The sequence below is a fragment of the Arthrobacter sp. SLBN-112 genome (genome assembly GCF_006715225.1).
Lineage (GTDB): Bacteria > Actinomycetota > Actinomycetes > Actinomycetales > Micrococcaceae > Arthrobacter.
On sequence record NZ_VFMU01000001.1, the window covers coordinates 284,277 to 341,947 of the forward strand.

Consider the following 57,671-nt stretch of genomic DNA (forward strand, 5'->3'; position numbering starts at 1 on the left):
CAGCGCCAAAATGATGGTCAGTGGAAAAGCGACGCCCAGGTTAAGGAAGGCCAGGATCAGGGTGTTGCCAAGCAGCCTCGGAAAGTCGGGGTTGGCGAAGAAATCCTCGAAGTTGCGGAACCCAACCCAGGGGCTGCCGTTCACGCCAAGGAACGGGACGTAATCCTTGAACGCGATGGACACCCCGTACATGGGTGCATAGCGGAACACCGCGAAGTACACCACACCGGGCAGGAGCAGCAGGTACAGCCACTTGTAGTGGGCGAAATGGACGGAGAACCTGCCCCCGGTGCGGGGAGCGGGCGATTTTTTGCCCACCCGCTCCCCGGCGAGGGTGTCAATGACAGGGGCTGCCATTTACTTGTTGTCCTGCCAGAGCTTGTTGATCTCTTCCTTGACCTTGTTGCCGCCGCTGGTGTCCCAGAGCTTGATGGCGTCCTTGAGGCCCTGCTCGTCGATCTGGCCGGCCAGGTACTTGATGCGGGCGTCGGCCACGATGTTGTCCAGCTGGGCACCCTTGGCCACGTAGGTCTGGGAAACGTAGGGCGCAGCCGGGTTGTAGACGGCGCTCTTGAGGTCCGCGGCCATCACTTCGGTGCGCTTGTCGAAGACCTGCTGCTCGTAGTCGGAGGGCTGCTTCACCGGGTAGAACTCGTTGCCCGCAACATTCATGCCCAGCTGCGCGTAGCTCTTGATATCGGTGGTGACGGCCTTGCCCTCGGGGGTCTCCGGCTTGATGGTGGCCGCTTTGCCGTCCTCCACCTTGAAGTTCACGCCCTCGATGCCGTTGTTCAGCAGGATGGCCACGTCCTTGCCGTTCATGGTGTTCAGGAATTCCAAAACCTTGTCCAGCTCTGCCTCACTCTTGACGCTGGCCTTGGGAATGGCAAGGAATCCGGAGTAGCCGTCGGAGGGGTGGGCGTGCAGTTCGCCATCGGGTCCTTCGAGGTTGCCCACGAAGCCCACCTTGTTCTGGAAGTTGTTGGGGTCGGCCTGCTTGAACAGGTTGATGAGGACGCTCACACGGGAATCGACGTCGATAATAATGCCGCCCTTGCCGTTGAAGAACGGCTCATTCCACTTGGTGCTGTCAAAGGTGGCAAAGTCCGGGTTGATGAGTTTTTCATCCACCATCTTCTTGATGAACCGGTCCGCTTCGAGGAATTCGTCGGTTTCGAAGCTGGGGATCAGCTTCCCGTCCCGCTCCGTCCAGCGGTTTCCGGCCCCGTACCACTCCTCGATGAGGTCGAAGGGGCTGTTGGTGCCCAGCGCACCCCATTTAGGGACGGTGATGCCGTAGGTGTCATTCTGCCCGTTGCCGTCCGGGTCCTGTTCGGTGAAGGCTTTGGCCACCTTGTACAGGTCTTCGGTGGTCTTGGGCGGCTGCAGCCCCAGCTTGTCCAGCCAGTCCTGACGGAACATCACGGCCGCACGCATGGGGGCGCGGCCGCGGAACACACCGTAGACCTTGCCATTGATGCTGGCGTTCCTTTGGATGTCCGGGAAGGTTGTCTTGAGGTTGGGGTACTTGTCCAGCTTGTCGGTCAGGTCCCAGAAGGCGCCGGCCTGGGCGTTTTTCACGAATCCGGGTGTCTTCCCCTGGATCACCATGATCTGCGGAATGTCCGAGGACGCCAGCGTGATGTTGGTCTTGTCCTCGTAGGACGCGTTGGGGGTCCAGTTGATCTTGACCTGCTTGCCGGTAAGCTCTTCCAGCTTCTTCTGGACGGCACCGTCCGCTGCGGGCGGCTGCGCCTCGAGGAACGGGGCCATGATGGACACAGAGGTGAGGTCCGCGGCCGGGGTGTCACCCCCGCTGCAGGCGGTGAGGGTCAGGGCCGTGGCGGTGACGACGGCGGCGGCCAGGGATAGTTTTCTGCGGATCATATTTTCCACTCCACTTCGTTGGGGTACTTGGGGCACGTCGCCCCTTGGATTGATACGTTTCATTTATTGCTCGGTCATTCAAGTGGTCCACCCTTCGGCCCCCGCAGGGCCATGCAGCAGGGGCAGGCGCGGGGTGCTCAGTGGGAGCAGTCAGGCGGCGGAAGCTCGATGAAGAGCTGGGTGGGCGGCAGGTTCCGCCGCCGCCACCGACTCGTCATTGGCTGCGAAGAAGCGGTCACACAACCAGCCCGTGAGGTAGAGCCAGGCTCCAATACTGAAGAACGGGATCAGGCCCGGAACGCAGCTGCTGGCATACACCACCGCAGCGGTGACGAAGAGCAGGATGACCGTTCCTGCCAGGTGCCGCACCGCAAAACGGGAGGACATCAGCAGGTATTGCGGCACAGGCAACTCGTACCGCGCGTACATGGGGAACACATAGCAGGCGGCGCCGGCCAGGAAGATCGCCGCAACGAAGATGCCGGCCGCCATGAGCTGCGGAAAGAGCCCCGGGCCCCGGGAGAAGTAGTTCCAGTTCAGGACAAGGGCCGCCGCGACGCCCATCAGCGGCAGGGAAAGCATGTTCGTCCTGAAGAAGTTGCGGAAGTACGCGGCGGCGAAGCTTTGCAGCAGCGGAGCACCGTCGCCCGCCGCCCGTTTGCGCACCGCGATGTGGGCGGCAGCGGTGGCCGGTCCCGCACCGAAGACCCCAAGACCCAAGAGGGTAAAGGCGATCCACAGCAGGTTCAGTCCCGCTATCCAGACGAGTGTGTCAAAAAATGAGTAGGCACGCGCACTGAAGGTCCCGGACAGCATGGCGGGGCTCCCTTCTGTTCTCCATCGTTGCAGAGGCGAAGCGGAAAGTGTCCCGCATCACGCTGGTAATCGGTTTCTCGAAAATCTAGACCTCCTGCCACACGATGGTCAAGCGAAATTTTGAATCGTTACATAGCTGGACTCGGCAGGGTGGCATACCGCACACTTGTTGGTGGAAAGCGCTTGCTGGGATGTGCGGGCGAGAAGATTCGGTGCCCGCGAAGCTGGTGCCAGGGCGGAATGGAGAACCATTGGGAACGGCAACGGAAGCGCCCGGCAGCGACGCCGGAACAGCGGCCATCCCGCAACCTGCGGCCCGGGTTGCACTGGTGGGAGTGCACGGCTTTGGCACCCACCACCTCCGGAACCTGGAGCGACTCCAGGCCGCGGGCAGCGTTGAACTCGTTGCCGTCGCGGACCCGCAGCCGACGGCACCCGGGACCGTCCCGCCGTCGGCCGCTGTCCACCCGGGACTGGACCACCTCCTGAAGGACACCCCGGACCTGGACCTGATCATCGTGGCCACGCCCATCCAGACCCATGCCCCGCTGGCCCTGGCCGCCTTGGCCACGGACGCGGAACTGTACCTGGAGAAGCCTCCGGTCGCTTCCCTGGCCGACTTCAACCGCCTCTGTGCGGCGGCATCGGCATCCGGCCGCGGGGTACAAATCGGATTCCAGAGCCTCGGCTCGCACGCCCTGAAGGCCATCGAAGAACTGCTTGCCGCCGGCACCATCGGAACCCTGGAAGGCATCTCCGCCACCGGGCGCTGGGTCCGCGACAGGGCCTACTACAAACGCTCCCGCTGGGCCGGAAAACGGAGCATCAACGGCGTGGACGTGGTGGACGGTGTGGCCACCAACCCGCTGGCGCACGCCGTGGCAACTGCCTTGCGCATTGCCGGGGCGCGCACCACCGCGGACGTTGCGTCCGTGGAGACCGAACTGTACCGCGCCAATGACATCGAATCCGATGACACCTCCGTCATCCGGATCCGCACCGCGGCCGGGCTGCCCATTACGTGCGCCCTGACCATCTGCGCGTCGGAATCCGTGGAGCCCTACCTGACCCTGCAGGGCTCGGCCGGCACGGCGGTGTTCCACTACACCGAGGACCGGCTCACCATCGAGACTGGGTCCGGGCACACGGAGGAAACCTATGGCCGCGACGACCTGACGGAAAACCTGCTGGCCCACCGGGCGCATGGAGTTCCGCTCACCAGCAGCCTGGTGGACAGTGGAGCCTTCATGCTGGTTCTGGAGGCCGTCAGGACTGCACCGCTTCCTGCTCCCATCGATCCCGCACATGTCCGCTGGGAAGGCGAAGGCGATGCAGCGCACGCCGTGGTGGTGGGCATTGAGGACGCCCTGGAGCGCGCGGGCCGGCAGCATGCCACTTTCAGCGAACTGGGCCTCCCCTGGGCCGCCGCGGCCCCGGTTGCCTTCGAGCTGCCTGCTTCCTGATGGCAGCGCAGGAGCCGGAAGCCGGGCAACTCCACGCTGCCAACCTCCTGACGGACGGGCTTGAGTCCTGCCTGACCGCCGTCCCCTCCCCTCTGTTCAGCTGGCAGCTGCACTTGGACGACGGCGGCGATCCCGCCCTTGCGCGGCAAACCGGCTATGAACTTGAGGTCCAGGACGGGCGGGGGACGGTTCTGTGGACGTCGGGGCCGGTGGCGTCATCCTGCCAATGCGGCATTCCGTATGGCGGTTCCCGGCTGGACGACGACGCTGACTACGCCTGGCGCGTGCGCATCCGGGACGGAGCCGGAGTCCCCGGTTCCTGGTCCGCCCTGCAGCCCTTCAGCACCGGCCTTACTGACAGTTCCTGGCAGGCCGGCTGGATGGGCCGGGTGCCGGGTGGGCGTGCTCCGCTGGAGATCCTCAACGACGCGCTCCGGGTGGCCGGGTCCCCCTTCCTGCCTGTCCCCTGCCCCGGGCTCCGCAGCTTCCGGCTGGAGGCCCGGCTCCGCCCCGTGATGGGCCGCGCTGGCCTGCTCCTGCGCAGCAGCGGCCCCGGAACCGGCCTGTTGCTTGAGCTGGGCGCCGACGGACAGGTATCGCTCCGCCCCGCTCCGGCCTGGGAGATCCCGGCCCCCGCCGCCCCGGAAACCCCGGTACTGGCTAGCGCCCACGCCATGGGCGCTGCATCCGGTGCCTGGCGGGACCTTGCCGTAAGCGACGACGGCAGGACCATCCGGGTGGCAGTGGACGGCATGGAACTGCTGGCGGTTGAACAGTCCGTTGACCAAGTCGCCGCGGGCAGGCTTGCCCTGCACCAGGGCCCGCGGAGCCAGGCCGAGTACGCCTCGCTGCGCATCGCGGGCACCACAGAAGGGAAACCCGGCGAACGGGAAGAACTCCTGCTGGACCACCGCTTCGATGCCGGCAGTGAGCTGGCCCTGGCCTGCCTGGCGCGCTGGTCCCGGACCACGGCACACCGCCAGCCCGATGAGTGGACCCTGTTCCGGGGCACCCTGAAAATCACTGGGACGGTGCGGCGGGCCCGGTTTTACGCCGCAGCCCACCACCACGCCCAGCTCTCCGTCGCCGGAACACCCTGCCTCAGCACCACCTCGTTCGGCTACCCCGGCGAAGGCTATTACGACGCCGTCGACCTCACGGACGTCCTCGCCGGACACCCCGTGGACACGCCCGTGCCGGTAACAGCCCTGCTCCACTGGTACGGCCCGGGCCAGGGCCGTGCCGCCGGCATTCCGGGCCTCCTGGTCCGGCTCACCGTGGACTACGACGACGGGCGCCGCGAAGTCCTCACGTCCGGCCCGGACTGGACCGCGGGCGAAGCCCCGTACCGCCAGTCGGGCTACCGCAACGATGAGGGCGATCCGGTGGAGCACCTGGACGGGGAGGCTGCCGCGTCCCTTAACGCCGCAATTGACCTGCCGGCGGCCATCACCTCAGGCCGCCACCCGTCGTCGGACTTTCCCCGGCTGCACCCCCGCAGGACCTTCCTTGCCGGCCGGTTCGTGGCGCCGCAGCAGTTCCTGACCGCCGTCGATGGCACCATGGTGGCGGACTTCGGCCAGGTGGTCCCCGCGAAGCCCGAAATTGATTTTCTAGCCGGCGCGCCAGGGCGCACCGTCATGCTCCGTGCCGGCTACGCGCTGGGTCCCGACGGCAGGGTGGACGCCGGGAAGACCGCCAGCCAGAACACCGACATGTCCTTTCCCTACACCCAAACCTCAGGGCCGCAGCAGTACCGGGCGTCGGTGCACCTGGGCTTCCGCTACCTGGAGCTCCCCGGCGTGGATGCCGCGGAGGTCTCACGCGTCGGCGCCGCCACTGTCCACGCCAGCCATCCCGGCGAGGGCAGCTTCAGCAGCTCGGACCCGGTGTTGGACTCCGTGTTCGGGCTGCTCCGCGATTCTGCGCTGTATGGCGTGCAGGAGCAGTTCGTGGATACCCCCACCCGCGAAAAGGGCCAGTTCCTGGCCGACGCCGCCAACATCTCCTATGCCACCATGGCGCTGTTCGGCGAACACGCCTTCACGGCGCAGGCGATGCGGGAGTTCGCATGGTCCGCCCGCCGTTACTGGAATGCCGGGGAGGAGAAGGGGCGCTATAACGCCGTCTATCCCAACGGCGACGGCAAGCGCGATATCCCCGATTTTTCCCTGATGCTGCCGGAGTGGGCCGAGGAGTACCACCTCCGCACGGGTGATCTTGCCCTGGTCCGGGAGCTGCTGCCGCACCTGTGCAACACAGCTGACTACGCCCTGCGCTATATTCCAGCAGAAGGCCCGACGGCGGGACTGGTCACCAGCCTGGGCGGCGGCTCCGGCCCCTACCTGCACGGCATCGTGGACTGGCCGGCACCCGGCCGGTTCGGCTACGACATGGAATGCGCGGCCAAAACCACTGTCAATGTCCAGGCGTACTCGGCACTGGTATCCACCGCCCGGCTCTGCGGTGCGGCAGGCGATGAGGGCGCGGCAGCCCGCTACGCCGCTGCTGCCCGTGCCCTGGCAACTGCCGTCCGCACGCGTTTGCGGGTGGAAGGGGTCATGGTGGACGGGCTGTACGCGGATGGGACGCCCAGCTCCCATGCCTCCCAGCACGCCACGTCCTTCCCGCTGTCGCTGGGCATCACTGAGCCAACGTACGCCGCAGCGGACGCCGCCCGGATCGCCGGGATGGGCATGCGGCAGGGCCCCATGACCGTGCACCGTCTGGTCCGGGCGCTGGTGGGCCAAGGGATGACGGATGCGGTGCTGGATCTGCTCACCAACAAGGATCAACCCGGCTGGGCGCGGCTCCTGGACCGCGGCGCCACTTTCACCTGGGAGGCGTGGGACCTGGCGGACGGCAGCGACTACAGCCAGTCGCACGCCTGGTCCGCAGCGGTGCTCAAGGAGATCCTGGAGCACCTGCTCGGAGTCCGGTTCAGCGTGCCCGGCGGGAATGGCGTGTTGATCGCTCCGCCGTTGTGCCGGTTGGAGCACGCCCGCGGCAGCGTCCCGGTGGGCAACGGGTATGTGCACGCAGATTGGCAGCGCCGCGGCGGACAGGTGGAGCTGGAGTGCACCATTCCGCCTGGCGTTACAGCCACCGTCCGGCTGCCCGCCGGCACTTACGGCGTCAAGGGGCCCGGTGCGGATGCCGCCGTCGTGCGTTCCGCTCCAGGTGACAACGAGGCGCCCCAAGCCACGCGCGACTTCCGGGTCCATACCGGGACCTGGACCTTCACGCCCGCCTAATCCTCCCTAAGACCCCGCTGGCGCAGAATCCCTCTGCCGCCGCCCGTGCCACCACAGCAGCAGGCCCACCACGGCCGCGGAGAGCATACCCAGGCCGCCGGTAACCACCAGGCCGGTGCGGACGCCGAACTGTTCGGTCAGCCAGCCCGCCAGGAGTCCACCGCAGGCATGCCCGCCCAGCAGGAGCGGAAGGTACAGCGCCATGACGCGGCCGCGGATGGCTGGCCCCGCCTCCAGCTGGACCGCTGTGGCGGCGCTGGTCAGGAACAAGAGCGTCATGATGCCCACCACCACCAGCATGCCCACGAACAGCACCAGGTTGGGCATGAGGGCGGCCACCAGCTGCGACAGCCCGAAGAGACCCGCCGCAGCCACGATGCCGCGGCGGCCCATGTTCCCCAGCCGGGCCGCAAGGAGCGCGCCTGCCAGCGCCCCGAGGGCACTGACGGTGTTAAACAGCCCGAAGCCTTCCACGCCGTTGTGCCACACCCGTTCGGCGAAGGCGGCGAGGACCACGGGCCCGTTCATGCCGAAGGCGCCCAGCAGCCCCGCCAGCAGGATGAGGAGAAGCAGCCGCGGCCGTTCCCGGACGTACCGGAAAGCGGCCAGCACCTGCCCGCGCCCCCGCTCCGCCGGTACACCCGGATGCAGCTCCCGGCCACGGATGGCGGCGATCATGCCCAGCACCAGCACGCCGATCAGCGCGTTTGAAGCGAAGGCGGCCGCCGGGCCCGCCTGTGCGATCAGGATGCCGCCCAGTGCCGGGCCGGCCATGGCGCCCAGCTGGGACAGCGCGTTGTTGAGTCCGATGGCGGGCCGCAGGCCGGCGTCGCCCACCACTTCATTGACGAAGACCTGCCGGGTGGGCTGGTCCACCGCTGCCGTAATGCCCAGCGCAATGCAGCTGGCGTAGACCACCCATACGGTGATGGTGCCGCTCGCGGCCCACGCGGCCAGCCCCACACCGAGGAGCACAATGATTGACTGGCACACCATCATGATGCGGCGCTTGGGGAAGATGTCCACCACCAGTCCCGCGAGCGGCCCCACCACCAGCATGGGCAGGAATTGGAGGGCGACGGCGGCACCCACCGCGGCGGGGCTTCCGGTCAGCTGCAGCACCAGCCAGTCCTGGGCCAGGCGCTGCATCCAGACACCAAGGCTGCCGGCCAGCTGCATGGCCAGGAACAGGCGGTAGTTGTGCTGCTTTAAGGGGTGGTACCAGCGGGGCTGGCTGATCCCGGGACGGGCGGCCGGAGCCGAACGGGTGCGGCGGGAAGGCACAGTCAGTTGCGGTGGCGGTGGGAGCGCAGCTTCACTGCGGCTGCGGCCAGGATCAGGGTGCCGGGAACCACCACGAAAAGTGCGGCGAGCATCCAGACAAACACCACGGCACCGAACAGCGCGGCGGCGATCAGCAGGGAGCCGGTCCAGTCGCGCAGCGAGATTGCCTGGCCGGCCTGGAGGGCCCGGCGCCACGTGTCCTTGCCGGTGCTTCCGGTGCCGGTGGCTGAGAAATCGGACCATGCGGATGCCGTGCGGAGCAGCAGGATGGCTGCGCCGGCGGCAAGCAGCAGCGTGGCGGGAAGGACCACGCCACGGCCAGGCAACTGGCCCACCCACGCGAGCAGCAGGTTGAGGACAATCACGACGGCGGCTGCCGCCGTCATGAGCCCCAGTTTCCAGCTGCCGGGCAGGGCAGCCTTGAACAGGCCCCAGAGGCCGCGGACCGAATCGTCCCGGCCGTTCAGGTGCCGCTCAAGGTGGGCGGTACCGGCGGCGTAGGCGGCGGGAATGGTGACCAGCGGGATGGACAGCACCAGCACCAGCACCCCCGCCAGGAGGGTTTCGGAGAACAGGGCGAACCGGTTCACCGGGATGGGCTCGTGGCTGGATGCGGGTGTGGTGCTGTCCATGGTGCTCATTTTCTGCCTTGCTGTCCGTTAGCCCTTGAGGCCCTGGGTGGAGACGCCTTCGACGATGTACCGCTGGAAGATCAGGAAGAAGATCAGCACCGGCAGCAGGGCCAGTACGGACATGGCAATCATGGCGCCGTAGTCCGAGGACTGGGTCTGGTCCACGAAGAGCCGCAGGGCCAGCGGCAGCGGGTATTTGTCCGGGGTGTTCAGGTACAGCAGCGGGCCCAGGAAGTCGTTCCAGCTCCAAATGAAGGAGAAGATCGAGGTGGAGATCAGGGCCGGCTTCATCAGCGGCAGCATGATGGAGCCGAAGATCCGTGCGTGTCCTGCGCCGTCGATCCTTGCCGCCTCATCCAGTTCAGCGGGCAGGCCGCGCATGAACTGGACCATGAGGAAGACGAAGAACGCGTCCGCGGCCAGGAACTTGCCGATCAGCAGCGGCACATAGGTGTCCACCAGGCCCAACTGCTGGAACACGATGTACTGCGGGATGATCACCACGTGGAAGGGCAGCAGCAGGGTGGCGATCATCATGCCGAACAAGACGCTGCGGCCGGGGAAGTTGATCCGGGCGAATGCGTACGCCGACACACTTGCCGAGAGGACGGTCCCCAGCACGGCGCCGAGGGCGAGGATCAGCGAGTTGGTGAAGAACTGCAGTGTGGATACCCCGCCGATCCCGTCCATCGCCGTGACGAAGTTGTCGAAGCTGAAGTTGTTGGACCACAGCGACGTGTTCTGGCCGCCGATTTCCGCGTTGGGCTTGAAGGACGAGGCAATCATCCACAGACCGGGGTAGAGCACGATGCCGGTCAGGATCAGGGCCACGAGGTGGAAGATCGCGCTCTTGGCCCGCTTGGCCCCGGCGGACTCGGATTTCGGGTTGTAGGCCTGGGCCGCCGTGTCCGGGGCGGACTGGGTTGGCGTTGCCATGGTTGTCATTTTGCATCACCGCTGTAGTGGACCCAGGACTTGGACGTGCGGAAGAAGATCAGCGTGATGATGCCGACCACGATCACCAGCAGCCAGGCCATGGCCGAGGCGTAGCCCATCCGGAAATCGCTGAAGCCCCGCAGGTACAGGTAGAGGGTGTAGAAGAGGGTGGAGCCGGCGGGGCCGCCTTCACCGTTGGAAATAATGTAGGCCGACGCGAAGATCTGGAATGCGTGGATGGTCTCCATCAGCAGGTTGAAGAAGATCACCGGGGAGAGCATGGGCCAGGTGATGTTGAAGAACTTCCGCACCGGGCCGGCGCCGTCCATCGAGGCTGCCTCATAGAGATCAACGGGGATCTGCTTGAGGCCGGCCAGGAAGATCACCATCGGGGCACCGAACTGCCACACCGTCAGCAGGATGAACATCGGCATGGTCATTGCGGGGTTGCCCACCCAGCCGCCCAGGTTGATCCCGAAGAAGGACAGGCCCTGGTCCACCGGGCCGCTGTCGCCGAACATCGCTTTCCAGACGATGGCGATGGAGACGGATGCACCGATCAGCGACGGGGCGTAGAAGGCGGAGCGGTAGAAGCCCTGGCCACGGCGCTTGCTGTTCAGCAGCATGGCCACCGCCAGCGCCGCCGCGAGTTTCAGCGGCGTACCGAACACCACGTAGCCCACGGTCACGCCAACGGACTGCAGGAAGCGCTCGTCCTGGAACAGGGTGGTGTAGTTGTCCAGGCCGATCCACTTTGGCGGCTCGAACAGGTTGTAGTTGGTGAAGGACAGGTAGAGCGAGGAGATCATTGGCCCAACCGTGAGGGCAATGAATCCCAGCAGCCAGGGCAGCAGGAAGGTGTAGCCGGCACGGGCATCCGCGCCCCGCCGCCGCGACTTGCGCGGCAGCGGGGATCCGGACGACGCCGAACGCCTGCTCAGGGTTGGGCTTTGAGTCACGAGGTCATTCCGTCAGTCGTGAACGCTTGATGAGGCAATGTGCCTGATCAGCCGTTCTGCTTGATGAGGTCTTCGGCTTCCTTGAACCAGGCATCGGTGGCACCGTCGATGGTGAGCTTGCCGTAGTTCAGGTCCGAGGCGATGCGCTTGAAGGAGGCTTCGAGCGTGCCGAAACCGACGATGGGCGGCTCTGGGGCGTCCTTGAGGTACTTTTCAATGGACTTTTCGTAATCCACCACCAGCTTGTCCGTGCCTTCGAACGTGGTGCCGTCACGCTGGGTTTTGGAGGCGGGGACGCCGCGGGAGGTCTTGAAGATCTGGCCCACCTCCGGGTCGTTGACCATAAAGTCAATGAACCGGGCAGCAGCGTCCTTGTACTTGGTCTTCGCACTGGCCACCATCAGCATGGAGGGCTTGAGGAACAGGCCAAGATTGTTCGGATCGTCGGACGGAACCGGCACCAGCTTGAGTTCCTTGGCGCCGCTGTCGCCCAGGTAGCCGGCCATGAAGTTGTCCCAGGTGACTTCGGTGGCAGTGGCGTTGGAGCCGAACGGCGACTTCGGAGCCAGCTGCGTCACGCGGTCCTCGGGAATGATGGCACCTGTACCCCGCAGGTTCGCGGGAAGGTTCCACCACTTCTTCAGGTCGTCCTTGCTGAAGCCCAGCTTGCCGTCAGAGGTGAAGGCCTCGATCTTGTTCTGGCGCAGCCAGATGTTGAACATCCACCAGACGCCGGTGTAGTCGGTGCCGCCGTAGAGGGCGCCGTTGCTCTTGGTTCCCACCTGGGTAAGGAAGTCGTTGAATTCCTTGTAGGTCCATTTGCCGGTCGGCTCCGCGATGCCCAACGGGGCCAGCTTTGCGGGGTCATAGTAGACGGCGAAGGCGTTGGTGCTGGTGGGGATGCCATAGGTCTTGCCCTTGATCTGGCCCGACGGCAGGAGGGACTTGTCAAAGGCGGATGTATCGATCTTGACGGTGCTGAGGTCCAGGAGCTGGTTGCGCTGGCCGTAGTCGCGCAGGTAGGACAGGTCCCACTGCATGACGTCCGGCAGGCCACCGCCGGCAGCCTCGGTGGCACGCTTCTGCCAGTAGCCGGCGAAGTCGGTGAAGTTGCCGTTGACCTTGATGTCCGGGTTCTTGGATTCGAACAGCTCGATGGCCTTGCGGGTGCGCGTCGCGCGGTCGTCGTTGCCCCACCAGGTGTAGTTGATGGTGACGGGTTTCTCAGCGGATCCGGTCTGGCCGGAAGAGCTGGATCCGTTGCCGCACGCCGACAGCGCTGCGGCGGATGCGGTGCCGATGGCCACGGTAGTGAGGAAATGCCTTCTGTTGATCACGGGAGCCTCCTTGCTCGATGAGTGCTTTGCCATTTCTCCGCCTACAACGTGAGTAGTGAGCTGGCTTACACGGCTACTGAAACGATACAATATCTGCATTCCCGAAATTGGGCAAGCGTTTTCCAAAGGTCTGATGTCAGACTGAGTTTTCGCCCCAAACAGACAAAGGAGTCCCATGACAGAGCAGGAAACCCACGGGCCGTCGAGCATCTGGACTAAGGTCCAGGGCATCGGTTTCGGTGGTGACTACAACCCTGAACAGTGGCCCGCCAGCGTGCGGTTGGAGGACCTGGAACTCATGCAGGAGGCGGGGGTGAACTTCCTCAGCGTCGGGATCTTCTCCTGGGCACTGCTGGAACCCTCCGAAGGGCACTACGACTTCGGGTGGCTGGACGAGGTGATGGACAACCTCGCGGGCATCGGCGTCAAAGTGGCCCTCGCCACCGCCACCGCCGCTCCCCCCGCCTGGCTGGTCCGCAGGCATCCGGAAATCCTGCCCGTCACGGCTGACGGAACCGTGCTGGGGCCGGGCTCGCGGCGGCACTACACGCCGTCGTCGGCCGTTTACCGCCGCTACGCCACCGGGATAACGCGCGCCCTCGCGGAACGGTACAAGGACCATCCGGCCCTGGCACTGTGGCATGTGGACAACGAACTGGGTTGCCACGTCTCCGAGTTCTACGGGGACGAGGACGCCGCTGCCTTCCGCGCCTGGCTGGAGCGCCGGTACGGGAGCATCGATGCGCTCAACGCTTCCTGGGGGACGGCATTCTGGTCCCAGAACTACGGCTCCTTTGAGGAGATCCTGCCGCCTTCCGTTGCGCCGTCCACCCTGAACCCGGGCCAGCAGCTGGATTTCCAGCGGTTCAACTCCTGGGCGCTGATGGACTACTACCGGGAGCTCGTGGCCGTCCTGCGCGAAGTCACCCCGGACATCCCCTGTACCACCAACCTGATGGCATCCAGCGCCACCAAGTCCATGGACTACTTCGACTGGGCCAAGGACCTGGACGTCATCGCCAATGACCACTACCTGGTGGCCGCCGACCCCGAACGGCAGATCGAACTCGCGTTCAGCGCGGACCTCACACGGGGCATTGCCGGCGGCGACCCGTGGATCCTGATGGAACATTCGACGTCGGCCGTTAACTGGCAGCCGCGCAACCAGCCCAAGATGCCCGGCGAGATGCTGCGCAATTCACTGGCCCACGTGGCCCGCGGTGCGGACGCCGTGATGTTCTTCCAGTGGCGGCAGAGCTTTGCCGGGTCCGAGAAGTTCCATTCGGCCATGGTGCCGCACGGCGGACGCGACACCCGCGTGTGGCGTGAGGTGGTGGAGCTTGGGGCTGCGCTGAAACGGCTTGAACCCGTGCGCGGTTCGCGGGTCCAGTCCCGCGCCGCGATTGTCTTTGACTACGAGGCGTGGTGGGCCAGCGAGATCGACTCCAAGCCCAGCATCGACGTGAAGTACCTGGACCTGCTGCGGGCCTTCCACCGCGCACTCTTCCTCCGCGGGATTTCCGTGGACCTGGTTCATCCCTCTGCCTCCCTGGAAGGATACGACCTGGTCCTGGTGTGCACCCTGTACTCCATCACTGATGAGGCGGCCGCCAATATTGCCGCTGCTGCCACCGCCGGTGCCACGGTGCTGGTGAGCTACTTCAGCGGCATCGTGGACGAGAAGGACCATGTGCGGCTGGGCGGCTATCCCGGCGCCTTCCGCGAGCTTTTGGGGGTGCGGGTTGAGGAGTTCCATCCCCTCCTTGCCGGTTCGCAGCTGAAGCTGAGCGACGGCACGGTGTCTTCGATCTGGAGCGAACACGTCCACCTGGCCGGTGCGGAGGCAGTTCAGTTTTTTACCGAGTACCCGCTGGAGGGCATCCCCTCCCTCACCCGGCACGCCGTGGGCAACGGGGCCGCCTGGTACCTGGCCACCTTCCCCGACCGGGACGGGATTGATGCTGTCCTGGACAAACTGCTGGCCGAGTCCGGCGTCTCCCCCGTTGCCGCCGCTGATCCCGGCGTGGAACTGGTTCGACGGTTTTCCTCCGACGGGCAGAGCTACCTGTTCGCGATCAACCACACCCGTTCGGACGCTTCGGTGTCTGCCGCAGGCACCGACCTGCTGACCGGCGAGCCGTTTGCCGGCGTGATTCCGGCCGGCGGTGTTGCGGTGGTCTCCGAAGACTGAGCGGACGCTCTAAGTACGACGGCGGCGCCTCCTTTGGCGCCGCCGTTTCACTACGGACGGGGGGCAGCTGGCGGGCGCCTTTCCGGTTTTCCACATAGGGCTTTTGGGTGCGGGTAATTGTCGGACCCGGCTGCCACACTTTGGTTATGGAAGCAGTTGTGGGCACGGTTGCAGCAGGGTTGGGGGCAGTGCCATATACCGGGCCCGCTGCTGTCGATGCGCCTCCGTTTGCGGGCCCGTTTTCGTTTCTGTCCTCGCCTGCTGCCCCTTCCATTGCTGATGTCGTGAAGCTGTTGGCGTCTGTTCCCATGGCCAGCGATGATGCGGGGAAGATTGACCAGTTGCGGGAGCTGGAGGACCTGAAGTGCCTGGCCGGTGCCCGGCAGGCCGATACCACCGTTGCTTTTGATTTGTCGCAGCGGCGGGAGCAGGCCGTTGCCGGGGTCCCGGCCGCTGAGCAGGGTGCCGGGGTCGCGGCGCAGATCGCGCTGGCCCGGGGTGAATCCCCGGCCCGGGGGTCCCGGCTGCTGGGCCTGGCCAAAACCCTGACCGGGATGCCGCACACCTTCGCCGCGTTCCGGAGTGGGTTGTTGAATGAGTGGCGGGTGACGCTGGTTGTGAGGGAAACCATCTGCCTCAGCCCCGGGGACCGGGCGGGGGTGGATGAGGAACTCGGAGCCGACACCGGTGCCCTGGACGGCAGGGGAGATAAGGCCATTGTGGCCGCGGTCCGGGCCGCGGCGTACCGGCGGGACCCTGCCTCGGTTGCCAAGCGGGCCGCACGCGCGGCCACCGAACGGAGCGTGAGCCTGCGCCCGGCCCCGGACACCATGACGTACCTGACCGCGCTGCTGCCGGTCGCCCAAGGAGTCGCCGCGTACACCGCCCTCACCAAGGATGCCGACACGGCACGCGCGGCTGGGGATGAGAGGTCGCGGGGGCAGGTCATGGCCGACACCCTCGTCGAACGCGTCACCGGTACCCCGGGCGGGATCAGCGGGGTTCAGATCCAGCTCGTCATGACCGACCGCACCCTCCTCCAGGCCGATTCCGAACCCGCCCGGCTCCCCGGCTACGGCACCATCCCCGCAGCAGCCGCCCGGGACATCGCCCTCACCGGCATTGTTGGGAACGACCTTAGCCTCTGGGTCCGGCGGCTCTACACAGCTCCGGTTACCGGTGAGTTGGTGGCGATGGACTCCAAGGCCCGGTTCTTCCCGGCGGGGTTGAAACGCTTCCTCCAGGTCCGGGATGACACCTGCCGCACGCCGTACTGCGACGCCCCGATCCGCCACCACGACCACATCACCGCCTGGCACGATGGCGGCCCCACCAGCGCCGATAACGGCCAGGGCCTCTGCGAAGCCTGCAACCACACCAAAGAAACACCCGGCTGGACCACAAAACCCATCCCCGGACGTAGGCACACCGTCGCCACCACCACGCCAACCGGCCACACCTACCACTCCACCGCACCACCACTGCCCGGAACCGGCCTGGGTAGGCGGCTCAAGGAACAGCTTCTGCACGGGGAGTCCTCCCCACCCTGCCCTCCGGCACGAACCCTTTCCGTCCAGGTCCTGGGGCGGGTCCTGCCCTCCGAGCCGGTCCGGCGGCCGGCTGAACCGGAACGACGACATAACGAGCTTCGGACCAGGCGAAGGGAACGCGGCTGCTCAATTCCACCACCCCGCCCGGGCAGCCTGACAACTGCGCTTTAAACAGCTCTGCCCCGGAAGGAACCATGGGTTCCTTCCGGGGCAGAGCTGCCACCCGCCGTCGGACGTCTGTGATGAGGAGGCACCATACAGACGGTCCGGAGCCGTGTCGGCGGGGTGAGGACTAGCTGCTGATGGCGGACTTCATCTCGTCGGTCGCTTTCTTGCCTGCATCCTCTGGAGAGAGCCGTTCGAACAGGACTTCCGAGGTGTACCGCTTGATGATTTCCTGGATGGCTCCTGCACCCTTCGGGGGCGGCGCCGGTGCCTCGCCGAGCTCATCCTTGATCTGGTCGATAAATTTGACCACCTTAACGTCGGCCGGGGTGAGCTTCGGCTGGATCGCGGCCCGGACCTCGGAGTTGGGGTAGACACCGCGGTCAGCGAGGAGGGCCTCGCCGGCTTTGACGTTGTTGGTCAGGAAGTTGATGAACTTGGCCGTTTCCTGCGGGTGCTTGGTGCGCGAGGAGGCGGACCAGAACTGCGAGGCCTTGTACCAAAGGCCCGCATCATCAGCAGAGCCGGTCTTGGTGGGGAACCGCAGGATCTTCAGGTCCCCGCCGCTTGCCTTCTCCAGCGCCGGAGCCTGGTTGGACCACCAGAAGGCCATGCCGTTCTTGCCGGTGGCCAGTCCGCTCTGGTCAAGCGGGGCAGCCTCGGCTTCCACCACCTCGGACGCGGACGGCACCGCCTTCTTCTGGCTCAGCTGCTTCAGGAAGGACCACCACTCGGCGATGTCGCCCGGCTCGAAGCCCAGCTTGCCGTCGGAGGTGTACAGCGACTTGCCGTTCTGCCGGAGCCAAACCCCCAGGGAAGCCTCATCAGTTCCGTACGCTGCAGCGCCATAGGTTCCCTTGGGCGACTTGGCGGTGATTTCTGCGGCAATGCGGCCAAAGTCATCCCACGTCCACTTGGTGTCGTCCGGGAGCGGCACTCCGGCTGCCTGGAAGACGGCGGGGTTGGCCAGGATGGTGGCGGCGTTGATGCCTGCGGCGATCCCGGTCAGTCCCTTCTCGCCCTTGCCGGCGTTCAGCGCCGCTTCGTCCAGTTTGGAAGTGTTGATGTCGTACTTGGACAGGTCAAGAAGGGCACCCCGGCTGGAGTACTCCGTGATGTACTTCTCATCCATCTGGATGATGTCCGGGGCATCATTGGCCGCTACCTGGGTGGCCAGCTTGTCCCAGTAACCGCTCCAGTCGCCGAACTCGGGCTTGACCTTGATCTTCGGGTTTTCGGCTTCGAACTGCTTGATGGCCTCCTGGGTCAGCTGGGCGCGCTTGTCGCCGCCCCACCAGGAAAAGCGAAGCTCCACGGTGCCGTCGGCGTCTTGCGGGGCTGCTCCCCCGCCACAGGCGCTAAGGGCCATAACGGCGGCGACTGCGGCGGCAACCGCGCCGGCCTTACGGGTTCGGCCCAAACGGGGTGGGTGGCTGGTGCCTGATGCGGGTGCCCCTGCAGGCTGCTTGGCAGCAGACGCAGGACGGGGGAAAAGCGGCACTGTGTACTCCGATCTTCGTTGATCCAGGTGCGGGTTGTTGTGGGGACAGCGGCTGACTCCAGCGGAAGTCTGGCCGAAAGCCGTGAAAGCGCTTTCTGATCCTAATGCTATAAGTCGCTCACTTGTATTACAAGACGGTGCTGCCATGAAAATTGAGCGATTGGTGCACCGGAAAACCAAGACGAACGGCCCGCCGCTCGGACAGGCCGTTCGTCTTTGAGGGTTGCGCCCGGCTTATGAGATGCCGGGGGTTATTTGATGCCCGTGGTGGCGATGCCCTTGATGAGGAACCGCTGGCCGAAGAGGAAGACCAGGAAGACCGGCAGCAGGGACACGATCGACATCGCGAACAGGGAGCCCCAGCTCGTGGCCGACTGTGAATCCACGAACGCCCGCAACGCCACCGGAACGGTGAACATGTCCGGGTCCGTGAGGTAGATCAGGGCGCCGAAGAAGTCGTTCCAGGTCCAGATGAAGGTGAAGATGGTGGTGGTGGCCAGGGCCGGCACCATCAGCGGCAGGATGACCCGCAGGAAGATCCGCGGGTGGCCGGCGCCGTCGATCCTGGCGGCCTCATCCAGCTCCTTGGGGATGCCGCGGATGAACTGCACCATAAGGAAGACGAAGAACGCGTCCGTGGCGAGCAGCTTGGGCACCAGCAGTGGCCAGAAGGTATTAACCCAGCCGATCTGCGAGAACAGGATGTACTGCGGAACGATGACCACGTGGAACGGCAGCATGATGGTGAGCAGCATGATGCCGAAGAACAGCTTCTTACCCGTGAACTGGAGCCTGGCGAAGGCGTAGGCGGCCATGGAGCAGGAAACGAGGTTCCCCAGGATGGAGCCGATCACCACGATGGCCGAGTTCAGCATGTAGTGGCCAAAGGGGTGCGTCAGCGCTGACCAGCCGGAGGTGTAGTTGCTCATTTCCAGGCTGTTGAGCCAGAGGCCCGGCTCGCGGAAGATCAGCTCATTGGGACGCAGGGAGGACACCACCATCCACAGGAGCGGGTAGATCATCAGCCCGCCGGCCAGGATCAGGATGCCATGCTTCATCAGCGATTTACCGCGCTGGGCCCGGCTGAAGGCCAGCGTTCCACGGGACTCGCGGACCCGGCGCTTGCGGTTCTTAGGCTTGCCGTCGCCCGCGGACTTCTTGTCCGGGGTGGGCAGCGTCTCAAGCTTAGTCGTCATAGAAAACCCAATACTTAGAAGCGATGAAGTTGATGGCGGTGAACACGCCGATGATGAGCAGCAACACCCACGCCATGGCGGACGCGTAGCCCATGTCGAACTGGCCGAAACCCTTTTGGTAGAGGTACAGCGTGAAGAACATGGTGGAGTCCGAAGGCCCGCCGTTGCCGCCGGAGACGATGAACGCCTGCGTGAACGACTGGAAGGAACCGATGATCTGCAGCACCAGGTTGAAGAAGATGATGGGGCTCAGCATGGGCAGGGTGATCTGCCGGAACTGCTGAAGCGTCGATGCGCCATCCACCCTGGCGGCCTCGTAGTACATGTTGGGGATCTGCCGCAGGCCTGCCAGGAAGATGATCATGGGGGCACCGAAGGTCCAGACGTGCAGCAGGATGATCGAGCCCAAAGCCGTACTGGGGTCCGAGATCCAGCCCGGACCCTGGATGCCGAACATGGCGAGGACCTGGTTGACCAGCCCGGTGGTGCCGAAGATCTGCTTCCACAGGATGGCAACGGCAACCGAGCCGCCCAGGAGGGACGGCAAGTAGAACACCGAACGGTAGAACGGCAGGCCTCGAAGCCCCTTATCCAGGACGAGCGCAATGAGCAGCGCCACGGCGAGCTGCAGCGGCACGCCCACAAAGACATAGGTGAACGTGACCCGGAGCGAGTTGTGCAGCCGGGCGTCGCTGAGCATCCGGGTGAAGTTGTCCAGCCCGGTCCACTCCGGCGGCTGGAGCAGGTTGTAGTCCGTGAAGGAAAGGTAGAGAGACATCAGCATGGGGCCGATGGTGATGGCCACCAGGCCCACCAGCCACGGCAGCAGGAAAATGTAGGCGGCCTTGTTGTCCCGCCTGTTGGCCTTCTTCTCCTCGGGGGTGGCTTTGCCTTTCCGCCGGGTGATGGAACTGAGCTCGCTGATGGCGCTCACGGGACCTGCTCCATCCGGGACGCCAGGGTCACGGCGGCCGGCGCCAGGGCCGGACGCAGTGTCCTGGAGATGTGTTTTGCGGCCATGTGGTCTCCTTTGGTCATCGTGGCCTCCACGTTACGGTCATCGCCAGGCGATGGGGATCGGGCACTTCCGGCACGGCCTGCTGCCGCCTTGCAGGACTGCAGCATCCGGGGCCGGGAGTGCCGTTTGAATTGCGGCTCCGTACCAAAGTAAACGGTTTCTTGACTCCTGTATAGCCCTTTGTTAGTTTTTGAGAAAACGTTTTCTGTTACCTGCGTCGCGCCACCCCAACCAACAAGCCGAGGGGCACAACCAATGAAGTTTGGTGTCAAGAAATCCGTCATGGGCGTCACCGGCGTTGTTGCCGCCCTCGCCTTGGCCGTGACCCGCTGCGGCAGCAGCCAGCAGGCCGGAAAAGCGGGGACGCCGGAAGACCCTGTCACCATCCGTTTCGCCTGGTGGGGCAACGATTCGAGGGCGAAAACCATTATGGAAGTTATCAAAGCCTTCGAAGCCGCAAACCCCACCATCAAGGTCCAGGATCTTCGACCACCATGGAAGTATTGAACCGTTACAACACCGATGTACTTTTTGGAAAGATCTCCCCGCGGGACGCAGCCAAGGGCATGATCTCCGAGGTCACCCAAAACTTGGGCTGACCAGACCGTCCGCCCGTAAAGGCCAGCATCACCATCGGAAGGAGGCCGGCACAGTGCCCCCCGCAGAAATGACCCCACCAGCACCGATCCCGGCAGCACGGCCCAGCGCCATCGCCGGCTACAACGACTGGCCCGCCTACTTGCGCAAGCATCCACGCCACCAGGCGTCCACCCGCCCTGCGCAGGAGTTCTCGGACGCCTTGGGTGTGCCGGGCGCAGGGGCAGCCCCCGAAGTAACAGTGCACTGGGAGGAAACGTACGACGGCGCCACCACCTCCCAGCTCAGCTGGCAGTTGGGCTTCGGGCCGCGGACAACGGGCTGGCTGGTCCGGCCGGCCGGAAGTTCAGGGCCCCTCCCGGGGGTCCTGGCCCTGCACTGCCATGGCGGAAACAAGTTCGGCGGGGCCGACCGGCTGGTGGAATTACCGGACACCCACCCGTCGGCCGCGGCCGCCCGCGCTGGCCACTACGACGGCCGGGCCCTGGCCACCGACGTCGCACGGCGCGGCTTCGCTGTCCTGGCCCATGACACTTTCGCCTGGGGCAGCCGCAGATTCGACCTTTCAACTCCACCCTGGCGGATCGCCTCGGCGACAGCGGCGAGGCAGGCGCAGTGGCGGGAGGACGGCGTCGTGCCCTCCGACGCCGACCAATACAACGCTGCTGCGGGTTTCCACGAAGACACTGTTGCCAAAGCCGCCGGCCTCCTGGGCACCAGCCTGGCCGGTATGGTGGCGCACGACGACCTTGCCGCCCTCGACATCCTGGCGGCCCTGCCGGAGGTGGACCAGGACAGGCTCGGCTGCATCGGCTTCTCCGGCGGCGGCGGCCGGTCACTCGCCCTCTCAGTCCTCAGCCCGCGTATCCGGGCCGCCGTGGTGACCTGCATGATGACCACCTTCGAATCCCTTCTCCCTGCCTACCTGGACGCCCATTCCTGGCTGCTGCAGACGCCCGGGCTGTGGAAACTGGGCGACTGGCCGGAACTCACAGCCCGATCAGCCGAAACCCGGTTCCTGGTGCAGTATGCCCTGGCCGACGAGCTCTTTCCGGAGGACGGGATGCGCCAGGCGCACCGGATCCTGGAATCCCTGCACGACGGCACCGGCCGGTACACGGGCAGCTTCCAGCCCGGCGGGCACGTCTTCACCGCTGCCATGCAGGACGAAGGCCTTGATTTCCTGGCCAAAGCGCTGGCATTCTGACCACTTTTACAACTGTTCCCACGTCTTACAACTGCTCCCAAGGACCCACGTGACCACACAGCATTCGGCGGAATCCACGCACCAGCAGACCGCTCCGACCGCCATCCCGAGGGTGGCCCTGGTGGGCGTGCATGGCTTCGGCGAGCGGCACCTTGCCAACCTGTCCCGGCTTGAACAGGCGGGCGCCCTGGAACTGGTGGCCGTCGCCGATCCCAACCCGCCGCAGCCCGGCAGCCTGGCCGCTTCGGTGGCCGTCTTCCCGCACCTGGACGGACTGCTGGCCGCCCAGCCGGGTGTCGACGTCGTCATTATTGCCACCCCCATCCAGACGCATGCCCCGCTGGCAATCGCCGCCCTGGCCGCGGGGATGGACGTCTACGTGGAAAAACCGCCCGTGGCGTCCCTGGCCCAGTTCGAGCAGGTCCTGGCCATGGCCCGGGACAAGCGCCGCCTGGTCCAGGTGGGTTTCCAGAGCCTTGGGTCCCACGCCCTGCCCGCCATCAGGGACGCGGTGGCCGCCGGGGAGATCGGCACCGTCCTGGGCATCAGCGCCACCGGCCAGTGGCTCCGCACCCAGGCATATTTCAAGCGCTCACGCTGGGCCGGAAAGCGCAGCCTGGATGGCGTGGATGTGGTGGACGGTGTTGCAACGAACGCCCTGGCCCACGCCGTTGCCACGGGCCTGTCCCTGGCCGGCGCGCGGACCCTCGCCGACGTCGCCTCCGTGGAAACGGACCTGTACCGGGCCAACCAGACCGAAAGCGACGACACCTCCGTGCTCCGGGTCCGCACTGCCCAGGGAACCACGCTACTGTGCCCCCTCACGCTCTGCGCCCCCGAACAGCTGGACCCCACCGTCGCCGTGCACGGAACCCTGGGCGACATCACCCTCTCCTACACCCGGGACGAGGTGGTCATCACCACTCCCGACGGCGAGCGCCGGGAGGCCTACGCGCGCACGGACCTGCTGGAGAACCTGCTCGAGGCCCGGGCCACCGGGGCTCCCCTGCTCTGCGCGCTGGAGGACACCGGCGCGTTCACCGCCGTGCTGGAAGCGATCCGCACCTCTCCCGCGCCGGTCCCGACCGGCGCACAGTACATCTCGTGGGAGGGCGGGGGCGACGACGCGCATCCCGTGGTCCAGGGCATCACCGACCTGATGGCCCGCGCCGTCAAAGCGCAGGCAACCTTCGCCGAGCTCGGCGCCCCCTGGGCCCGCGCCCTGCCGCCCGGCCGCACGTTCACCGTAGACGGCCACCATGTGGCGGACTACCGCGACGGCAGCCACATCCGCGCCGCCTCCTCCCCGCGCCCCTACCTGCACCCGGTCCGGACCCTTGCCGGAGCCGTCGTGACGGACCACCAGCCGCTGGACCACGTGTGGCACCTGGGCGTTGGAGTGGCACTTCAGGACGTGGACGGAGTGAATTTTTGGGGCGGCCGCACCTATACCCGCGAGGCCGGGCAGTACGTCTGGCGCCCGGACCACGGCAGCATCGTCAGCACCGGCACCATGGCCGAACAGAATGACGCCGTGGACGGCCGCGAGGGCCGGCTCCAGGAGAACCTCAGCTGGAATGGCCCGGACGGTACCCCCATCCTTGTGGAGGAACGCTCGTGGGCGTGGACCGGCGTCGCGCCCTCCATCTGGCGGCTGTCCCTCGATTTTGCGCTGTCCCCCGCGGGTGACAGGCCGGTCAGCCTGGGCAGCCCGGGATCGAACGGGCGCTTCGAGGGCGGGTACGGCGGCTTCTTCTGGCGCCTGCCCCACTGCGGGGACGCCGCAGTCTGGACCCCCGCCGGCGCAGGCGAATCACAGACCCACGGCAGCGTCACGCGCTGGCTCGCCTGGTCAGGAAAGTTCGACGGCGGCCCCGCCACCTTGGTGTTCGTCGCCCCGCAGGACTCAACCGATCCCTGGTTCGTCCGGGTGGACGGCTACCCGGGCGTGGGCCAGTCACTGGCGTGGGACACCCCCGTCATTGCCCGGCCGGGCAGCCCGGTGCGGCGGAGCATCACCGTTTTTGTGGCCGACGGAACCCTGTCCACAACCGACATCGAAGATCTGATCAACCAGCAGGGGGAGCCGTCATGACCCAAACAACCACCTCAGCCGTGTCCCGTCGGGAAGCGCGCCTGGCGCCCGGATCAAGGACGGACCGGGCCATCAAGCGCCGGCGCGTCCTGGACATCCTGGACGGGGCCGGGCAGGACTCCCTGCTGCTCACCACCAACACCGCCCTGACTTGGTACCTGGACGGCAGCCGCGTGCACATCAGCCTGGCCGGTGATCCCATCGCCGCCCTGCTGGTGGACCGCGAGGGCGACCACCTGGTCACGTTCAACAACGAAGCCGGCAGGATCGCCGCCGAGGAGCTGCCCGGCGGAGTCAACCTGCACACGGTGCCCTGGTACGGGAACCTGCACCAGGCCGCCGCCGCCGTCGGGAACGGCTCCCGGCCGCCGCTGGCCGAAGCGGACGTCGCAGCGCAGTTGCGCGCCGCCCGCCAGCAGCTCCTCCCGGCTGAAAGTGCCCGGTATTCGGCGCTCAGCGCGGAACTGGCCGGGATCATGACCGATGTCCTGTCCGCCGCCCGCCCGGACACCACGGAGTTCGAGCTGGTTTCTGCGCTGGCCGCCCGGGTGGTGGCCGCCGGCGCGGAACCGCTGGTGCTCCTGTGCAACGGCAGTTCACGCAGCACCTTCCGGCACCCGCTGGCCACGCATTCCCCCCTCGGCCGCCGCGCCATGGCCGTCGTGTGTGCCCGTCGCGACGGCCTGGTTGCCAACATCACCCGCTGGATCCGGTTCGACGCCGGCACCCCCGAAGAGCGCGACGCCGAGGTCCGCATCGCAGCCGTGGAGGCGGACATTTTTGACGCCACCGTTCCCGGCGCCCGGCTGGACCGGATCTTCGCCGAGATCCAGGCAGCCTATGCGCGGCACGGTTTCGGGGCAGACCAGTGGGAACAGCACCACCAGGGCGGTCCCGCCGGTTACGCGGGCCGGGATCCCCGGGTGACCTCAGAGGTGACCGACACGGTGGTGCTGGACCAGGCCTTCACCTGGAACCCCTCGGGCCCCGGCGTCAAGATCGAAGACACCGTGCAGCTCACCGAATCCGGACTTCGCGTCCTCACCGTGGACCCACGCTGGCCCGTGACCACCGTGAACGGGCTGGACCGGCCAGCGACGCTTCAGCTGTAGGGAGCGCGTCCAAAGACAGAGAAGACCCCGGGACCGATGGGATCGGTCCCGGGGTCTTCTGCCTGCTGCGGCTGCTTAGGGAAGCTGCAGTTCCCCGTCCACGCGGCGCGGAATCTGCAGCGGGTTGTCCTCGCGCAGTGCCGGGTGCAGCACTGCCTCGGGGGCGTCCTGGTAGGCCACGGGGCGCTGGAACCTGCGGACCGCCGTCGCGCCCACCGAGGTGAAGAGCGAGGTGGTGGCCGGGTAGGGGCCGCCGTGCTGCTGGGCCCAGTTGACGGCAACGCCCGTTGGCCAGCCTTCGAAGAGGACGCGTCCGGCCAGTCCGGACAGCTGCTCCGCCAGGCCTGCGATGTCCTCACCCGGCTGCGCGTGCAGGGTGGCCGTCAGGCTGCCCGGGACCTTGGCCAGGACAGCTGACAGTTCGTCCTGGTCAGTGTATTCGATCAGGATGGTGGTGGGGCCAAAGCATTCCTCCAGCAGCTGCTCGGGGCGTTCCAGCACCTTGGCGGCGGTGGTGGAGAACACCACCGGAGCCGCGCCATCCGCCGCTGCGTCCTGCTCCACGGTGCCGCTGACCACGTCCACGCCGTCCACTGATGCGAAGGCACGCAGGCCGTCCGGGTAGGCTTCCGCGATCCGGGTGGTCAGCATGCCCAGGGCCGGCTTGTCCTTGCTCGCCTCTGCCACTTCCGTGGCGAACTGCGTCCCCGCCGGGATGAACACCAGGCCCGGCTTGGTGCAGAACTGGCCCGCACCAAGGGTGAAGGAGCCGGCCAGTCCGGCGGCCAGTTCCGCGGAGCGGGCCTGCAGTGCCGCGGCGGTGACGACCACGGGGTTCAGGCTCCCCAGCTCCCCATAGAAGGGGATGGGGTCGGGACGGGAGGTGGCAAGGTCGAACAGGGCGCGGCCGCCGGGGATGGACCCGGTGAAGCCCACGGCCCTGATGGCAGGGTCCTGCACCAGCGCCGTTCCAAGTTCGCGGCCGTGGACCAGGGCGAACAGTCCGTCGGGTGCGCCCGCGCCCCGGAGGGCCTCGGCCACGATTTCGCCGGTGCGCTCCGAGAGGCGGAGGTGGCCCGAGTGTGCCTTGACGATCACCGGGCAGCCGACGGCGAGGGCCGAGGCGGTGTCCCCGCCGGCCACCGAGAAGGCGAACGGGAAGTTGGAGGCGGAGAAAACGGCAACGGGGCCGATGGGCTTGAGGATCCTGCGGAGATCCGGCCGGGGCGGGGTGGCGGCCGGATCCGCGTGGTCGATGATGGCCTCAAGATAGGAGCCCTCGGTGATCACGCGGGCGAACAGGCGCAGCTGGCCGGTGGTGCGGGCCACTTCCCCGGTCAGGCGCGGGGCGCCCAGGCTGGTCTCGGCATCGGCGATATCCACCAGTTCGGCAGCATTGGCGTCCAGGGCGTCCGCCACCGCGTTCAGCCAGCGGGCGCGCTCAGCATCGGAAGCAGCGGCCGAGATCCTGGCCGCTGCCGTGGCCGCAGCGGTGAGCTCGGTGAGGGAAAGCGTTGCAGTTGTCACGTCAGGTACCTGTTCGTCGTGTGGAATTGATGTTTACAGCCTGTCCCGGAAACGGAAGCCCAGTCCGGCCTGCTCCGCCAGGGCCACCCGGCTGTTGTTGAACCGCACCGGCGACGGCCCGGCCAGGATGCCCAACTGTTCGAAGGACGCCTCTTCAACGTCCTCCACCATGGTGGGCTCGGCCAGGGTCAGGGCCAGTTGCCCGGACAGTTCCGGCAGCAGGTGCGGCATCACCTTGATGCTGTTGGTCCGGGCCAGCTCAACGATCCGCCGGAACGGGGTAATGCCGCCCACCCGGATGATGTTGGGTTGGATGATGTCCACCGCCTCCGCCTCAATGAAATCGCGGAACCGGTAGATGGTGTGCAGGTTTTCGCCAAGGGCGATGGGAACCGGCGAATGCTTCCGGAGCCGGCGGTAGGCCCAGAGATCATCCGCGCGGATGGGTTCTTCCAGCCATTCCAGCCCGAATTCGGCCAGGACGTCGAGGGCCCGGAAAGTGGTGGGCAGGTCCCACCTCTGGTTGGCGTCGATCATGAGCCTGCGGTCCGGGCCCAGGACGGAGCGGACGGCGGCAACCCGTTCGCGGTCCTCGCGGATGTCCGGTTTGCCCACCTTGATCTTCACGGCCTGGTGGCCAGCGGCAACCCAGCGTTCAACCTGCGCCACCAACTCGTCCAGGGTGTAGTGCAGGTTCACGCCGGAGCCGTAAACCTCCGCGGATTCCTGCCGCTGGCCCAGCAAACCCGTGACCGAGGTTCCGGCGCAGCGGGCCTGCAGGTCCCACAGGGCCAGGTCCACGCCTGCCATGGCGATGGTGGTGAGCCCGCCGCCGCCGGCCTCGTGCAGCCGCTTCCACAGCGCATCCCACACCGCCTCGGGGGTGGCGGGCAGCCCCGTGACGACAGGGGCGATGTCGTAGTCAAGCAGCGCCTTGACCGCCTGGGGGCCGATGGTGGGCGTCCAGGAGAAACCGAAGCCCGTGCCGCCGTCGTCCGTCTGGATTTCCGTGGCAATCACGTGGTTCTCCGGCGCCTCCGCCCCCCAGCTGCGGAGCAGCGGAACGGTGAGGAGCCGGGTGGACAACCCGGTGATCCGTGGAACGGTGCGGATGGTCTGGGCCGCGGGGGCGCTCATCAGCGGCCGGCCAGCTCGTAGCCCCTGGCGAGGATGGCCTTGAGCTCCACCACCTGTTCCTCCGTGGGGTCCACCAGCGGCGGACGGACGGAACCGACCGGCAGCCCCGCCAGCCGCAGGCCGGCTTTGATCAGGGAAACGCCGAAACCGGGGGTCTGGTCGCGCAGGCGGACCAGGGGTGCATAGAAGCCCTCAAGGAGGGCGTTGCGGCGGTCCTCGTCCCCGGCAACGTAGGCGTCGTAGTAGGCCTTGGCGATCTCCGGGGCCATGGCGAATGCCGCCGAGGAGTACAGCGGGATGCCCAGGCCGCGGTAGGCGCCTTGGGTCAGTTCGGCGGTGAGGAGGCCGTTGAAGAAGGCGAAGTCCTGCCGTCCGGTGGCCTTGACCGCGGTGACGATTTCCTGGGCCAGGCCCACGTCGCCCAGGCCGTCCTTGAAACCGATGACCTTGGGGTTGGCGGCAAGCTTGGCCATGGACGCCGCGGTGAACTTTGCGTTGCCACGGTGGTACACGATGACCGGCAGGCTGCTGGCGTTGGCCACGGCCTCGATGTAGGCCACCAGCCCGTCCGTGGGTCCGGTCACCAGGTATGGGGGCAGCACCAGGAGCGCGTCGGCGCCGGCTTCCTCAGCAGCCCGGGCGGCGGCAAGGGCGTGGCCCAAGGGGCCGCCGGCGCCGGCCACCACGGGGACCTGGCCGGCAACAACCTCGACGGCGGCCTTCACCACGGTGCCAACCTCCTCGATGCTGAGGGCGTGGAATTCGCCGGTGCCGCAGGCGGGGAAGACGCCGCCGGGCCCAAAGGGCAGCCGGGAGCTGATGTGTTCCTTGAGCAGTTCCACGTCAACAGCGCCTTCGGCTGTAAACGGGGTGACGGGGAAGAAGAGTACGCCGTCGAATTTCATGATGTCTCCTTGCCTCCGCCGGTGGTAACCAGCGCGGAGGCCTCGTCGTTGAGGGTTGGATAGGACTTGAGCTCGGTCCGCCACGTGCGCTTGGGCTGCCATCCCAGCAGTTCCTGGGCTTTAGCGATGGAGAACGCGGGGCTGGTTCCGGTGAGGCCGGCGCTGAGCGCTTCGCTTCCCGGCAGGAATTTTGGCATCAGCTCCGCAAGCGGGGCCGTGGCCAGGGCATCGGCTGCGCCCACGAAGAAGGTTTCCCCGTTGGGAATGTCTTCCATCTTCTGCAGCAGCAGGTCCAGGAAGTCCGCCACGTCCCGGGCGTCCACATAGTTGAAGAGCGCCGGCGCTGAGAGGGCGGGGTCGGACAGGCGTTCGGCAAGGGTGTGTCCCTGCTGGGTGGGAGCGCCTTCCCATTCCTCCGGCGAGATGACGAAGCACGGACGGAACGCCGCGTACCGGATCTTCTCCCCCTGCGCCGCGGCGAACATCTGCACGGTCTGTTCGGCGATGAGCTTGGACAGTGCGTAGGCGTTCCAGGGCTTGGGCGGGGTGCGCTCATCGAGCGGGAACGACGGCGGCAGCCACCCCGCCGGGCAGCCGTAGCCCAGGACCGTGGGGCTGCTGGCGGTGACGATTTTGCCGATTCCCAGTTCCGTTGCGGCGCTGATGACGGCGAAGGCGAGCCGGGTGTTGGTGCCGAAAATGACGTCCTCCGGCGCGCTGAACGGTACCGCGATCGCCGCAAGGTGGATGACGGCGTCGGGCTTTGCCGCCCGAAGGAGGCGCAGTGCCTCGCCGGGCGCCAGGAGGTCCGCGGTTTCCTGAACGACGCCGGCCGGCAGGAGTTCGGCGGGCACCGCGTCGCGGTCCACCGAGACTATGTCGTGGCCCACCTGTGCCAGCCCCGCCACCACGCTGCGGCCGAGGCGGCCGGAGCCGCCGGTAACGAATATCCTGCTCATGGTTTTTCCTCTACTTGGCGCGGCGAAGGTCGACGCCGAGGTCCAGGTCCTCGACCCGGACGGGCAGGGACGTTTCCAGGGAACGGTTCCCGGCGATGCCCACGGACACCGAACGCAGCCCGTCCAGGTAACCGGACGGACGGCCCAGGGGGTCTTCGCCCGGTCCGTTGAAGAGATCCGACAGGAGCAGTTCGTCACCGCCGCCATGGCCGCCCTCTCCGTTGACGATCGGCACCTCGTACGCGGCCTCCCAGTGGCGCTGGACCACCAGGCGCTCGCCATTGCGGCGGACGGCGTCCTCTTCCTCAACCGGGGTTGCGGACGGGTCCACGACGGTTTTCTTGTCCGTGCTGTGCAGGACGGCGGCGCGTTCCACCACTTCAAGCTCGGCGCGGCCTTCGGTGCCGTTGACCGCCACCCGGTAGCCTTCCCACGGGCTGTGGGCATTCAGTGAGTAGCTCAGGCGCGGGCCGCCCTGGTATTCCACCACCAGGGCCAGGTTGTCCTCGATGGTGATGCCGGCGGTGAACACGTCCTGGTCGCGGCGGTAGCCGTCGTAGTGTTCGTTGTCCAGGAACAGGGCCTTCAGCCGCTCGTCCTCCCTCAGGTCAAGCGCGAAGGGGTCCTTGGCGCCGGCGGGGGCATCGGCGTCGGGCGTTCCACGTTCCGGGCGTGGGCCAAGGCCGCGCTCGGCGGCGTTCTTGTCGCCATAAAACTTGAGGCCACCGGACGCGAAGATCCGCTCCGGGACGTCGTCGATCCACCAGTTGACCAGGTCGAAGTGGTGCGACGCCTTGTGGATGAGCAGGCCGCCGGAGTTCTTTTTCTCCCGGTGCCAGCGGCGGAAGTAGTCCGCGCCGTGGACGGTGTCCAGCACCCAGCTGAAATCGACGGAGGTGACCTTGCCGATCACGCCGCTCTGGATGATTTCCTTGAGCGCGCTGTTGCGGGGCGAGTAGCGGTAGTTGAACGTGACCACCACGTTCCGGCCGGTCTCCTGGACGGCCTGGGTGATGCGGCGGCAGCCTTCGGCGTCGATGGTGAGGGGCTTTTCGACGACGACGTCCGCGCCGGCGCGAAGGCCTTCCACGATGTAGTCAGCGTGGGTGTAGTCCGGTGTGGTGACAATGATGCGGTCGATGTTGTTGGCCTGGATGAACGCGGTCAGGTCCGCGGGATCAAACGATGCCACCGGTCCCGGCGCACCGAGTTCCTGGATGAGCTTCTGGTAAAACTCAACGCGTCCGGGGTTCACGTCGGAGAACGCCACGAGCTCGGCAGTATCGGCGTGCTTGCCGAAGATGGCGCGGATGTACATCTCGGACCGCCCGCCAGTGCCGATCAGGGCGACCCGTGCCTTCCCGCCATTGGGGCTGGTGACCTGCGAAATGGTGTCCGGGGAAGCAGCTGCGGCCGGCGTCGTCTCGGCTGTGTTGACCATGGGGTCCCTTTCAAAAACTCAAAACCGGCGGTGGGAACGGCGGCTGTGTGATCGGCGGCGGCACTTTGCTGTACCGGATGGGGAAACGTGAGAAAGCGTTTTCTCATCTATCTATAGAAGTTGTATCAACCCGCCGGGCGATCCGTCAACCATTTTCCAGCTTGAAGGAAAGCGTTTTCTGAGGCTTCTGCCCGGCTCTTCGCCATCGGCGCGGGAAAACAGGCGGGAAAAGCGTAGAAATCGCTTTCCTGCTCCCGTATATGCTGTCTTTCAAAGCACCTGCCATCCCGGGCGGCTGCCGAACACCAAGGGTTCGGTGGCAGCGCGGACGGATGGCGCAAAAGAAGGGTTCCCTATGGCCAGGAAATCGGCAAGCGGCCGGATCGGCATCGCGGATGTCGCCGTGAAGGCGGGAGTTTCCCATGCCACCGTTTCGCGTGTCATGAACGGAAACTTCACCGTGGACCCGGACATTGCCGCCCGGGTCCGGGCAGCCGCAGTCGAGTTGAAGTACCAGCCCAACCCGGTGGGCCGCAGCCTGGCCCTGGGCAAAACGGACACCATCGGCATTGTGGTGCCGGACCTGGCCAACCCCACCTTCCAGGCGATCCTCCGCGGCCTGAGCAGGGCTGCCGCCCAGGACGGTTACCGCGTGCTCATCGCGGACTCGTTCGAAGTATCCAGCGAGGAGTCAATCCTTGCGGGTGAGGCGCGGCGGCGGTGTGACGGGCTGGTCCTGTGCGCCCCGCGCATGTCGGACGCGGAACTGGAGGAGATTGCACCCTCCCTGCACCCGGTGGTGCTGATCAACCGCACCACCGCCGCGCCGAATGTGCCCAGCCTGGTGGTGGACTACGGCCAGGGCGTCCAGGACATCGCGGGGCACCTGGTGGAACTGGGCCATACCCGCCTGGCTTTCCTTGCGGGACCGCCCGGCAGCGCCTCCAATGAGATGCGGCTCAAGGGCCTGGAGACGTTCAAGGCCGCCCACCCCGAGGTGGAGGTGACCATGCTGGAGGGCGGCTCCGACTTCGACACCGGGCACGGAGCAGTGGATGCCGTCCTGCACAGCGGGGCCACGGGCATCCTGGCCTTTAATGACCTGGTGGCGATGGGCCTCATGAGCGGCCTGCATGAGCGCGGCCTGGATGTGCCCGGGGACATTTCCGTGACCGGCTTCGACGACATCCCTTTCGCCAGGTACACGACGCCTGCCCTCACCACGGCCGCGGTCCCCATCACCGAACTGGGCGAACAGGCCTGGCACCAGCTCCGGGCGCTGATCCGGAAGGAAGGCCATGAAACCCCCGACAGCCGCTACCAGCCGCGGCTGGAAGTCCGGGCCAGCACAGGGCCGGCCAAGGCGCCGCGCAGCACGGTGCACGGCTGACACTGCCTAGGCCGGCGGGGGCGCCAGGAGCACATCGATAAACCCGCGCAGTCCGTCTGCCACATCCACGTCCTTGTCGTAGAGCCACTGAAGCTGCAGGCCGTCAGAAACCGCCACCACCAGCCGCGCCAAGTCGGCCGCCGGCAGGTCGGAGCGCGCCTCCCCGGCTGACTGGCGGCGCTCGATATCTGTTGCCAGCACGTCAACCACCTCGGCATAGCGGTCCTTGAAGTACCCGTGGGAGTCATGCTCGGGGTCATTGGCAGTGGCCGACGCCACGGCATACAGGGTGGTGAGCCCGGGTTCACGGCGATTCCGCTCTGCGGAGCGCACCATCAGCGCCAACCCTGCCTGGTCCGCCCCCATCGCCGCGAGGCTGCGCCGGTCCCTTTCGGCCAGCACCGCCGTCAGCAATTCCTGCTTGCCCCGAAAGTAATGGAAAAGGGTGGCTTCCTTCACGCCCACCAGCTCAGCCACCCGCTTGAGGGCCGTGCCCTCGAAACCTTCCGTTGCGAAAACGTCCGTTGCTGTCTGGATGATCTGTTCGCGGCGTTCCGCTCCTTTTGCGTACTGGCCGCGCGGCTTTGATGAAGGCACCAAGACAGTGTATTTCACGGCCCGAAAGAAAAACCTAGTCACACTCGGTTTTTATGGGTACCATCGTCTGCAGGACCCAACGGAGGGTCACTTTCTGTCAGGAGGCAACGTGGCCGTCACCACCAATACCGAGGATTCCGCAGGGCTGACAGCGCCCGGGACTTCTTCCAGCATCACCGTTTCATCCGTTCCCGCCCCGGGGATCCCCACCAAAACACCACGCGCGTACGTCATCGGCATGCCGATCGCCAGTGCAGGCCTCTGGATGGCCGTCCTGGCGCCCGCCTTGGTGGTACTGGCCATCAAGGTCTCGGAAATCACTACCCCGGAGACCCGGGCCGGGGCACTCAGCCTTGTGGCCGGCGTCGGCGCCCTGATCGCACTGCTGGCCAACCCCTTCTTCGGGCGGCTGAGCGACCGCACCACATTCAGGTTCGGCATGCGCAAGCCCTGGATCGTGGGCGGCTCCCTCGTGGGGATGGGTTCGCTGGTCCTGCTCGGGACAGCCACCGACGTAGCAGGCGTGATGGTGGCCTGGGTCCTCGCCCAGCTCAGCTTCAACGCAGCGCTGGCCGCACTGGTTGCCACCCTTCCGGACCAGGCGTCACCTGCGGAACGCGGACGCCTGTCCGGACTGATCGGGATGACACTCCCCATTGGTCTTGTGGCCGCCGCCTACTTCGCCCAACTCTTTGACAACGCCTTCCAGATGGCGGTAGTCCCGGGAGCCGTGGGCACTGCACTTGCCATCGCCTTCGCCTTCACCTTCAAGGACCGCGTCCTCACCGAGAAGCCGGCGCCGCTGAACCTCAAGGAAATCGCGGGCTCCTTCTACTTCAACCCCCGCACCTATCCCGGCCTGGCCTGGGCCTGGTTCACGAAATTCCTGGTCTACATCGGCTACTGTGCAGGCCTGCTCTACCTGCCCTACTTCTTCGCCGACCACCTTCACGTCGCGGAAACGGACGTAGCCTCACTGGTCTTCCAGGCCACGCTGGTCAGCTCCCTTGGGACCGTGGTCACCAGCCTCGCCGGCGGCTGGATCAGCGATCGGATCGGCAAGCGCAAAGGCATGGTCATCGCGTCCGCCATCATCATGATGGCCGGCCTGGTGGTCATCGCCACCAGCAGCACCACGGACCAGGTCCTGGTGGGACAGGCAATTGCCGGCCTGGGCCTCGGCTGCTTCGGAGCCGTGGACGTCGCCCTCATCGCCGACCTCCTGCCGGGCAGCCAGAGCGAAAACGCCAAGACCTTCGGCGTCTTCAACATCGCCCAGGCCCTGCCGCAGTCACTTGTCCCCGCACTGGCGTTCCCTGTCATCACCCTCGGCGGATATCCCGCCCTCTTCATCGGCGGGGCAGTCGTCGGCATCATCGGCGCCGTCCTCGTTACCCGCATCAAAGGAGTCAAATAAATGAGCCCCACCCTTTCCCCGGCCGTGACGGCGCCTGCCGCCGGTTCGCCCGATGCAGAGGCCCGTATCCGGGAACTTGCCGAAAGCCTCACCCTCGAAGAGCAGGTCCAGCTCCTGACGGGTGCAGACGTGTGGGCCACGCACAGCCTGCCCTCGATTGGACTGTCACGCGTGGTCCTCTCGGACGGCCCCTCGGGCGTCCGAGGCGAAGACTTCGACGAGCGGCACGACTCCGTCTCGCTGCCGTCGTCGTCCGCACTCTCTGCAACCTGGAGCGTCGACACCGCACGCCGCTACGGCCAAGTCCTCGGACAGGAGGCACGGCGCAAGGGCGTCCATGCCGTCCTCGGCCCCACCATCAACCTGCACCGCTCTCCGCTGGGCGGCCGGCACTTCGAGTGCATGAGCGAGGACCCCCGCCTCACGGCCACCCTGGCGGCAGGCTACGTGGCCGGCGTCCAGTCGATGGGGGTGGGCGCAACCCCAAAGCACTACCTCGCCAACGAGGCAGAGACGGACCGTTTTACTGCTGATTCCGTTGTGGACGAGCGCCCGCTCCGCGAGCTTTACCTGGCCGCCTTCGAGGACGCCATCACCGAGGCACGCGCCTGGTTGGTAATGAGCTCCTACAACTCCATCAACGGCACCACGGCCACCGAAAACGAACTGCTCAAGAAGCCGCTCTCCACCGAATGGGGCTTCGACGGAGTGGTCGTTTCGGACTGGACTGCCGTCCGCTCGGTGGAGGCGGCCAATGCGCACCAGGACCTGGAGATGCCGGGCCCGGCAGGCCACTGGGGCCCCAAGCTTCTGGCAGCCGTCAATGACGGCCGGGTCAGCAGGGAGGCGATCCTCGAGAAAGTCATCCGGATCCTCCGGCTCGCGGCCCGAGTGGGCTCACTCGAAGGCGTCGCCCCGGCCGTCACGGAACTTCCAGCACCCCTCAACGCCGCCGCCGTCGCGCGTGAAGTGGCAGTCCGCGGCGCCGTGCTGGTCCGCAACAAGGACGGACTCCTGCCGCTGAAGCCGGCAGCGCTGGCCAGTGTCGCCGTCAGCGGGCACAACGCCGAGGAGGCGCGCACGCAGGGCGGCGGCAGCGCCACCGTCATGCCCAAGTACACCGTTTCACCGCTGGAGGGCCTGCGCGAGGCGCTGCCGGAAAGCGTGAGCGTGAGCTACACCCGCGGCGCAAAAGTTGCCGAAGGCCTGCAGGCCTTCTCGCGCACCTCGCTGCACAATCCAGTGTCAGGCGTCCCCGGCATGCGGGTGACCTTCCTGGCGGAGGACGGCTCGGACATCTCGGGTGAGGACCGGCTGGCGTCCCACCTGATCTGGTTCGGCGTTGGTATCCCGGAGGGCGCCGCCGCCATCCGGATGGAAGCCGACTGGACGGCCCCGACGGCCGGCATCCACCACCTGGGCGTGGGCACAGTGGGAAAGATCCGTCTGTCGCTCAAGGGCGACGAGGTGTTCAACGGCGAGATCGAGGACGAGACCGACGTACTCGGTGCCGCCCTTTTCGACCCGCCCAAGACGGTCCACCCCGTGGAAACCACTACGGGGGAGCGGGTCAGGATTGAGGCCGTCTACGAGCTGCCCAAGCAGCAGGCCATTCCCTTCACGGCCATCCTGCTCGGCGAAGAAACCGTGGTGTCGGATCCGCAGGCAGAGATCGACGCCGCGGTGGAAGCCGCCCGGGCCGCTGACGTGGCGGTCGTTGTCGTGGGAACCAGCGCCGCCATCGAATCCGAGGGGTTCGACCGCAAGGACCTTGACCTGCCCGGTTGGCAGAACCAGCTGGTGGAGGCCGTGGCCGCAGCGAACCCGCGGACCATCGTCGTGGTGAACTCCGGTTCGCCGGTCCTGATGCCGTGGCTCGACAAGGTGGGAGCGGTCCTGCTCGGCTGGTTCGGCGGCCAGGAGTTCGGGCGGGCCATCGCGGACATCCTGCTGGGTGCCGAGGAGCCGGGCGGGCGCCTGCCCACAACCTGGCCGGCAGCGCTGGCGGACGTGCCGGTGCTGAACACCACGCCCGTGGACGGCAAGCTGGTGTACACGGAGGGTATCCACGTGGGCTACCGTGCCTGGCTCAAGCAGGAGGCCGAAGGCGGCGCCGCCCCTGCCCTGCCCTTCGGCTTCGGCCTGGGCTACACCACCTTCGAACTGGGCACCGCCCACGCCCCCCAGACCATCCCGGCGGGCAACGACGTGGTGGTGCACGTTCCGGTGCGGAATACCGGGACCCGGTCCGGCCGCGAGGTGGTGCAGGTTTACCTGGAGCGGCGCGATTCCGCAGTGGACCGCCCCATTCGTTGGCTCGCAGGTTACTCCGGTACACATCTGGCCCCGGGTGGCGCGGACAATGTGGCGGTACGCATCCCCGCCAGGTCATTCGGCCATTACGACGACGGGTGGCAGCTGGAGCGGGGGACGTTCCGGATTCTGGTGGGCCGCCACTCAGCAGACGATTTCCAGGCGCTGGAGATCGAGTTGCGCTAACACCACTGTCCGGCCTGCCGCCGCACTACGGCCGGGCGGGCTCCGTCGCATCGGAGCCCAGCCCGGCCTCTTTGTAGAATCCCCCAATGTGGGCCGCCACCAGTTCTGCGGCCCGGCCGCCGTCACCATTCCTGACGGCGGCGAGGATGGCGTGGTGTTCAGTGCGCAAGCGCGAAGCCGTGGTTTCCCAGTCCGGCAGGTTGGCCGTCAGTTCGGCCGCATAACCCTGGATGGCTTCCCGGAGCGACCCCATCATGGCGCTGACCACTGTGTTGCCGGCGGCGTTGGCCAGGGCCAGGTGGAACCGGACGTCAAGGGCCAGGAAGTCCCTGACTGACAGGCCTTCCGGGACATCCATGGCCTCCAGGAGGGCAGCCGCATCAGCGAGTTCGGGCGCGTCCCGGGGCGCTTTCGCCGCAGCCCACGACTCCAGCAGGACCCGCGTTTCCACGATGTCCGCTACAGGCAGGTGCTGGGTGGCCACGTGCAGCCGAAGGGCAGATCCCAGTGCGGACGTGGGGTCCGAAATCACGACCGTCCCGGACTCCGGCCCGGACCCCACGCCGGCCCGGACCACTCCCATTGCCTCGAGGATCCGGATGGCCTCGCGGACCGACGTGCGGGAAACCTTTAGCTGTTCGGCCAGCGTGCGCTCCGCCGGCAGCCTGCCGCCCACGGCCAACCGGCCTGCGGAGAGTTGGTCCTCGATCCAGGACAGGACCAGCTGGTGGGTGCGCATGGCCCCATGCTACTTGATGTGGTTGGACCACATCACCTAGAGTGTGGTTGGACCACAGGAGGAACCATGACCCACACCATCCAGCCCAACAACCCGGAGACTACCCCGGCGCCGGACACCACTGACATCCCCGCAGCGCCGGCACCCGCCGGGGCTCCGTCGTCGTCCGCCCTGCCGGCCGCACTGAAGCGCCGCGTTCCCAAATACTCTGACCTTGCGCCGCTGATGCAGTTCAAGAAGCCGGAGTTCAGCAGGGAGGCCCGGCTGAAGCGGGCCAGCACCATCTGGGAGCTGCGCGACATCGCCAAGCGCCGCACTCCGCAGGCACCATTCGACTACACCGATGGCGCTGCAGAAGAGGAAATCACCCTCCGCCGCGCCCGCCAGGCCTTCCTGGACATCGAGTTCCGGCCGGGCATCCTTCGGAACGTCTCCGCCATTGACCTCAGCACCGAGATCCTGGGCAAGCCGTCCCGGCTCCCCGTGGGCATTGCCCCCACGGGCTTCACCCGGATGATGCAGTCCGAAGGCGAGTACGCGGGTTCCCAGGCGGCCGAGGCGGCCGGCATCCCCTACACCCTCTCCACCATGGGCACCGCCTCCATCGAGGACGTCGCGGCCGCCGCACCCAGCGGCCGCAACTGGTTCCAGCTGTACCTGTGGACGGACCGCGACCGCTCGCTGGAACTGATCGAACGCGCCGCCAAGGCCGGCAACGACACCCTCATGGTCACCGTGGACACCGCTGTGGCCGGCGCCCGCCTCCGCGACGTCCGCAACGGCATGACCATCCCGCCGGCATTGACCCTCAAGACCGTGCTGGACGCGTCCTACCGCCCCGCCTGGTGGTTCAACTTCCTCACGCACGAACCGCTCACCTTCGCGTCGCTGTCCCGCTACACCGGCACGGTGGCGGACCTCATCAACTCCATGTTCGATCCCACCCTCACCTTCGAGGACCTGGACTGGCTGCGCAAAACCTGGAAAGGCAAGCTGGTGGTCAAGGGCATCCAGACCGTGGAGGATGCCCGCCGCGTGGTTGACCATGGCGCCGACGGCGTGGTCCTGTCCAACCACGGCGGCCGCCAGCTGGACCGGGCGCCCATCCCCTTCCACCTGCTCCCCGAAGTCAAGCAGGCCTTCACTGCGGACAACAGCAATGCCGCCATCATGCTGGACACCGGCATCATGAGCGGCGCGGACATCGTGGCGGCGCTGGCCCTCGGCGCCGATTTCACGCTGATCGGCCGCGCCTACCTGTACGGGCTGATGGCCGGCGGACGGGCCGGCGTGGACCGCACCCTCCAGATCCTGGAGAAGGACATGGCGCGGACCATGGCACTGCTGGGCGTCAGCAAGGTCTCGGACCTGACCCCGGACCACGTGCGCCTGCTGGCGAAGTAAGCCCTACTTTTTCCGCCCGAATTTCGGCAGGTTGGGGAGGTTGGCCAGCAGGTCCGCCGCCTTCGTGGCGGCGCGGCCAACCGTGCGCCCGATTTGCTGCGGGACGCTGTCGTCACTCAACGGGGCGGCCGTGCCGCCGGGAATCACGACGGCGGGGCTCAGCTCGGCGCCCTCCCGCACCAGGACGGGCGCCGGGGCTTCCTCCCGGGCCGTCCGCGGCGCGGCAGGCCTTTCGGCGGCGGACGGGCCGGCCGCGTGGGGCAGGGAGGGGGCTGCGGCTGCGACGCCTTCCTTCAGGTGGGCGGCGACTGCCGGAGCGGGGACCGCCTGGTCCGGGACTGTCAGATCAGGGCCGGCCGGTGACGCGGCGGCTTTGGCGCCAGGGCCGACGTCGAACGTCTCCAGCCAGCTGGCGATGCCCTCCAGCGGCCCCCGGTTTAAGGCGTAGTACCGCTTCTGGCCCTGCGCGCGCATGCTGACCAGCTGTGCCTCACGGAGGACTTTCAGGTGCTTGGAAATAGTGGGCTGGCTGGCAGCCAGTTCCTCCACCAACTCCCCCACGGCCTTGTCTCCTGCCCTAAGGGCCACCAGGATGTCCCGCCGGGTGGATTCCGCTATGACGGCAAATACGTCGTCTGTCACCATGCCTCCCACCCTAGCGACATATGCCTCGAAAGGCATCCACTATTTCGGCCGCCCGGAAACCTAGTCGAACCAAGGGTCCAGCCCGTGCAGCGGGAACACGGCCTTGCGGGTTGCCATGACGGTGCGGTCCACAGCGTCATTGGGGTCGAAGCCCACTTCCCAGGACCGCCACCACAGCTCCACGTCGTCCCCCATCAGGGCCGGAGCGTCCCTGCCGAACTTCTCCGCCACGTACCGCCGCCAGTCCCCGGGCACGGGCGTTCGCAGCGGCACGGGCCGGCCGGCCGCGATGGCCACCAGGTGGGTCCAGGCCCGCGGCACCACGTCCAGCACGCTGTAGCCCCCGCCGCCGGTGGCGATCCACCGTCCGCCGCAGTAGCGTTCGGCAAGATGCCCGACGGCGTTCGCTGCCTCGCGCTGTCCGTCCACGCTGAGATTGAGGTGCGTCAGGGGATCGCTCCGGTGCGAATCGCAGCCATGCTGGCTCACGATGACCTCGGGCTCGAAGGCGCCCACCAGTTGCGGCACCACGGCATAGAAGGCGCGCAGCCACCCGGAGTCCCCGGTACCTGCGGGCAGGGCGACATTCACCGCGGTGCCTTCAGCCGCAGGCCCACCGATTTCGTTGGCGAACCCGGTCCCCGGAAAGAGGGTCAGCCCCGTTTCGTGCAGCGAGAGCGTGAGGACCCGGGGATCGTCCCAGAAGATGTTCTGGGTGCCGTCCCCGTGGTGGGCGTCAACGTCGATATAGGCCACCTTGCGCAGCCCGCCGTCGAGCAGCTTCTGCACCGCAACGGCGGCGTCGTTGTAGATGCAGAATCCGCTGGCGCGGTCCCTGGCCGCGTGATGCATGCCGCCGCCGAAGTTGACGGCGTGGACGGCCGACCCCTCCAGCACCTGGGTGGCGGCCAGCAGGGATCCCCCGGCCAGGCGCGCCGCAGCCTCATGCATGCCGGCAAACGCGGGATCATCCTCAGTACCCAGCCCCCGGGACTCGTCCGGCTGGGAGGGGTCAGCACTGACCCGGCGGACCGCCGCAACGTAATCTGCCGAGTGAACGGACTGCAGCTCAGCGTCAGAGGCCACATCCGGAGCTGCAACATCAACATGGTCCAGGTCGAAGAGCCCCAGGCTGCGGGCCAGGCGGGCCGTGAGGTCCATCCGTTCCGGCGCCATGGGATGGCCCGGACCAAAGTTGTAGGCTGTCATGTCAGGACTCCACGCCACCATCGTTGGCGGCGCGGGCTGGCTGAGGCCGGGCAGGTATGTCATCAATCACAGGCTACCCGAGCCCGCGCTGCCGCCCACCGGCCATGACGCGGGCTTTAGTGGTTTACTACTGGGGGAAGCCGTTTCAACCGAGGAAAAGCCACACATGACGCAGAGCCAGTCGAGGCCCCGGACACCGGCCGCCTGGCACCCCCCGGCCCAGGAGCGGGAGGGCCTCTGGGTCCTGACGCGGCTGCGGGACTTCATTGACGACATCGCCAACACCACCCCCGCCCGGCTGGCGCTGACGGCGTTCGCCGCCGTCTGCACGGTATTCACGTTCCTCCTGTCCCTGCCGGTCTCCTCAGCTGACGGAACCCCCACCCCCGTCCACCAGGCGCTGTTCACAGCGGTGTCGGCGGTATGCGTTACGGGACTCACGGTGGTGTCGACGGCGGTCCACTGGTCCTTCTTTGGCCAGCTGGTGATCCTGGTGGGCATCTTCATTGGCGGCCTGGGCACCCTGACCCTGGCGTCGTTGCTGGCACTGATGGTGAGCAAGCGGCTGGGTGTCCGGGGCAAGATCATCGCGGCGGAGTCCATGAACAACGCCGGCCGCCTGGGTGAGGTCGGCACCCTGCTGCGGATCGTCATCACCACATCCGTGGTCATCGAGGGTATCCTGGCGCTCGCATTGATCCCCCGGTTCCTGACCCTGGGTGAGCCGTTCTGGCAGTCGGTCTGGCACGGCGTCTTCTACGGCATCTCGTCGTTCAACAACGCCGGCTTCACGCCCCACTCGGACGGCATCGTCCCCTACGAGACGGACCTCTGGATCCTCATCCCCCTCATGGTGGGAGTCTTCATGGGCAGCCTGGGCTTCCCCGTGGTGATGGTCCTGCAGCAGAACGGCCTGAACTGGAAGAAGTGGAACCTCCACACCAAGCTCACGATCCAGGTTTCCCTGATCCTCCTGGCGGCGGGCACCTTCCTCTGGGCGCTGATGGAGTGGGACAACGCCCGGACCATCGGCTCCATGAGTGTGGGCGACAAGATCACGCACGCCCTTTTCGCGTCCGTGATGATGCGTTCAGGCGGGTTCAACCTGGTGGACCAGAACCTGATGGATTCCACCACCATGCTGCTGACCGACGCCCTGATGTTCGCCGGCGGCGGTTCCGCCTCCACGGCCGGCGGCATCAAGGTGACCACCATCGCCGTGATGTTCCTGGCCATCATCGCCGAAGCCCGCGGCGACGCCGACGTCAAGGTCTACGGCAGGACCATCCCGCAGGGCAGCATGCGGGTGGCCATCTCCGTGATCGTCGCCGGCGCCACCCTGGTGTCCGTGTCGGCTTTCCTGTTGCTGCACATCAGCGGCCAGTCGCTGGACCGCGTACTGTTCGAAACCATCTCCGCATTCGCCACGGTGGGACTCAGCACCAACCTGAGCGCCGAGGTGCCGCCGGCCGGCGTCTACGTCCTCACAGTGCTGATGTTCGCGGGCCGCGTGGGGACCGTTACCCTCGCCGCTGCCCTGGCCCTGCGCCAGCGCAGCCAGTTGTACCACTACCCCGAAGAGAGGCCGATCATTGGCTAGTTCCACAGACGCCGCCCGGCGCCCCGCCCACAACGCTCCGGTACTGGTCATCGGGCTGGGCCGGTTCGGATCATCCACGGCCGAGCAGCTGGTGAAGCAGGGCCGGGAAGTCCTGGCGATCGAACGGGACCGGAACCTGGTGCAGAAATGGGCGCCCCTCCTGACCCACGTGGTGGAGGCCGATGCCACCAACATCGATGCGCTCCGCCAGCTCGGCGCCCAGGAGTTCAGCTCCGCCGTGGTGGGTGTGGGCACCTCCATCGAGTCCTCCGTGCTGATCACCGTCAACCTGGTGGACCTCGGCATCGAGCACCTGTGGGTCAAGGCCATCACCCCGTCGCACGGCAAGATCCTGACCCGGATCGGCGCCAACCACGTGATCTACCCGGAAGCCGACGCCGGGGTCCGCGCCGCGCACCTGGTGTCCGGGCGCATGCTGGACTTCATCGAGTTCGACGACGACTTTGCCATCGTGAAGATGTACCCGCCGCGCGAAACGGTGGGGTTCACCCTGGACGAGTCAAAGGTCCGGTCCAAATACGGCGTGACCATTGTGGGCGTGAAGTCCCCGGGCGAGGACTTCACCTACGCCCGGCCCGAGACCAAGGTGTCCTCCCGCGACATGCTGATCGTCTCCGGCCACGTGGACCTGCTGGAACGGTTCGCCGCGCGCCCTTAACCCAGCTGTTTGGTGATCTCCGCTGCCCGGTTGGCTGCGGCGCGGGCCCCTGCGGCGATGATGGCAGGGATGCCCTGCTCGTCGAATGTGGCAATGGCGCGTTCGGTGGTTCCGTTGGGGCTGGTCACGGCCCGGCGGAGCGCGGTGGGGTCTGCTCCGGGCTCGGCGAGCATGAGGCCGGCACCGGCCACCGTTTCGCGGGCCAGCAGCAGTGACAGCTCCCGGTCCAGGCCCAGTTCCTCCCCGGCAGATGCCATGGCCTCGGCCAGGTAGAACGCGTAGGCCGGGCCGGACCCGCTGATCGCGGAGAGCGCATCCACCTGCTCCTCAGGGATCTCCACAACGGTCCCGGCCCCCTTCAGAATCTCCTTGACCTTCTGGAGCTGCTCGGGGGTGCAGTGGGTTCCGGGCGAGACGGACACGACGCCGCGCCCCAATTTTGCCGGCGTGTTGGGCATGGTCCTGATCACCGGCTGCCCGGGAGGCAGGGCAGCCTCCAGCTGGGCGATGGAGACGGCGGCGGCCACGCTGACCACCACAGTGTCGGGCGAAAGGGCGGGGCTGATTTCCCGGGCCAGGTCCGCGATGCCCACGGGCTTTACGCCAAGGATGACGACGGCGGCTCCCTTGGTGGCCTGCCTGTTGTTGTCAGGCTCTTCCTCACCGGCAATCGCCGTGATCCCGTGGTAGCGCTCGGCCAGTTCCGAGGCACGGACGGCCCGGCGGACCGTGGCCACCACATCGGCCGGATCGGTTCCCGCCTCCAGCAGGCCGCCAAGAATGGCCTCGTTCATGGATCCACAGCCAAGGAATGCGATTCGGTTGCTCATGCCTCCATCATTGCAGTTCGCACGCATTCACAGGCAACTCCCATGTTGGGCGCAGGCAGCACACAACTTGGGGTCCTAACGTAGTTATTACCTCATTGAGGGTGCGAGTGATGCGGCAGGCATGGGGATGCCTGCCAGGGCACCGGTGGCGCGGCAACAGGTTTTCCCCCATTTTCCTGTTGCCCGCCCCGGTGCTTCCGCTTTTAAAGGATCAGGCGCTGCCGGGTCGGTTAAACCGCGGCTTCCACGGAGCGGGAAGCGGCCACATGCGGTGCGGGCTCCAGCGGACCGGAAAATACCAGCTGGTCCAGGCGGCGGAGAATCAGGCCCTCACGCAGTGCCCACGGGCAGATGCGGAGCTTCTTGAACTTGAACATCTCCAAGGCGGCCTCGGCCACCAGCGCTCCGGCCAGGAGCTGATGCGCCCGTGCCTCGGAGACGCCGGGAAGATGCAGCCTGTCCTCCGAGCTCATGGCCGAGATCCGCTGGGTCCAGATGCCCAGGTCCGAGGCGTGCAGTTCCCGTTTAACGTACGGACCTTCAGCACTGGGGGCGGCGCCGGCGATCCGGGCCAGTGACCGGAACGTCTTGGAGGTGCCGGCCACGACATTCGCCCGGCCCAGGCCATCGAATTCACGGACGGCGGGCTTGAGCGTGGCCCTGATGTAGCGGCGCAGTTCCTTGACGCTCTTTGCCGACGGCGGATCCTCGGCGAGCCAGTCCCGGGTGAGGCGGCTGGCACCAAGTGGCACGGAGGTGGCCACCTCGGGAAGCTCGTCCTGTCCGAAAGCCATTTCAAAGGAACCGCCGCCGATGTCCAGGTTCAGGATGGGCCCGGCGCCCCAGCCGTGCCAGCGCCGCACCGCGAAGAACGTCATGGAGGCTTCTTCGCTGCCCGTGAGTTCCTGGAGGGTCACCGTGGTTTCGTGCTTGACCCGGGCCAGCACTGCGGGGCCGTTGGTGGCCTCGCGGATGGCGGACGTACAGAAAGCCAGCAGGTCCTCGGCCTTGTGCCGGGCAGCGAATTCCCATGCTTCCAGCACGAACTCGGTCAGCTCGTGCTGGCCCTCGTCGCTGATGCTGCCATCCGGCTCAAGGTACTGGACCAGGGACAGCGGCCGCTTGTGGGACGCGAAAGGGACCGGCTGCGCGCCGGGATGGGCATCCACCAGGAGCAGATGGACAGTATTGGAACCAATATCGAGGACGCCTAGACGCATGGGGACATTATTGCTCGTCAGCGCGCTTGAAGTCGCGCCGGATGTTGGCCACGCCTTCCGGATTGATTTCGAAACCGTAGGCAGCGCCGGGGTTGATCACCATGCCGAGTTCATCGCCAAGGTTGGCGATGATGGCTGCGCCCTGCGTGCCCAGCACATTGGGTGCAGCTTCCAGGTACTGCTGGTCCACCCTGCTCGGGTGTGAGAAAACGGCGAGGACGGGATCGCCGTCGGCGTTGGCAAGAACCAGGGGCTCCACCTGGGAGTCCATGCCCTCCACCGTGTCCGAACTGATGATGTACACCTCGCTGTTCAGGAACGACAGGATGACGTCCACAGGGTTCGCGTCAGGCTGTCCGCCGGTGGCAAGCTTCTCTTCGAGGTCGTTGAGCGGCTGGAGGTCCGTGTGCGCAGGCTGTTCAGTCATACGACTACCCGATCACGATCCGGTGGCCGGCGCAAACGCGCCGGCCACGGCGCTATTTCTTGGCTGTTGCCTTCTTCTTGGCCGGCGCCTTGCGGGTGGCAGTCCGCTTGACGGGGCCCTTGGCGCGTTTCTCGGCCAGCAACTCCACGGCCTGCTCCCGCGTGAGCTCCTCCAGGGAAGTGGCGCGGGGAACCGTGATGTTGGTGATGCCGTCCGTAATATAGGGCCCGAAGCGGCCTTCCTTCACCACGATGTTCTTCTCGGACACGGGATCCGGGCCGAACTCGGCCAGCGGCGGCACAGATGCACGGGCGCCGCGCTGCTTGGGCTGGGAGTAGATCTCCAGTGCCTGCTCCAGGGTGATGGTGAAGATCTCCTCTTCGGAGCCGATGGACCGGGAGTCCGTCCCCTTCTTCAGGTACGGGCCGAACCGGCCGTTCTGCACGGTGATGAGGTTGCCTTCGGCGTCCTCACCCAGGGCGCGGGGCAGGCTCATGAGCTGCAGTGCCTCGTCCAGGGTGACCGACTCGACAGTCATGGACTTGAAGAGCGATCCGGTGCGCGGCTTGGCCTTGACCGGCTTCTTGGGCGGCTTGGGCTTGCCGTTCTTGTAGTACTCCACCGGCTGCCTGGCCAGTTCTTCCTCCGTCATCTCGGGGATGATCTCGGTGACGTAGGCGCCGTACCGGCCGTTCTTGGCCACGACGGTGTGCCCCGTGTGGGGGTCGGTGCCGAGGACGCGTTCCTCCGGCGCCGCCGTCTCCATCAGTTCGATGGCCTTGGCTGCCGTCAGTTCGTCGGGAGCCAGGTCCTCGGGCACGTTGGCGCGGGCCGATTCGACGATCTCACCGGTCTTCGGGTCAACAGTGGCGGCGGAACTTTCCAGGTACGGGCCGAACTTGCCCACCCGCAGGGTGATGTCGTCGGTGATGGGGATCGAGTTGATTTCCCGGGCGTCGATCTCGCCCAGGTTGTTGACGATGCTCAGCAGGCCGGGGTCCGAGTCCTCGCCGAAGTAGAAGTGCCGCAGCCAGGACGCGCCGGCTTCCTGGCCGTTGGCGATCTTGTCCAGGTCGCCTTCCATGTCGGCGGTGAACTCGTAATCCACGTAGTCGGAGAAGTGCTGCTCCAGGAGCCGGATGACCGAGAAGGCGATCCAGCTGGGCACCAGCGCGGAACCCTGCTTCCGGACGTAGCCGCGGTCCTGGATGGTGGAGATGGTGGAGGCGTAGGTGGAGGGGCGGCCGATGCCCTTCTTTTCCAGTTCCGCGGTCAGGGACGCTTCCGTGTAGCGCGGCGGCGGCGAGGTTTCGTGGCCCACCGCCAGGATGTCCACGGCCGTGAGGGAGTCGCCCTTGGCCACGTTGGGCAGGCGGCGCGCTTCGTCGGAGTCGTCGTCGCCGCGCGTCTCATCCTTGCCCTCCTCGTAGGCGGCGAGGAAGCCGGGGAACGTGATCACGGTACCGGACGCGGAGAACTCGGCGTCCCGCCCGTCTGACGCCACGGCACCCAGCCGGATGGTCGCCGTCGAACCCTTGGCATCGCCCATCTGGGAGGCGACCGTCCGCTTCCAGATGAGCTCGTAGAGCCGGAATTCGTCGCCGGACAGCTGCTTTGCGACCTGCGCCGGCGTGCGGAAGGAGTCACCGGCGGGGCGGATGGCCTCGTGGGCTTCCTGGGCGTTGGCGGCCTTGCCGGTGTACACACGCGGTGACTGAGGGATGTACTCGGGGCCGTACAGCTCAGAGGCCTGGCGGCGGGCAGCCGTGACGGCCTCGTCGCTCAAGGAGGAGGAGTCCGTACGCATATAGGTGATGTAGCCGTTTTCATACAGCCGCTGGGCGATCTGCATGGTGCTCTTGGACGAGAAACGCAGCTTGCGCCCCGCCTCCTGCTGCAGCGTGGAGGTGGTGAAAGGCGCCGCCGGACGCCGGGTGTACGGCTTGGTGTCCACCGACCGGACGGTGAATGAAGCATCCTGCAGCCCGGCCGCCAGCGACGTTGCCAGTTCCTCGTTGAGGTGGGCCACGTTCCGGGACGTGAGTTCGCCGTTGTCGTTGAAGTCGCGGCCGGTGGCCACCTTGGCGCCGTCAACGGCGGCAAGCTTTGCCTTGAACGAGCCGGTATCGGCACCGAACTGTCCGGTCAGGTCCCAGTAGGAGGCTGCCTTGAAGGCCATGCGCTCGCGTTCGCGGTCCACCACCATGCGGGTGACCACGGACTGCACGCGGCCGGCGGACAGGCCCCGGGCCACCTTGCGCCACAGCACCGGTGAGATTTCGTATCCGTAGAGGCGGTCCAGGACGCGGCGGGTTTCCTGGGCGTCCACCAGGTCCTGGTCCACGTCGCGCAGGTTGCCCATGGCGCGCTGGATGGCTTCCTTGGTGATTTCGCCGAACGTCATCCGGTACACCGGGACCTTGGGCTTGAGCACTTCCAGCAGGTGCCACGCGATGGCTTCGCCCTCGCGGTCCCCATCGGTTGCGAGATAAAGTTCGTCGGCGTCCTTGAGCGCAGCTTTGAGCTCAGTCACCTTTTTCTTCTTGTCCGGGGACACCACGTAGTACGGCTTGAAGTCGTGCTCAATGTCGACGGCGAACTTTCCCACCGAGGTCTTCTTCAGCTCGGCAGGGAGTTCGGACGGCTGCGGCAGGTCGCGGATGTGACCAATGGAGGCCTCAACGATGAAGCCCTCGCCGAGGTACTTGGCGATGGTCTTGCTCTTGGCCGGAGACTCCACAATCACGAGTTTCTTGCCGGTTTTGGCCTTGCTTGGCACGGTGCTCCTACAGAAAAAGGTTGCTGGGGCAGATGAGCCCATGTCCGCCTAGTTCACCATATTTTGGGGAATCGTGCGCATTCCTGTGGAAAAGACGGGGCTCCGTTGGGGGCGCCAAGGGTGCTTGGCGCTCCGCCGGGTGGGCCCCTAAACCTCAGCCGGAACCGCTGCCGGAATGAGGAAGCCGTCACGCACCAGGTTGGCCACGTCGGCGAGCAGCGCGCCCTGAAAGGACCCGGCGTCGAACCCGTCCTCCCCACCCAGGAGGGCCTCCAAAGCAGCGGCGATCTGCCCGGCGGTGAGGTCGCCGTCGCACGCGGACACAAAGCCGGCCAGTTCCGTGCTCATCAGGTTGGTGCGGCGCAGCCCAGCACCCTGCCGGAGCAGGATCACACCGGGGTGCTCGGCGCCGGGGCGCTGGTGGCGCTCCTCGGTGACGTCGTCGGCGACGAGCAGGTGCGTGCCGGCAAGGTCATGCGTGGCCAGCCAGTCGCTGCGTTCGACGGCGGCGCCCAGGTGGGGTCCGATGGGCTGCTCGATGGGGTAGGTGATTTCCTCGAAACGGCTGATGGCGGCCCCGGCGCCGGAAGCGGGGCGCCGGAGCCACACCATGCCGAATCCGATTCCCGCCACGTTCCGGGAGGCGAAGTCTTCAAGGTAGGCGGCGTAGGCGTCGCGGTAGTGCTGCCGGTCCCGGGACTCCGACGCGTCCTGCAGCCAGGTTTCGGCATATTGTTCGGGGCTGACCTGCTCGCGCTGGATGAACCAGGCATCAGTCCCCGGCCGCACCCACGACTTTGGCCGCTCGTCCCAGCCTGCACCGGCGGGAACTTCCCAGTTCCCCAGCATCTGGGCCGACCCGCCGGGAGCCAGGATGCCGGGCAGGTCCGCCACCAGGGCAGCAACGATTCCGTCGCCCGGCAGGCCGCCGTCGCGGTATGTGAACTGGTCCGCAGCATCCTCGCCGGGACTCCGCGGGGTAATGACGAACGGCGGGTTGGAGACCACCAGCCCGAATTCCTCACCGGCCACGGGCTCCAGGAGCGAACCCAGGCGCAGGCTCACCCGTTCTTCGAGGCGGTCCGGGTCCACGGACAGCGCCTCTGCGTTAAGCAGGATGTTGAACCGGGCGTAAGCCAGGGCGCGCTCGGAAATATCGGTGGCGGTCACATGCTGGCAGTGGTGCAGCAGATGGAAGGCCTGGATGCCGCAGCCGGTCCCCAGGTCCAGGGCGCGCTGGGTGTGGCGGCGGACGGTGGTCTGCACCAGCGTGGTGGATGCCTGCCCGATGCCCAGGACGTGGTCGTGCCGCAGCACTCCCGCCTGCTGATGCGCCGCGAGGTCGCTGGCCACCCAGAGCTCGGCGCCGCCGGTGCCGTCGTCATTCCTGTCCCAGCCGTACGGCCGCAGGTCTGCCTTGGCGGTGAGCAGGCCCGAGCCGGGTACGGGCTGCACCAGCCCGAGCTCAAGGAGGCCTTCAACGCCTGTGTCCGGCAGCGCGGCGTCGAGCGTTTCCCGTTCCTGGGGCTCGGCGAGGAGCCAGAGGCGGACGACGGCGGCAAGCGGGGCCACGCCGTTGTCCTCCTTCACTGCCCGCTCGGCAGCGAGCAACGCGGGGATGATCTGGTCCCGGTTCAGTGCCGCGGAGGCCGTAGGGCCCAGCAGCCCGGCCACGCCGTCCAGCGTGTACTCGAGGCGGCGCAGGTCTGCGGCGAGCGCCGCCAGCAGGCCGGGAAGGTCGCTGCGGGGAGCGTCGGGGGTGTTGCCGGCGGTGAACTCGTAAGGGGATCTAGGCACCGCTCAAGTTTAGTCCGGCGTGCCTGCGGGGTACGGTGGAGCCATGCCTTCCCGCCTTGCCCTCCTTCCGCGCGCCCGCACGGCAGGTGCTGCGATTCGCCGTCCGCTGCCGGGGACAACGCTGGCGGGGACGGTGCTTGCCGCGGTCCTCGGCCTGGCTGTGGCCGGGTGCTCGCCCGTGTCTTCCGTGGAAAACGCGGATGTGCCGAAGTGGCGGGCAACCGCCCTGCCATCGTCACCGGCTGCTGTTGTGCTTCAGGACTCGGGCAAGATCCTCAACCGGGACCGTATTGTGCAGGATGCCGCAAACGTTCCTGCCGGAAGCTATCAGCTCACAGCTGTCTGTGACGGAGCGGGGAAGGCCTTCTTCGCGGTGTCGCTGGACGGCAAGCCCGTTGCCGAAGCCGGGGCCGCGTGCAACGGCCGGCAGGAGACCACCAAGATCAGCCTTCCCGCCGCCGGACGGGTGGAAATCAGCAGCTCCAGCGTGGACGCTCCGCTGCTTTACGCCTACCGGCTGGTGCGGGCGCAATAACGCCCGTTCCGGCTATGGCCCGCCGCCCGCTGCGGGCATAAAGTCTGACTATGCCCAGTGTGCGGAGAGTCTCCGCGCCCCTTTCCCAAGGGACAGCACGGGTGCCGCCGGCACCGAAGCCCCCGGCCGCCGTCGTCCTTGGGCTGGTGCTTGCGGCAGGTGCGCTGGCCGGCTGCGAATATACGTACGACGACGCCCGGGCCGGCACCGTGCAGGGCACCGCCACCATTGCCCCGGCGCCGGCCTTCACCAGGGACCCCCTGCAGCAGGACCCGGTCAGCGACGCGGAACTGGGCGACTGGGTGTCAAGGGCGCTTCCGGACAGCACCGGCCCGGTGGTCCAGGCCGACGCCGGGCTGCTTGCTGCCGCGGAGGTGCGGACCATCTCGTCACCGGTCCTGAAGACCGGTACGTACATCCTGGCCATCGCCTGCAGGAGCCAGCGCCGGGTGACCTTCACGGTGCGTACCGAGACCCTCACTTTGGTTGACCTGGGCCTGCGCTGCGGCATCAACCGTGAAAACGTCATTTACGTGTCCACGGACAGCGTCCTGGCGGTCAGGGTGGAAGCCAGGACCGCGGCGAACTACGCGTTCCGCGTGTACCGGCTGGGATGATGCCCAGGTGGACCCGGCAGGCTTATGCGGGCCGGGTTTCAGGCTGCGGTGCAGCCTTCCGGGCAGCGCAGCGTCTCGGGGCTGGCGGCGCAGCCGGAGCAGTACAGCGTGAGGGTGCGGCAGCTGGGATTGGAGCAGTTCTCGAATTTGCTGGTGGGCGCGGAGCAGCGGGCACACTGGCCAATGGTCTTGGCCTCCTCGCTGAACTCCAGGTGCATGCGCTTGTCGAAGACATAGAGCGAACCTTCCCAAAGGCCCTGGTCCTTGAAGGCTTCGCCGTACCGGACGATGCCCCCGTCCAGCTGGTACACCTCTTTAAAGCCGCGGTTCACCATCAGGCTGGAGAGCACCTCGCAGCGGATGCCTCCGGTGCAGTAGGTGACCACCGGCTTGTCTTTCAGGGAGTCGTATTTTCCGGAGTCCAGTTCCTTGATGAAGTCATGGGTGGTGGCGACGTCCGGGACCACCGCGTCCTTGAAGCGGCCAATCTGCGCTTCAAACGCGTTGCGGCCGTCGAAGAAGACCACGTCCTCCCCGTCCTTCTTCCTGGCGTCCACGAGTTGGTGCAGTTCTTCGGGTTTGAGGTGCTTCCCGCCGCCCACCACGCCACTGTCGTCAACCTTGAGTTCTCCCGGTGCGCCGAAGGAGACGATCTCGTCCCGCACCTTCACGCTGAGCCGGGGGAAGTCCTCCGCTCCGCCGTCGGACCATTTGACGTCGATTCCGCGGAACCCGGGGTACTCGCGGGTGGTCTTGACGTACTGCTTAACGGCGCCGATTTCTCCGCCGACGGTGGCGTTGATTCCATCCTTGGAGATGATGATGCGGCCGGTAAGGTCCAGCTTCTCGCAGAGGGCGCGCTGCCAGAGCCGGACGGCGTCCGGATCAGCGATGGGGGTGAAGCCGTAAAAGAGCACGATTTTGTTCAAAGCCACGTATTTAAGGGTACCGGCTGCCGTGGGGGCCGGATCCTGCTTCACAGTGCCCGGAGGATGGGGCCTCATTACGATTCCATAAGCACTTCCCAACCCCCTGTTGCTGGCGATCGCGCTGGAATAGTCTTCTTGCCATGAGTCCGGAAACCCTGGTTGAAGACATCACTGGCCTGCTCGAGGTGTGGGTTGCGGGCTGGGCCGGGTGTCGCGGCTACCAGACCACCACCGAGGGACGCTTCCCTGCCGCGCTCCGTTCTGATACCAGCGGTGAATGGGAAGTCTTCGCGTCAGAACCTACTGATGACGAGTTCGCCGCGCTGGCTGCCAGGACCGCAGCGTCCCCCGCCAGGGTACTGACCATCCTCACCAACGATCCCTCCCGGTATGCTGCGCTGGCTGCCCGGCAGGGGCTCAACGTCACCTCCGACTCGCAGACGATGATGATCGTGGACATGGAGACCCAGGACACCGAGGACCCTTGGCTTTCCGACGACGACCTGAGGCTGTCCACTTCGGAACAGAATGGCGTCCACTACGCCGAAGTCCGCTCCGGCGACGCCGTGGCGGCCAGCGGCCGGGTGTTCGTGGTGGGCGACACCGCAGTGTTCGACAAGATCATTACCGAGCCGGCGTTCCAGCGCAGGGGCCTGGGCAGCCTCATCATGCGCGCCCTGGCAGCCCAGGCTTCCGGGCAGGATGTCCGCAGCGGCCTCCTCCTGGCGTCCAGGGACGGGCAGAAGCTCTATTCCCACCTTGGCTGGTCAACAGTTGCGCGGGTCCTGATGCTCTCGGCGTCGAACGACGGATCGGATCTCTCGCTGAGCTAAGCCGCCCCGGCGGAAGTACGCCCCGTACTGTTTTCCCTTTGGCGAACCGCGTGCCCGTCCCGCAGCACTGGATGAAAGAATGGTGGGGTGAATCCCCATGACTCCCTGATTCCTTTGCTGGGCCGCGGCCCGGAACCGGAACAGCTCCGTCATGTCCGGACCGTACCGGCCCGGGAGGCAATCCACGCGCCGTGGCCCAAGTGGGTGCACCCGGATGTTGCTGAGGCGTACGGGTCGCTGGGCATCCGCGAGCCGTACCGGCACCAGGTGGATGCGGCCAATGCGGCACACTCCGGGGAGCACGTGGTGGTGGCCACCGGTACCGCGTCCGGGAAGTCGCTGGCGTACCAGTTGCCAGCGCTTGACGCGATCCACCGTTCTGAGCTGCGGGTACTCGCAGACCCGGGAAAAATCCACGACGACGGCGCCGTCACCCTGTACCTGTCCCCCACCAAGGCGCTGGCCGCCGACCAGCTGAACGCCATCCGCGCCCTGAAGCTGCCCACGGTCCGGGCGGAAACCTATGACGGCGATACCGATCCGGCCGCCCGCCGCTGGATCCGGGACCACGCCAACTTCATCCTGGCCAACCCGGACATGCTGCACTTCGGCATCCTGCCCAACCACGCCTGGTGGGCCGGGTTCTTCCGCCGTCTGCGCTACGTCATTGTGGACGAGGCGCACAGCTACCGGGGCGTGTTCGGATCACACGTGGCCAACCTCATGCGGCGGCTCCGCCGGATCTGTGCGTACTACGGGGCGGGAACCTCCTTCCCCGAACCAGTATTCATTGCGGCATCAGCCACGGCCTCCGAGCCTGATGTCTCCTTCTCGCGCCTTATTGGTGCCCCGGTAAAGGCCGTATCCCAGGACTGCTCCCCCCACGGAGCCACCACCGTGGCGTTTTGGGAACCGGCGCTGACCGAGGTCCGGGGCGAGAACGGGGCTAAACAGCGCCGGACGGCAGTGGCCGAGACCTCGGACCTGCTGGCCAACCTGGTGTCCGCCCGGATCCGTACCATAGCCTTCATCAAGTCCCGCCGGGGTGCCGAAACCATTTCGGCCATCACCAAGCGGCTCCTTGACGAGGTGGACCCCAGCCTTCCGCAGCGGGTGGCCGCCTACCGCTCGGGATACCTGCCGGAGGAACGCCGGGCAGTCGAGAAATCCCTGCGTTCCGGCCAGCTGCTGGGCGTCTCCAGCACATCCGCCCTGGAGCTGGGGATCGACATCTCCGGCCTCGATGCAGTCCTGGTGGCAGGCTGGCCCGGCACCCGGGCCTCGCTCTTCCAGCAGATTGGCCGGGCCGGCAGGGCAGGCCAGGACGCCATCGCCGCGTTTGTGGCCAGTGACGATCCGCTGGACACCTTCCTGGTGAACCACCCCGAGGCGATTTTCGACGTCTCGGTGGAGGCCACGGTCTTTGACCCGGCCAACCCCTACGTGCTCGGACCGCATTTGTGCGCTGCCGCGGCGGAACTCCCCCTGGGACCGGCAGAGCTGGACCTTTTCGGCGGAACTGCCGAGATGCTCCTAGACCGGCTAGTGGCACAGGGTTACCTGCGTCGTCGGCCTGCCGGCTGGTTCTGGACCCACTCCCAGAGCGCTGCGGCCATGGTCAATCTCCGGGGCGACGGTGGAGGCCCGGTCAGCATCGTCGACGCCGAGACCGGTTCCCTGCTGGGCACGATGGACTCGCCCCAGACCCATTACCAGGCACATACGGGTGCGGTATATGTGCACCAGGGCGACACGTATGTGGTGGAAGACCTGAACGAGGACGACCATTGCGTCATGGTGCGGCGGGCAAATCCCGACTACTACACCACGGCAAGGGACGTGACCCAGATCGAGGTCCTGGACACCGTGCGGACCATGCAGTGGGGCGACGTGACCGTCCACTTCGGTGACGTGAAGGTCACCACGCAGGTTGTCTCCTTCCAGCGCAAGGCCTTGATCTCCAATGAGGTTTTGGGCGAGGAGCCGCTTGAGCTGGGGGCGCGTGAGCTCTTCACCAAGGCGGTGTGGTTCGTGGTGGACAACCGTTCCCTCACGGAAGCTGGTCTTATCGAAGCCCAGTTCCCCGGCGCACTCCATGCCGCGGAGCACGCGGCGATCGGGCTCCTCCCCCTGGTTGCGTCCAGCGACCGCTGGGATATCGGCGGGGTCTCCACGGCGCTGCACGCGGACACCGGGGTGCCCACCATCTTTGTGTATGACGGACACCCCGGCGGTGCCGGGTTTGCCGAACGGGGTTTCGACAAGGCCAAGGTGTGGCTGGCAGCAACCAGGGACGCCATCAAAGCCTGCGAGTGCGAATCCGGCTGCCCGTCCTGTGTGCAGTCCCCCAAGTGCGGAAACAAGAACAATCCGCTGGACAAGGCCGCGGCGGTGACCCTGCTGGACGTCCTGCTCAAGGACGCCTCCGAGACCACCCGGTTGGATGTGGAGGCCAGGAGCTGACTCCCGCTCCTGTGTCACCGCTACGGCGGAGGCCCTGCCCGGGCATGACCGGTTGCCGCGCCCAGCAGCGGGCGCTCGCCGAGCTCGGTCCGCACCTCAATGGTCTGGCCCGAGCCTTCTGAACAGCTAAGGACCGTGGCGGCGTGGCGGGCGGCCACATTCGCGGCGACACTGCACGGCTCACCCGTGGTGATGCCGCGAAGGGCATCCGCTGCGGCCAGGGCCGCCAGGTCCGCGGCCGCTGCCGCCCTGCTGGCCAGCACGGCCGACTGCGCCAGCAGCAGCATGACGGCCATGGCCGTCATGACCACCAAGGCCAAACCTGCGGCCAGGACTGTCCCCGAACCGCGTTCGCGTCCATCACGCGTTCCCGGCCCGCATGTGCCCGCGGTGTGACTCCTGCGCCCGACTCCGGGATGGCGCCGCCCAGCGGCAGCATACTTCAGGACCACGGAGGGGTGCCCCTGCCCCATGACGTGATGCCGCCGGTCAGCGTCGCCCATCATCTGGCTACCCGGCCGTGCGCCGGGCCCCCGACGGCAGCAGTACCACTGCCGGCTCCCGTCCACGCTGTTTCGCTCCGCGATGACGCACGTGCGGTGAGGATCCAGGGGATGGATGCTCCCAATGCTCCCGGCACCCGGTCCGTCACGGTGATATTGAACCATTCACCGTCCTCAGCAACCGACGCAGCGGCCGAACTGCCGGCCAGCGTCTTCACTGTCTTTTCCACCGCAGCCGGGTCCTCGCCCCGGGCCAGCGCCCTGGCACCGGCCCGGGCTCCCTCCTCGATGCGCAGTTGGGTCATCCCCGCCGCGGCTCCGGCCAGCAGCATGGCCAGCAGCGCGAGTACAGCCGGCAGCGCCACGGCGAACTCTGCAGTCACGGCACCCCGTGCGTTTGCGCCGGAGTCCGCTGGCCCCTGGTCCCCTATGCTGCCGGCCATACTGACGGTCCCGCCGTCCAGGGGCTTGCCTTTCAGGTTCCCGCCTTCCGAGTTCCCGCCTTCCAGGGAACTGGCTTCGACGGGACTGGCTTCGACGGGCCCGGAACCGAGGGCTCCAGGGAGAAGAAGCCCGGCCGGTGAAGCCGTCACGGCAGCGCCAGTGCCGTGCGGATGAGGTTGAGGAGGAAGCCACGCACCTCGTCGCTGCGGAGAATGAACACGAGCAGCCCTGCGAATCCGACTGCGGCGAGGGTGGCGATGGCATACTCCGCGGTCGCCATGCCGGCCTGTGAACCGGGCAGGCCGCTGCGCCGCACCTTGGCCCGGGTACTGCCCGAGCCGGGGTAGAGCTCCACGACGTTGCCGGTTGCGGGGGCAGAAGCTTCGGGGGCAAGGGAAGGGGTGGAAGCGTATGGTGCCCTGTTGGTGCCTGGCCGGTTGCTGTCCCGTTGTGCGGGCTTCTGGCCGGGCGCGGCGAGCGCGGCGAGCGCGGCGGTTCCGGACGTGTAGTGGCGGCGGTGGTGGTTGATGTACATGTGGTTTCCTTTCCGTTGTGCCGGTGGTTTTCCCGGCTGTCTTGACTCTTCCCGGCCCCGAGGGAGTGGGTAAGTGGGTGGATGGGCTAAGTGGAAAAGGTGGGCGATTCAGCCTTGTGGAGGAAGGGATCAGCGCTCATTTCCAGGCAGGGCAGCCTGTGCTTAGCCAGCTGGCACCAGGGCCAGCAGCACCGGGACGACGCCAAGGCAAATGAAGGCGGGAAGGGAACACAGTCCCAGCGGAACCACCAGCTTCACGCCGAGCGAAGCAGCCCGCTTTTCCGCGGCCCTGAACCGTTCCCGGCGAAGCCGGGCGGCCTGTGCGTACAGGATTGCGGACGACGGCGCCCCCGTAAGTGCGGCGAAGCCCAGCGCATCCCGGAGTTCCAGGATTTCCGGGAGCCGTACGGC

48 protein-coding genes (2 of these 48 cut by a window edge) are annotated in these 57,671 nt (G+C 66.7%); 18 read left to right on the plus strand and 30 right to left on the minus strand.

Annotated features, from left to right (window positions below; all coding sequences use genetic code 11):
* From FBY33_RS01425 to FBY33_RS01435, 3 genes are all read right to left on the minus strand, one after another.
* Positions 1 to 357 carry the 5' end (the start) of an ABC transporter permease gene (locus tag FBY33_RS01425; RefSeq protein WP_142028969.1) on the minus strand. Its footprint begins 618 nt before the window's first position, so only the first 357 of its 975 coding nucleotides appear in the window; its start codon is at positions 355 to 357; its stop codon lies beyond the left edge, outside the window.
* Positions 358 to 1,887 carry an extracellular solute-binding protein gene (locus FBY33_RS01430; RefSeq protein ID WP_142028970.1) on the minus strand — a complete coding sequence of 510 codons (1,530 nt, stop codon included), beginning with the start codon at positions 1,885 to 1,887 and terminating at the stop codon, positions 358 to 360.
* A 150-nt stretch (positions 1,888 to 2,037) separates the two neighbouring features.
* Positions 2,038 to 2,703 carry a YesL family protein gene (locus FBY33_RS01435; RefSeq protein WP_142028971.1) on the minus strand — a complete coding sequence of 222 codons (666 nt, stop codon included), beginning with the start codon at positions 2,701 to 2,703 and terminating at the stop codon, positions 2,038 to 2,040.
* Between the two features lie 251 nt (positions 2,704 to 2,954).
* On the opposite strand from FBY33_RS01435, the gene FBY33_RS01440 reads away from it, so the two are divergent.
* Together FBY33_RS01440 and FBY33_RS01445 are read left to right on the plus strand one after the other, a co-directional pair.
* Positions 2,955 to 4,166 (plus strand): Gfo/Idh/MocA family protein, encoded by a 1,212-nt coding sequence (locus FBY33_RS01440; protein ID WP_142028972.1) that lies wholly within the window; start codon positions 2,955 to 2,957, stop codon positions 4,164 to 4,166.
* Complete coding sequence (locus FBY33_RS01445) at positions 4,166 to 7,420, plus strand: family 78 glycoside hydrolase catalytic domain (protein ID WP_142028973.1); 3,255 nt, start codon at positions 4,166 to 4,168, stop codon at positions 7,418 to 7,420. Before FBY33_RS01440 ends, FBY33_RS01445 begins: the two co-directional genes overlap by 1 nt.
* 6 nt (positions 7,421 to 7,426) lie before the next feature.
* Here the strand turns inward: FBY33_RS01445 and FBY33_RS01450 are convergent, their stop codons facing one another.
* The 5 genes from FBY33_RS01450 to FBY33_RS01470 are packed head-to-tail and all read right to left on the minus strand — an operon-like array spanning position 7,427 to position 12,568.
* Positions 7,427 to 8,704 carry an MFS transporter gene (locus FBY33_RS01450; protein WP_142028974.1) on the minus strand — a complete coding sequence of 426 codons (1,278 nt, stop codon included), beginning with the start codon at positions 8,702 to 8,704 and terminating at the stop codon, positions 7,427 to 7,429.
* Between the two features lie 2 nt (positions 8,705 to 8,706).
* Positions 8,707 to 9,345 carry a Poxvirus protein I5 gene (locus tag FBY33_RS01455; RefSeq protein ID WP_142028975.1) on the minus strand — a complete coding sequence of 213 codons (639 nt, stop codon included), beginning with the start codon at positions 9,343 to 9,345 and terminating at the stop codon, positions 8,707 to 8,709.
* A gap of 18 nt (positions 9,346 to 9,363) precedes the next feature.
* Positions 9,364 to 10,281: a carbohydrate ABC transporter permease gene (locus FBY33_RS01460; protein WP_142028976.1), complete on the minus strand. Its 918-nt coding sequence runs from the start codon at positions 10,279 to 10,281 to the stop codon at positions 9,364 to 9,366.
* Entirely contained in the window at positions 10,278 to 11,231 is a 954-nt protein-coding gene (locus FBY33_RS01465) for a carbohydrate ABC transporter permease (protein ID WP_142028977.1), read from the minus strand. The genes FBY33_RS01460 and FBY33_RS01465 overlap by 4 nt, the downstream gene beginning before the upstream one ends.
* Before the next feature lie 47 nt (positions 11,232 to 11,278).
* A complete protein-coding gene (locus tag FBY33_RS01470; RefSeq protein WP_142028978.1) occupies positions 11,279 to 12,568 on the minus strand; it encodes an ABC transporter substrate-binding protein in 1,290 nt (429 codons plus the stop codon).
* 175 nt (positions 12,569 to 12,743) lie between these two features.
* On the opposite strand from FBY33_RS01470, the gene FBY33_RS01475 reads away from it, so the two are divergent.
* Positions 12,744 to 14,759: a beta-galactosidase gene (locus FBY33_RS01475; protein ID WP_142028979.1), complete on the plus strand. Its 2,016-nt coding sequence runs from the start codon at positions 12,744 to 12,746 to the stop codon at positions 14,757 to 14,759.
* A 308-nt stretch (positions 14,760 to 15,067) separates the two neighbouring features.
* Positions 15,068 to 16,480: an HNH endonuclease gene (locus FBY33_RS01480; RefSeq protein ID WP_235010291.1), complete on the plus strand. Its 1,413-nt coding sequence runs from the start codon at positions 15,068 to 15,070 to the stop codon at positions 16,478 to 16,480.
* Between the two features lie 121 nt (positions 16,481 to 16,601).
* Here FBY33_RS01480 and FBY33_RS01485 read toward each other — a convergent pair whose 3' ends face one another.
* The 3 genes from FBY33_RS01485 to FBY33_RS01495 all read right to left on the minus strand — a co-directional run bounded on the left by FBY33_RS01485 (position 16,602) and on the right by FBY33_RS01495 (position 20,105).
* Positions 16,602 to 17,975 carry an ABC transporter substrate-binding protein gene (locus FBY33_RS01485; RefSeq protein ID WP_142028980.1) on the minus strand — a complete coding sequence of 458 codons (1,374 nt, stop codon included), beginning with the start codon at positions 17,973 to 17,975 and terminating at the stop codon, positions 16,602 to 16,604.
* 251 nt (positions 17,976 to 18,226) lie between these two features.
* On the minus strand, positions 18,227 to 19,171 hold the full coding sequence (locus FBY33_RS01490) for a carbohydrate ABC transporter permease (RefSeq protein ID WP_142028981.1): 945 nt from the start codon (positions 19,169 to 19,171) through the stop codon (positions 18,227 to 18,229).
* Positions 19,161 to 20,105 carry a carbohydrate ABC transporter permease gene (locus tag FBY33_RS01495; RefSeq protein ID WP_142028982.1) on the minus strand — a complete coding sequence of 315 codons (945 nt, stop codon included), beginning with the start codon at positions 20,103 to 20,105 and terminating at the stop codon, positions 19,161 to 19,163. Before FBY33_RS01495 ends, FBY33_RS01490 begins: the two co-directional genes overlap by 11 nt.
* Positions 20,106 to 20,444: 339 nt before the next feature.
* Between FBY33_RS01495 and FBY33_RS01500 the strand changes: the two genes are divergently transcribed.
* From FBY33_RS01500 to FBY33_RS01515, 4 genes are all read left to right on the plus strand, one after another.
* On the plus strand, positions 20,445 to 20,696 hold the full coding sequence (locus FBY33_RS01500; RefSeq protein WP_235010298.1) for a hypothetical protein: 252 nt from the start codon (positions 20,445 to 20,447) through the stop codon (positions 20,694 to 20,696).
* A 160-nt stretch (positions 20,697 to 20,856) separates the two neighbouring features.
* Positions 20,857 to 21,993, plus strand: coding sequence for an acetylxylan esterase (locus tag FBY33_RS01505; RefSeq protein ID WP_142028983.1), 1,137 nt, complete (start codon positions 20,857 to 20,859; stop codon positions 21,991 to 21,993).
* A gap of 49 nt (positions 21,994 to 22,042) precedes the next feature.
* Positions 22,043 to 24,088 carry a DUF6807 family protein gene (locus FBY33_RS01510; RefSeq protein WP_142028984.1) on the plus strand — a complete coding sequence of 682 codons (2,046 nt, stop codon included), beginning with the start codon at positions 22,043 to 22,045 and terminating at the stop codon, positions 24,086 to 24,088.
* Complete coding sequence (locus FBY33_RS01515) at positions 24,085 to 25,200, plus strand: M24 family metallopeptidase (RefSeq protein WP_142028985.1); 1,116 nt, start codon at positions 24,085 to 24,087, stop codon at positions 25,198 to 25,200. The genes FBY33_RS01510 and FBY33_RS01515 overlap by 4 nt, the downstream gene beginning before the upstream one ends.
* Before the next feature lie 75 nt (positions 25,201 to 25,275).
* Here FBY33_RS01515 and FBY33_RS01520 read toward each other — a convergent pair whose 3' ends face one another.
* Genes FBY33_RS01520 through FBY33_RS01540 form a run of 5 tightly spaced genes read right to left on the minus strand, consistent with a single transcriptional unit; the run spans position 25,276 to position 31,169 of the window.
* Complete coding sequence (locus FBY33_RS01520; protein ID WP_142028986.1) at positions 25,276 to 26,727, minus strand: aldehyde dehydrogenase (NADP(+)); 1,452 nt, start codon at positions 26,725 to 26,727, stop codon at positions 25,276 to 25,278.
* Positions 26,728 to 26,760: 33 nt separating this feature from the next.
* Positions 26,761 to 27,864, minus strand: coding sequence for a mandelate racemase/muconate lactonizing enzyme family protein (locus FBY33_RS01525; protein WP_142028987.1), 1,104 nt, complete (start codon positions 27,862 to 27,864; stop codon positions 26,761 to 26,763).
* A complete protein-coding gene (locus tag FBY33_RS01530) occupies positions 27,864 to 28,769 on the minus strand; it encodes a 5-dehydro-4-deoxyglucarate dehydratase (protein ID WP_142028988.1) in 906 nt (301 codons plus the stop codon). The genes FBY33_RS01525 and FBY33_RS01530 overlap by 1 nt, the downstream gene beginning before the upstream one ends.
* The gene (locus tag FBY33_RS01535; protein ID WP_142028989.1) at positions 28,766 to 29,728 is read right to left on the minus strand and encodes an NAD-dependent epimerase/dehydratase family protein; all 963 of its coding nucleotides are present in this window, start codon (positions 29,726 to 29,728) and stop codon (positions 28,766 to 28,768) included. Before FBY33_RS01535 ends, FBY33_RS01530 begins: the two co-directional genes overlap by 4 nt.
* A 10-nt stretch (positions 29,729 to 29,738) precedes the next feature.
* Positions 29,739 to 31,169 carry a Gfo/Idh/MocA family protein gene (locus tag FBY33_RS01540; protein WP_142028990.1) on the minus strand — a complete coding sequence of 477 codons (1,431 nt, stop codon included), beginning with the start codon at positions 31,167 to 31,169 and terminating at the stop codon, positions 29,739 to 29,741.
* A gap of 355 nt (positions 31,170 to 31,524) precedes the next feature.
* Here FBY33_RS01540 and FBY33_RS01545 point away from each other — a divergent pair, with 355 nt between their 5' ends.
* On the plus strand, positions 31,525 to 32,559 hold the full coding sequence (locus tag FBY33_RS01545) for a LacI family DNA-binding transcriptional regulator (RefSeq protein ID WP_142028991.1): 1,035 nt from the start codon (positions 31,525 to 31,527) through the stop codon (positions 32,557 to 32,559).
* Positions 32,560 to 32,565: 6 nt separating this feature from the next.
* Here FBY33_RS01545 and FBY33_RS01550 read toward each other — a convergent pair whose 3' ends face one another.
* Positions 32,566 to 33,156: a TetR/AcrR family transcriptional regulator gene (locus tag FBY33_RS01550; protein ID WP_142028992.1), complete on the minus strand. Its 591-nt coding sequence runs from the start codon at positions 33,154 to 33,156 to the stop codon at positions 32,566 to 32,568.
* Between the two features lie 109 nt (positions 33,157 to 33,265).
* Between FBY33_RS01550 and FBY33_RS01555 the strand changes: the two genes are divergently transcribed.
* Together FBY33_RS01555 and FBY33_RS01560 are read left to right on the plus strand one after the other, a co-directional pair.
* On the plus strand, positions 33,266 to 34,573 hold the full coding sequence (locus FBY33_RS01555; RefSeq protein ID WP_235010305.1) for an MFS transporter: 1,308 nt from the start codon (positions 33,266 to 33,268) through the stop codon (positions 34,571 to 34,573).
* The gene (locus FBY33_RS01560) at positions 34,574 to 37,072 is read left to right on the plus strand and encodes a beta-glucosidase family protein (protein WP_142028993.1); all 2,499 of its coding nucleotides are present in this window, start codon (positions 34,574 to 34,576) and stop codon (positions 37,070 to 37,072) included.
* Between the two features lie 25 nt (positions 37,073 to 37,097).
* On the opposite strand, the gene FBY33_RS01565 is transcribed toward FBY33_RS01560, so the two are convergent.
* A complete protein-coding gene (locus FBY33_RS01565) occupies positions 37,098 to 37,811 on the minus strand; it encodes a FadR/GntR family transcriptional regulator (protein WP_142028994.1) in 714 nt (237 codons plus the stop codon).
* A gap of 66 nt (positions 37,812 to 37,877) precedes the next feature.
* On the opposite strand from FBY33_RS01565, the gene FBY33_RS01570 reads away from it, so the two are divergent.
* Positions 37,878 to 39,215 (plus strand): alpha-hydroxy acid oxidase, encoded by a 1,338-nt coding sequence (locus FBY33_RS01570; RefSeq protein WP_142028995.1) that lies wholly within the window; start codon positions 37,878 to 37,880, stop codon positions 39,213 to 39,215.
* A gap of 3 nt (positions 39,216 to 39,218) precedes the next feature.
* Here the strand turns inward: FBY33_RS01570 and FBY33_RS01575 are convergent, their stop codons facing one another.
* Both FBY33_RS01575 and FBY33_RS01580 read right to left on the minus strand, forming a co-directional pair.
* Entirely contained in the window at positions 39,219 to 39,860 is a 642-nt protein-coding gene (locus tag FBY33_RS01575; protein WP_142028996.1) for an ArsR/SmtB family transcription factor, read from the minus strand.
* 60 nt (positions 39,861 to 39,920) lie between these two features.
* Complete coding sequence (locus tag FBY33_RS01580; protein WP_142028997.1) at positions 39,921 to 41,132, minus strand: acetoin utilization protein AcuC; 1,212 nt, start codon at positions 41,130 to 41,132, stop codon at positions 39,921 to 39,923.
* Positions 41,133 to 41,235: 103 nt separating this feature from the next.
* Between FBY33_RS01580 and FBY33_RS01585 the strand changes: the two genes are divergently transcribed.
* Both FBY33_RS01585 and FBY33_RS01590 read left to right on the plus strand, forming a co-directional pair.
* Positions 41,236 to 42,669, plus strand: a complete 1,434-nt coding sequence (locus tag FBY33_RS01585) for a TrkH family potassium uptake protein (RefSeq protein WP_142028998.1) — start codon at positions 41,236 to 41,238, stop codon at positions 42,667 to 42,669.
* The gene (locus FBY33_RS01590; protein WP_056328631.1) at positions 42,662 to 43,348 is read left to right on the plus strand and encodes a potassium channel family protein; all 687 of its coding nucleotides are present in this window, start codon (positions 42,662 to 42,664) and stop codon (positions 43,346 to 43,348) included. The genes FBY33_RS01585 and FBY33_RS01590 overlap by 8 nt, the downstream gene beginning before the upstream one ends.
* Here the strand turns inward: FBY33_RS01590 and proC are convergent.
* The 5 genes from proC to FBY33_RS01615 form a co-directional block, all read right to left on the minus strand.
* Positions 43,345 to 44,178, minus strand: coding sequence for a pyrroline-5-carboxylate reductase (proC, locus tag FBY33_RS01595; protein ID WP_142028999.1), 834 nt, complete (start codon positions 44,176 to 44,178; stop codon positions 43,345 to 43,347). The two genes, FBY33_RS01590 and proC, sit on opposite strands and share 4 nt — an antisense overlap.
* A gap of 230 nt (positions 44,179 to 44,408) precedes the next feature.
* Complete coding sequence (locus FBY33_RS01600; protein WP_142029000.1) at positions 44,409 to 45,398, minus strand: Ppx/GppA phosphatase family protein; 990 nt, start codon at positions 45,396 to 45,398, stop codon at positions 44,409 to 44,411.
* 7 nt (positions 45,399 to 45,405) lie between these two features.
* Positions 45,406 to 45,825, minus strand: coding sequence for an SseB family protein (locus FBY33_RS01605; protein WP_056328622.1), 420 nt, complete (start codon positions 45,823 to 45,825; stop codon positions 45,406 to 45,408).
* Positions 45,826 to 45,877: 52 nt separating this feature from the next.
* Positions 45,878 to 48,604 (minus strand): type I DNA topoisomerase, encoded by a 2,727-nt coding sequence (topA, locus tag FBY33_RS01610; protein ID WP_142029001.1) that lies wholly within the window; start codon positions 48,602 to 48,604, stop codon positions 45,878 to 45,880.
* A 147-nt stretch (positions 48,605 to 48,751) separates the two neighbouring features.
* A complete protein-coding gene (locus FBY33_RS01615; protein WP_142029002.1) occupies positions 48,752 to 50,401 on the minus strand; it encodes a DUF7059 domain-containing protein in 1,650 nt (549 codons plus the stop codon).
* 43 nt (positions 50,402 to 50,444) lie between these two features.
* Here FBY33_RS01615 and FBY33_RS01620 point away from each other — a divergent pair, with 43 nt between their 5' ends.
* Together FBY33_RS01620 and FBY33_RS01625 are read left to right on the plus strand one after the other, a co-directional pair.
* On the plus strand, positions 50,445 to 50,936 hold the full coding sequence (locus FBY33_RS01620; protein WP_142029003.1) for a hypothetical protein: 492 nt from the start codon (positions 50,445 to 50,447) through the stop codon (positions 50,934 to 50,936).
* 50 nt (positions 50,937 to 50,986) lie between these two features.
* Positions 50,987 to 51,553, plus strand: a complete 567-nt coding sequence (locus tag FBY33_RS01625; RefSeq protein WP_235010307.1) for a hypothetical protein — start codon at positions 50,987 to 50,989, stop codon at positions 51,551 to 51,553.
* A 38-nt stretch (positions 51,554 to 51,591) separates the two neighbouring features.
* Here FBY33_RS01625 and trhO read toward each other — a convergent pair whose 3' ends face one another.
* A complete protein-coding gene (trhO, locus tag FBY33_RS01630; RefSeq protein ID WP_142029004.1) occupies positions 51,592 to 52,488 on the minus strand; it encodes an oxygen-dependent tRNA uridine(34) hydroxylase TrhO in 897 nt (298 codons plus the stop codon).
* A 134-nt stretch (positions 52,489 to 52,622) separates the two neighbouring features.
* Between trhO and FBY33_RS01635 the strand changes: the two genes are divergently transcribed.
* Entirely contained in the window at positions 52,623 to 53,315 is a 693-nt protein-coding gene (locus FBY33_RS01635) for a GNAT family N-acetyltransferase (protein ID WP_142029005.1), read from the plus strand.
* A gap of 87 nt (positions 53,316 to 53,402) precedes the next feature.
* Complete coding sequence (locus FBY33_RS01640; protein WP_142029006.1) at positions 53,403 to 55,778, plus strand: DEAD/DEAH box helicase; 2,376 nt, start codon at positions 53,403 to 53,405, stop codon at positions 55,776 to 55,778.
* A 20-nt stretch (positions 55,779 to 55,798) separates the two neighbouring features.
* Here the strand turns inward: FBY33_RS01640 and FBY33_RS20790 are convergent, their stop codons facing one another.
* The 4 genes from FBY33_RS20790 to FBY33_RS01660 all read right to left on the minus strand — a co-directional run.
* The gene (locus FBY33_RS20790; RefSeq protein ID WP_268815855.1) at positions 55,799 to 56,284 is read right to left on the minus strand and encodes an Rv3654c family TadE-like protein; all 486 of its coding nucleotides are present in this window, start codon (positions 56,282 to 56,284) and stop codon (positions 55,799 to 55,801) included.
* Entirely contained in the window at positions 56,281 to 56,874 is a 594-nt protein-coding gene (locus FBY33_RS01650; protein WP_327436735.1) for a TadE family type IV pilus minor pilin, read from the minus strand. Before FBY33_RS01650 ends, FBY33_RS20790 begins: the two co-directional genes overlap by 4 nt.
* Positions 56,871 to 57,260: a DUF4244 domain-containing protein gene (locus FBY33_RS01655; RefSeq protein ID WP_142029007.1), complete on the minus strand. Its 390-nt coding sequence runs from the start codon at positions 57,258 to 57,260 to the stop codon at positions 56,871 to 56,873. Before FBY33_RS01655 ends, FBY33_RS01650 begins: the two co-directional genes overlap by 4 nt.
* 162 nt (positions 57,261 to 57,422) lie before the next feature.
* Positions 57,423 to 57,671: the end of a type II secretion system F family protein gene (locus tag FBY33_RS01660; RefSeq protein WP_142029008.1), read on the minus strand. 354 nt of this gene lie beyond the right edge of the window; only the last 249 of its 603 coding nucleotides appear in the window; the start codon falls outside the window, past its right edge; its stop codon occupies positions 57,423 to 57,425.

Excerpts from the sequence above, each read along its gene's own strand:
- FBY33_RS01515 (WP_142028985.1), top strand. The coding sequence starts at position 24,085 with ATGACCCAAACAACCACCTCAGCCGTGTCCCGTCGGGAAGCGCGCCTG.
- FBY33_RS01600 (WP_142029000.1), bottom strand. The coding sequence starts at position 45,398 with ATGCGTCTAGGCGTCCTCGATATTGGTTCCAATACTGTCCATCTGCTC.
- FBY33_RS01435 (WP_142028971.1), bottom strand. The coding sequence starts at position 2,703 with ATGCTGTCCGGGACCTTCAGTGCGCGTGCCTACTCATTTTTTGACACA.
- FBY33_RS01480 (WP_235010291.1), top strand. The coding sequence starts at position 15,068 with ATGGCCAGCGATGATGCGGGGAAGATTGACCAGTTGCGGGAGCTGGAG.
- FBY33_RS01545 (WP_142028991.1), top strand. The coding sequence starts at position 31,525 with ATGGCCAGGAAATCGGCAAGCGGCCGGATCGGCATCGCGGATGTCGCC.
- FBY33_RS01635 (WP_142029005.1), top strand. The coding sequence starts at position 52,623 with ATGAGTCCGGAAACCCTGGTTGAAGACATCACTGGCCTGCTCGAGGTG.
- FBY33_RS01490 (WP_142028981.1), bottom strand. The coding sequence starts at position 19,171 with ATGACGACTAAGCTTGAGACGCTGCCCACCCCGGACAAGAAGTCCGCG.
- FBY33_RS01475 (WP_142028979.1), top strand. The coding sequence starts at position 12,744 with ATGACAGAGCAGGAAACCCACGGGCCGTCGAGCATCTGGACTAAGGTC.
- FBY33_RS01525 (WP_142028987.1), bottom strand. The coding sequence starts at position 27,864 with ATGAGCGCCCCCGCGGCCCAGACCATCCGCACCGTTCCACGGATCACC.
- FBY33_RS01655 (WP_142029007.1), bottom strand. The coding sequence starts at position 57,260 with ATGTACATCAACCACCACCGCCGCCACTACACGTCCGGAACCGCCGCG.
- FBY33_RS01445 (WP_142028973.1), top strand. The coding sequence starts at position 4,166 with ATGGCAGCGCAGGAGCCGGAAGCCGGGCAACTCCACGCTGCCAACCTC.
- FBY33_RS01570 (WP_142028995.1), top strand. The coding sequence starts at position 37,878 with ATGACCCACACCATCCAGCCCAACAACCCGGAGACTACCCCGGCGCCG.
- FBY33_RS01500 (WP_235010298.1), top strand. The coding sequence starts at position 20,445 with ATGAAGTTTGGTGTCAAGAAATCCGTCATGGGCGTCACCGGCGTTGTT.
- FBY33_RS01565 (WP_142028994.1), bottom strand. The coding sequence starts at position 37,811 with ATGCGCACCCACCAGCTGGTCCTGTCCTGGATCGAGGACCAACTCTCC.
- FBY33_RS20790 (WP_268815855.1), bottom strand. The coding sequence starts at position 56,284 with ATGATGGGCGACGCTGACCGGCGGCATCACGTCATGGGGCAGGGGCAC.
- FBY33_RS01460 (WP_142028976.1), bottom strand. The coding sequence starts at position 10,281 with ATGACAACCATGGCAACGCCAACCCAGTCCGCCCCGGACACGGCGGCC.
- FBY33_RS01455 (WP_142028975.1), bottom strand. The coding sequence starts at position 9,345 with ATGAGCACCATGGACAGCACCACACCCGCATCCAGCCACGAGCCCATC.
- FBY33_RS01625 (WP_235010307.1), top strand. The coding sequence starts at position 50,987 with ATGCCCAGTGTGCGGAGAGTCTCCGCGCCCCTTTCCCAAGGGACAGCA.
- FBY33_RS01535 (WP_142028989.1), bottom strand. The coding sequence starts at position 29,728 with ATGAGCAGGATATTCGTTACCGGCGGCTCCGGCCGCCTCGGCCGCAGC.
- FBY33_RS01620 (WP_142029003.1), top strand. The coding sequence starts at position 50,445 with ATGCCTTCCCGCCTTGCCCTCCTTCCGCGCGCCCGCACGGCAGGTGCT.
- FBY33_RS01505 (WP_142028983.1), top strand. The coding sequence starts at position 20,857 with ATGACCCCACCAGCACCGATCCCGGCAGCACGGCCCAGCGCCATCGCC.
- FBY33_RS01605 (WP_056328622.1), bottom strand. The coding sequence starts at position 45,825 with ATGACTGAACAGCCTGCGCACACGGACCTCCAGCCGCTCAACGACCTC.
- FBY33_RS01575 (WP_142028996.1), bottom strand. The coding sequence starts at position 39,860 with ATGGTGACAGACGACGTATTTGCCGTCATAGCGGAATCCACCCGGCGG.
- FBY33_RS01585 (WP_142028998.1), top strand. The coding sequence starts at position 41,236 with ATGACGCAGAGCCAGTCGAGGCCCCGGACACCGGCCGCCTGGCACCCC.
- FBY33_RS01540 (WP_142028990.1), bottom strand. The coding sequence starts at position 31,169 with ATGGTCAACACAGCCGAGACGACGCCGGCCGCAGCTGCTTCCCCGGAC.
- proC (WP_142028999.1), bottom strand. The coding sequence starts at position 44,178 with ATGAGCAACCGAATCGCATTCCTTGGCTGTGGATCCATGAACGAGGCC.
- FBY33_RS01560 (WP_142028993.1), top strand. The coding sequence starts at position 34,574 with ATGAGCCCCACCCTTTCCCCGGCCGTGACGGCGCCTGCCGCCGGTTCG.
- FBY33_RS01430 (WP_142028970.1), bottom strand. The coding sequence starts at position 1,887 with ATGATCCGCAGAAAACTATCCCTGGCCGCCGCCGTCGTCACCGCCACG.
- FBY33_RS01580 (WP_142028997.1), bottom strand. The coding sequence starts at position 41,132 with ATGACATACCTGCCCGGCCTCAGCCAGCCCGCGCCGCCAACGATGGTG.
- FBY33_RS01530 (WP_142028988.1), bottom strand. The coding sequence starts at position 28,769 with ATGAAATTCGACGGCGTACTCTTCTTCCCCGTCACCCCGTTTACAGCC.